We start from the raw sequence: 57,671 nt of genomic DNA on the forward strand, positions 1-57,671 counted from the left end.
AATAAAATGAATCCACTATTACAAGGAATGAACGAAAAACAAGCAGAAGCGGTCCAAACTACAGAAGGGCCTTTATTGATTATGGCAGGAGCTGGTTCGGGTAAGACTCGTGTCTTAACTCATCGAATTGCTTACTTAATTGATGAAAAAATGGTTAATCCTTGGAATATTTTAGCGATTACCTTTACAAATAAAGCAGCAAAAGAAATGCGGGAGCGTGCTTTATCACTTACTCCAAGAGCACAAGATACATTAATTGCGACCTTTCACTCAATGTGTGTAAGAATTTTGAGACGTGATGCTGACCATATTGGTTATAATCGTAATTTTACAATTATAGATCCAGGGGACCAAAAATCGTTGATGAAACGAATTTTGAAAGAAGCTAATTTAGATCCTAAAAAATGGGAACCCAAAGGGCTTTTAAATGCGATTTCAAATGCTAAAAATGATTTATTAGATGAATCAGCTTATGAAGCTCAAACAAGCGCTAGACATCCATATGAAATGGTTGTTGCGCGTGTTTATAAGATTTACCAAAAAGAATTACGAAAAGCAGAATCAATGGATTTTGACGATTTAATCATGCAGACGTTGCGCCTTTTTGATGAAAACCCAGATGTCCTTTCTTACTATCAAGGAAAATTTCAATATATTCATGTTGATGAGTATCAAGATACCAACCATGCACAATATCAGTTGGTTAAACTTTTAGCCAGTCGTTTTCAAAATATCTGTGTCGTTGGGGATGCTGACCAATCAATCTATGGTTGGCGCGGAGCAGATATGCAAAATATCTTAGACTTTGAAAAAGATTATCCAAAAGCTAAAGTTGTTTTGCTTGAAGAAAATTACCGCTCAACAAAAACAATTCTTGATGCGGCAAACAATGTTATAAAAAATAATTTAAAACGTCGACCAAAAGAACTCTGGACGCAAAATGATGCTGGAGATAAGATTGTTTATTTCCGCGCTGGAAATGAACAAGAAGAAGCAAATAAGGTTTCTGAAATTATCACATCAGGCATTCGTTCCGGACGTTCTTACGCTGACTATGCTGTGCTTTATCGGACTAATGCTCAGTCTCGGACAATTGAAGATTCTTTTGTTAAATCGAATATTCCCTATACAATGGTTGCGGGAACTAAATTCTACTCACGTAAGGAAATTCGTGATGTTATTGCTTACTTAAATGTAGTAGCAAATCCAGCAGATAATATGAGTTTTGAACGAATTGTTAATGAACCTAAACGAGGAGTCGGTCCGGGGGCATTAGAAAAATTACGTCGTTTTGCTGACAGTCGTGGACTTTCTTTAGCAGATTCAAGTTTTGATATTATGTTATCCGATATTCGTGGAAAAGCGGCTGGTGAGATTTACAATTTGGCAATGGCCTTTGATTTGTTGAGAACCCATAGTGAAAGTTCAACAATCACAGAATTAGTTGAAGAAATGTTAGAGCGTACTGGCTATGTCAAAGCTTTGCAAATGATGCCAAGTATCGAAAATCAAGCACGAATTGAAAATATTGAAGAATTCTTGTCAGTAACTAAAGGGTTTGATGAAAAATCAGAAATTCCTCTAGATGAAGAAACGGGAGAGCCAATTGTTGAAACTGGCTTAGATAAGTTGAGCCGTTTCCTTAACGAAGTTAGTTTGCTTTCTGAAACCGATGCTTATGAGGAAGAATCTGACCAAGTAACAATGATGACCCTGCATGCGGCAAAAGGTTTGGAATTTCCAATTGTTTTCTTAATTGGAATGGAAGAAAACATTTTTCCTTTATCACGGGTAAATGAAGATATTGATGAGTTGGAAGAAGAACGTCGTTTGGCTTATGTTGGAATTACACGGGCAGAAGAAACGCTCTACTTAATGAATGCCAATCAACGTGTGCTTTATGGTAAAACGAATTATAATCGTCCCAGCCGTTTTATTTCGGAAATTGATGATGAATTACTAGAATATGCTGGTATTGCTCGTAAAGCAAATTCAAGCTTCAATGCTTCTTATAAATCTGGTGGTTTTGCCAGTGGGATATCGATGTCAGATGCGCTTCATCAAAGAAAAGCAGTCATTAATCCAACTGCAGCTCAAGCGACGATTAATAATTCTGAAACAGAAGATTGGCAAATTGGCGATACAGCGATTCACCGTAAATGGGGCGAAGGTATGGTATTAGGGATTTCTGGTTCTGGTAAAAATATGGAACTCAAGATTAATTTCCCAGAAGTCGGAATGAAACGTTTATTAGCAGCAATGGCTCCAATTGAGAAAAAATAGAAAAAGTAGTGAAAAAATAATGACTTATCATGAGTTAGAACAAGTCGAATTGACAAATATGTGTGCCATTATTGACGAAAAAAATCATAAAGTTCTTGTTCAAGAGCGTAAAAAATCATGGACTGGAATTGCTTTTCCCGGAGGACATCTGGAAAAAGGTGAGGCTCTTGTTCCGTCAACAATAAGAGAGATTAAAGAAGAAACTGGACTTGATATCATAAATTTAAAACTTTGTGGAGTTAAGGATTGGTTTGAACCTGAGAAGAACAGAAGATATATGGTTTTTCTTTATTCAACAACAGAATTCTCTGGTCAATTAATTAATGAAACAGATGAAGGAAAAGTTTTCTGGCAAGATATTAATCAATTAGCGAATTTGAATCTTGCAAGTAGCTTTCTTGAAATGGCAGACATGATGCTTCACTCAACTTACTCAGAATTTGTTTATGAGATTGATGGAGAGCATTGGGAAAAGAAATTTTATTGATTTTGCATAATAACTATTATGTAAAGTGGGTGGATTGAGGTAGGAAATGACTGAATTAAGAAGATGTAATTGGTGTTTGTCAACTGATAAAATGATTCATTATCATGATACTTATTGGGGAGTCCCTTTACATAATGATCAGGAACTTTTTGCAAAATTGGTCCTTGATTTAAATCAAGCAGGGCTTTCTTGGGCAACAATATTAAATAAACAAGAAAATTTTTATGAAGCTTTTGATAATTTTGAAATTGAAAAAATAGCAGTATATGACGAGAATAAAGAACAAGAACTTTTACAAAATGCGGGAATTATCAGAAATAAATTAAAGGTTAAAGCGGCGATTGTTAATGCTCAAAAAGTTTTAGAAATTCAAAAAGAATTTGGCTCCTTTAATAAGTACATCTGGTCATTTACTGACGGAAAAGTTTTACAGCATCAAGTTAATGATGAGTCAGAAATTCCAGCAACAAATGAACTTTCTGACAAAATGAGTAAAGATATGAAGAAACGCGGTTTTAAATTTACAGGTTCAACGGTTATCTATGCTTTCTTGCAAGCTGTAGGAGTGATTAATGACCACGCAGATTATTGTTATAGACAAGCAAAATTAATGGATTGAAGCGCTTTCTTGTGGTAAACTGGTTATAGTATTAAAGCTGTAATTACTATAAAATTTTATCAGAAAAGGAGCTTATTATGGCTAATATTCACCCTTATCTTACTTTTAATAATACGAAGGAAGCATTAGATTATTATAAAGATGTTCTTGGAGCGACAAATATTTCACGACTGCCTCTGGCTGAAGAACAAGCTGAACAATTTGGGGTTCCAATCGAGAAGGCTTCCGATTTAACAATGCACTCTCAATTTGACATTCTAGGTTCAACCATTATGGCTGCGGACAATTTTATGAAAGTTGATCCTCTTGTTTATGATTCCATTTCAATTTTAATTGATTTAGATTCGGAAGACGAACAAGCGGTCTCACAAGCAGATGCTTTTTGGAACAAGGCTGTTGAATCGGGGACAGTCACTGTTAATTTACCTTTTGAAAATCAATTCTGGGGTGGGAAAATGGGTGATTTTACTGACAAGTACGGAGTGCGTTGGATGCTACATGCTCAGCCTTATTCTAAGTTACAATCGAACTCATAAATCTTTATAAGTAAAAATGGAAAGTACTGACGATTCTGTCAGTACTTTTTGTGATTTATTCTGAAAATATTTTTAATGACAGCTAAAAATTTTATAGATATTTGGAAAGTTGCTAAAAATTTGTTATAATAACTATGTGAATTTTAACACAAAAGGAGTAATTTATGAAAATTTGGACTAAACTAGGCTTACTAACGCTTGTGGGCCTCTCTTTGACTTCTTGTGGGAGTAATACAAAGAATACAAAAGGACAATCAAGTTCGTCTCAGAAAGTTGAAACCTCGGCTGGTGCAAGTAAATCAAACATCTATGCTGATCCTTCTACTTTAAGTGATAAATACGATGTGATTATTGTTGGTTCTGGTGGGGCTGGAATGACTGCAGCAATTGAAGCAAAAGATGCTGGAATGAATCCAGTCATTTTAGAAAAAATGCCAATTGCTGGTGGAAATACTTCAAAAGCCTCAGCTGGTTTGAACGCATCAGAAACATCAGTCGAAAAAGCACAAGGTGTCGCTGATTCAAATGATAAATTTTATGAAGAAACGCTCAAAGGTGGTGGTGGTACGAATGACAAGGCACTCCTTCGTTATTTTGTTGACCACTCGGCTGGTGCTGTTGATTGGTTAAATACAAATGGAATTGTTTTAGATAATTTAACTACGACAGGGGGAATGTCAGTTTCAAGAACTCACCGACCACATGATGGTTCAGCAGTTGGTGGTTATTTGGTAAAAGGTCTTGAAGAAAATATTACCAAACGAAATATTCCCTTATTTGTAAATAGTGATGTTACCAAAATTACTGAAAAAGATGGTAAAGTATCTGGAGTTAAAGTTAAGATTGAGGGTGAAACTAAAGATATTTCTTCTAAAGCAGTCGTTGTTACAACAGGTGGATTCGGTGCAAATAAGAAAATGATTGCAAAATATCGTCCTGACCTTAAAGATTATGTGACAACAAATGCGGCTGGTTCAACTGGTGACGGAATTACTATGATTTCAGAACTTGGTGGGGAATTAGTTGATATGGATAAAATTCAAATTCATCCAACTGTATTCCAAAAAACAGGTTATCTTGTTTCAGAATCAATTCGTGGTGAAGGGGCGATTCTTGTAAATCAAAAAGGGAAACGTTTCTTTAATGAAATGGATACTCGTGATAAAGTTTCTGCTGCTGAACTTAAACAACCAGGAAAATATTCTTATGTTATTTTTGGAGAAGGAACTAAAGATAAAGTAAAAGCAGTTGAACAGTATATGTCTAAAGATATGGTCGTTGAAGCTGACGGTATCAAGGGACTTGCTGACAAGCTCGACATTAATGAAAAAGTACTGACTTCAACAATTGATGGTTGGAACAAAGCTGTATCAACTAAAAAAGATGAAGACTTTGGTCGTACAACAGGAATGACTACTGAAATATCAGGTAAGTATTATGCCATTAAAGTGGCTCCAGGAATTCACCATACAATGGCTGGGGTAAAAATTAATACAAATACTCAAGTCTTGAAAAAAGATGGTAGTCCAATTCAAGGATTATATGCTGCCGGAGAAGTTACAGGTGGTCTCCATGGTGGTAACCGCATTGGTGGTAACGCTGTTGCTGATATTGTTATCTTTGGACGACAAGCTGGAACTCAATCTGCGGCCTATGCTAAAACAAGCAATTAATATTTACTTATAAGTAGTTATTAAGAATAAAAGTTACTGACGGAGTATTTGTCAGTAACTTTTTGTATTATTAAGATTGATTAAAGGTAAATTCTTTGAAATAGATAAGAAAATTAAGTATAATTTAATTATGAAAAAGTATTTTTCAAGCTTTATTAAGGAGGCTTTTTATGGCAAAACATTCAAAAGCGAGTTCAAAAAACAGCAAAAAAGTAATTGCAATTGCTAGTTTGGCAGTCATTTTAGTAGTTGCTCTCGGAATCATTGCTTATCAAGTTTTTTATCCTCATAAAACTCCTGATAAGTCAGCCTCTTTTGCACAAACAAGCTCGACAAAAGTAAGTAAGAGCACAAGTAGTAAATCACAAAGCTCTAGTACAACGAGTGATTCAACTCAAGAATCAACTTCCGCTTCAAGTAGTTCAAAGACTTCGGCATCTTCAAGTAATGACTCTCCAAAAAGCTGGTCAACTCTAACTGGAAAGCAGCAAGATGCAGTTTATGCCCAATGGGTTAATAATGCTCAAGGCAAATTTGATATTTATACTGGAGAATCTTACTTAACTTATCTTGTTAATGTAGGTTCAAATGGCGTATCCACGTATTCTGACCCTGTCAATGTTATACAAAATACAGCACGTATTCAACAAAATGCTGATGGAACCTATTATTTACAAGTTCCTGATCCAACGCAGACAGGTTTAAGAATGGCACAGGATCCATGGCCAATGGTTCAATGGCAAACTAAAGAAACACTGACAGGTGCGCAACTTGTAGCTAAATATGGTTCGGATGCTTCGCTAAATAGTGGTAGTTCACAAATCAAATCAATAAACGCCACAAAAGTTCCAACGGGAAATTAAGTATAATAAAAGATTGACTTTGATCAATCTTTTTTAGTCAGAGAAATTATTGACATTCTGTCAGTAATTTTTTTATGGAAAGAACCAATCATAAAGACTGTAAGTGATTTTTTAGTCAAAAAATGCTATAATTTTCAGGATGAATGAAAATTTAAATGGCATTTTAAATGTCTATAAAGAAGCGGGCTGGACATCTTTTGATGTTGTTGCCAAACTTCGTGGTATTTTAAAAACAAAAAAAATTGGACATGGTGGAACTTTAGACCCTTCTGTGACAGGCGTTTTACCAGTGGCCGTTGGAAAATCGACGCGGTTATTAGAATACATGGAAGCGGCAGGTAAAATTTACGAAGGTGAAGTTACTATTGGTTTTTCAACGGAAACCGAAGATGCTGACGGGGAAATTGTTAGTAAAACGCCAGTAGAACGGGAGCTGACAGAGTCTGAAATTGACTCAGTAATGAAAAATTTTATTGGAAAAATAAAGCAAATTCCTCCAATGTATTCAGCCGTAAAAATTAACGGAAAAAAATTGTATGAATATGCCAGAGCTGGTCAGACAGTTGACCGTCCGGCAAGAGAGATTACAATCAAATCATTTGTCAGAACAAGTTCCGTGATGACTGATGAAGCGGCAGGTTTGGTAAGCTTTTCTTTCAAAGTTGAGTGCAGCAAAGGAACCTATGTCCGAACATTAGCAGTAGATTTAGCAGAGCAACTTGGTTACGCAGGACATATGTCAAAATTGCAAAGAACAGCAAGTAATGGACTGATGATTAAAGATGCCGTCAAACTCTCAGATATTGAAGTAGCAATGGAGGCAGGAGAGCTTTCTAGCTTAATGTACCCAGCAGAATATGCTGTCAGTGATTTGCCAAGAGTAAATTTGACTGCTGATCAGTTTGAAATGGCACGAGTTGGAAAAAAATTTGCTGAGGATGATTGGGTTACAGATGAAACTACTGACAGCCCTGTCATTAAGTCTAATAAAAGTGAATTTTTACTGACAGACTTGTCAGAACTGACAAGAGATAAATTTGCAGCCTTTTATGATGATAAATTAATTGCTGTTTACATGAAACATCCAGAAAAAGCAGGAATTTGGAAACCAAATAAAGTATTGGTTTAATTCTTAGCAATATGAGCCAAAGTGAGAAAAATGGAAATATTAGAATTTAATGATGAACTAAAATTTGATGAAGAACTTATCCTTGTCCTCGGTTATTTTGATGGATTACACCGAGGACATCAAAGTCTTTTTACAGAAGCTAAAAAAATTGCGGCGGTATTGAATTTAAAAATAGCTGTTTTTACCTTTCCGGAAAAACCAACATTAACCTTCAACAAATTTGAGCCTGAAATGCTTTTGAAATTAACTTCAGATGAAAAACGAGCAGAGCTCTTTGCTGAAAATGGGGTAGATTACCTTGTATTTAAAGATTTCACTTCTAATTTTGCTCATCAAACTTCAACTGAATTCGCAGAAAGTGTCGTCAAAAGATTTAATCCCAAAGTGGTGATTACAGGATTTGATTATACGACAGGTTCTGATATGAAAAATCTCAAGTCAACGGAAGACTACCGTGTGGTCATCATGCCGGAAAAAGCGGATGAACATGGAAAAATTTCATCGACACGTATTAGAAAAGCAGTTGAAGAAGGTGATATTGCACAAGCAAATGAACTTTTAGGTTATTCTTATGAAACAAGAGGCCTTGTTGTTCATGGTTTTGCCCGCGGAAGACAACTGGGCTATCCAACAGCAAATCTAGTAATTAAAGATTACGTTCATTTGCCAGCTGTTGGAGTTTATACCTGTGATGTCATTTTTGCTGGAGAACGTCATCGTGGCTTTGCTTCAATTGGATATAATGATACTTTTAACGGGACTGAAAAAACAGTTGAAGTTCATATTTTTGATTTTAATGGAGAAATTTATGGTGAGAAATTGACTGTTTTATGGCTAGATAAAATTCGTGATATGATTAAATTTGATGGGATAGATCAATTAATTAAACAAATGAAAGAAGACGAGCAAATTGCTCGTGATTTCAAAGCGTAAATAAACTGTAAGTAAATTGGGAAAAGAGATTTGGAAAGGGAGTAGAAAAACAACGTGAGTCAAAATGACATCCGCTGTTTTTTTATTATGAAAAGAGATGAAAATTAATAACAAAAAAGTTGTAATTGTTGGAGCTGGAGCCGTCGGGAGTACTTATGCTCATAACTTAGTTGTTGATGATTTAGCAGATGAAATTGCAATAATAAATACCAACAAAAGTAAAGCTTCAGCCAACAGTTTAGACTTGCTTCATGCGCTTCCTTATCTAAACGCAGCTCCTAAAAACATTTATGCTGCTGATTATTCAGATGTTTCTGATGCAGATATTGTTGTTTTGTCTGCCAATGCTCCATCAGCAACTTTCGGAAAAAATCCAGATCGCCTACAGTTATTAGAAAATAATGTCGAAATGATTCGTGATATAACTCGTAAAACAATGGATGCAGGTTTTGATGGTATTTTCTTGGTCGCATCAAATCCAGTTGATGTCCTTGCCCAAGTTGTTGCAGAAGTATCTGGCTTGCCTAAACATCGTGTGATAGGAACAGGAACGCTTTTAGAAACTAGTCGGATGCGCCAGATCGTTGCTGAAAAACTCCAAATTAATCCTAAAAGTATTCATGGATATGTTTTAGCTGAGCATGGGAAATCAAGTTTTGCCGCTTGGTCAAACGTGACAGTCGGTGCGATTCCATTAACAACGTGGCTCAAAAAATATCCTAATCCAGAGTTTCCAACCTTCGATGAAATTGATCAAGAAATTCGTGAAGTAGGTTTGGATATCTTTATGCAAAAGGGAAATACCTCTTACGGAATTGCTGCTTCATTAGCTCGTTTGACAAGAGCAATTTTTAGAAATGAAAGCGTGATTCTGCCAGTTTCTGCCTATTTGACAGGAGAGTATGGCCAGTCCGATTTATATACAGGAAGTCCTGCAATTATTGATAGAACAGGTGTTCGAGCGGTCCTAGAGTTAGAATTAACTCAAGAAGAGCAAGAAAAATTTAAAGCTTCAACGGTTCTTCTTAAAGAGAATTTTGATTCAATTAAAGAAAAATGTACTTTGTAAATATAATAAAAAGAATAAAGAAATTTATTCTTTTTATTATACAAAACAATGAAATAATATTTCAAAATAAAAAAAGATTAAATTGATACTTGAAATAATAATTCTTTTAGGTTATAATGAATACGTTATCAAGAAATAATATTTCGGAAGGATAAAAAATGTACGGTTATTCAATTTTTATGAATAGGGACTTGAATGAAAAGGACTATTTATATATTGACAAGATGACTAATCATGGTTTTAAAGGGATTTTCACATCGATGCATATTCCCGAGGATGAAGCAAGTCTATATAAAAAAAGGCTAAGAGACTTAGGAACAGCTGCTAAAAAGAATCATTTGAAACTTATGGTTGATATTTCAGGTCAAGCTTTAGAAAAAGCTGGATTTTCTATTGATAGAGTAGAAGAACTTCAAGAACTTGGAGTAACTGGTCTCAGAATGGATTATCATATCAGCAATGAGACAATTGCGCAAGTCAGTCAAAAAATGACAGTCAGTCTAAATGCCAGTACGATTAGGCAAGAAGATATTGACGAGTTAAAAGAATACAAGGCAAACTTTAATCAGCTTGAAGCCTGGCACAACTATTACCCAAGACCAGAAACAGGCCTTTCTCGGGAGAGCTTTCTTAGAAAAAATGAATTTTTGAAAAGAAATTCATTTAAAGTTATGGCCTTTATTCCGGGAGATGATTCTCTACGCCATCCTTTATATGAAGGATTACCAACCCTTGAAGCGCACCGCTATCAACATCCACTCTCTTCTTTACTTGATATGGAATCTATAAATATAGATCATATTTATGTTGGGGATGGAGGATTAAAAGCAAGAACAGCTTGGCAGATTAACCAATATCTTCAAAAGAGGGAACTTGTATTGCAAGCAACCCAAGCAACAAGTGATTTTGCTAAAGTTCTCGGTGAGCATGAAAATAGACAAGATGATGCTAGAGATGTGATCCGCAGCGCTCAGGCCCGCTTCAATGAAATTTCTGAAATAAATCCAGAAAATACAATTGAGAGAAAAAAAGGCTCAATTACTATTGATAATTGTGAATATGGTCGTTATATGGGCGAAATTCAAATTACTAAAAGGAATTTGCCAGCAGATAAAAAAGTAAATGTTGTGGGAAATATTATTAAAGAAGATTTAGAACTTATTTCTTTTATTGGCCCAGGACAAAAATTTAAAATAGAAAAAGAGAAAAATAATGATTGATTTATCAACACTAACAACAGAACGACGAAATGACGAAACTTTTAACCTTGACCAAATGACTGTCGCAGAAGCGCTTATTAAAATGAATAATGAAGATAAAAAAGTTGCTTTTGCAGTTGAAGAAGCACTTCCAAATATTGAACCAGTTATTTCATCAGCGATTGAAGCTTTTAACAAAGGTGGCCGTTTGATTTATATGGGTGCTGGAACAAGTGGTCGTTTAGGTGTACTTGATGCCGCTGAATGTGTCCCAACCTTTGGCGTACCAGCTACCCAAGTGATTGGTTTAATTGCCGGTGGTGACAAAGCAATGACGGTTGCTGTCGAAGGGGCTGAGGATAGTCTTGAACTTGGAAGACAAGATTTGATTGATTTGAAGTTGAATGAGAACGACCTTGTTTTAGGAATCGCTGCCAGTGGTCGGACTCCATATGTAATTGGAGCTTTAGATTACGCTAAAGAAATTGGTGCTAAAACGGCAAGCCTTTCTTGTAATCTTAATGCTGAAATTTCAAAACATGCCGAATTTCCAATTGAAGTTGATTGTGGACCAGAATTTTTAACAGGCTCAACAAGATTAAAATCGGGAACAGCTCAAAAATTAATTTTGAATATGATTTCAACAATTTCAATGATTGGGATTGGTAAAGTTTATAATAACTTGATGGTGGATGTTAAACCAACAAATGAAAAATTAGTTGAGCGTAGTAAACGCATCATTATGCAAGCGACAGATTGTACTTATGAAGAAGCCGAAGAAAAATTCATTGAAGCCGATCAAGATGTTAAACTTGCAATTGTCATGTTATTAACTGATTGTGCAGCAGAAGAAGGAAAAACCAAGCTTGTTAGAGCAAATGGTTTTGTGAAAAATACTCTGAATTAAGAATTTACCTTATAAGGTAGGAGAAGGAGCAAAAATGGCAGAAGAAAAAATAGCTCGTATTGCACGAGAGATTTATGAAAATGTTGGTGGAACACAAAATGTAAAAAAATTGATTCATTGCATGACTCGTGTTCGGATGACCATTATTGATGATTCAAAAGTTAACTTAGCTGGTTTAAAGGCAATTGATGGAGTGATGGGTGTCGTTGAAGATGAAACACTACAAGTTGTCATCGGACCTGGAACTGTAAATAAAGTTGCTCAAGCAATGGTTGAGACAGTTGGGGTAAGGTTAGGAGAAACTTTCCCAAGTGTTGAAGGTCAATCAATTGATGATTTAATGGCAAAAACAAAATCGGAAGCTAAAGAAAAGTATAATAAGCCTTCAAAATTTAAAGCGGTTCTTAATACGATTTCTAAAATATTCGTTCCATTGATTCCTGCTTTTGTTGGTGCCGGTTTGATTGGTGGGCTGGCCTCTGTTTTAGGAAACTTAGTCACTGCTGGTACCTTAGATGCCGCAACATGGACCCAGTTTATTACCGTCTTAAAAATTATTCAATCTGGAATATTTTCTTACTTAGCCATCTATGTCGGAATTAATTCAGCTCAAGAATTTGGAGCGACACCTTCGCTTGGTGGTGTTATCGGTGCGGTTTCCTTGCTCACAGGAATGAACCCAGAAGCACCATTGAAAAATATCTTTAATGGAAGTGCACTTTCGGCAGGACAAGGTGGAATTATTGGCGTAATTTTCGCTGTTTGGTTACTATCGATTTTAGAAAAACAACTACGTAAATTTATTCCTGACTCAATTGATATTATTGTGACACCAACCATTGGTTTATTGGTCATTGGTTTTGCGGAGATTTTTGCCATTATGCCGGTAGCGGGAGTTATTTCTTCAAGTTTAGTCGGGGCAATTAACTTTATTCTTCAAGTTGGTGGTGGTTTCTCTGGCTTTGTTTTGGGTGTACTTTTCTTACCAATGGTTATGTTTGGTTTACACCAAATCTTAACCCCTATTCATTTAGAAATGATTGCTAAAACGGGCTCAACACAATTATTGCCAATCCTTGCAATGGCTGGAGCTGGTCAAGTTGGTGCTGCGATTGCGCTTTGGCTTCGTTTGAGAAAAGATAAAGAATTTGTCGAACTTGTTAAAGGTGCTCTTCCAGTAGGAATTTTAGGAATTGGAGAACCTTTAATTTATGGGATTACCCTACCACTTGGTCGTCCATTCATCACTGCCTGTATCGGTGGGGGGATTGGTGGTGCAATCATCGGTTCATTAGGTCAAGCTGGAGCCATTGCTATTGGCCCTTCAGGCCTTGCCCTCCTTCCACTTATTGCTAATGGCAAATGGTGGGTTTATCTTCTTGGACTATTGGGTGCTTATATTGGTGGATTTATTGCTACTTATCTCTTTGGTATTCCTAAAGATGCAAAAGAAAAAGCAGATAATTATGGAAAATCAGTCCAAATGGAAACTATTCAACCTACTTTACGTGTTGTGACAACTCCAGAATTTTCTAGTTCAACAATTGCATCACCACTTGAGGGGAATGTGAAAGAACTTTCTACAATTGAGGATGAAGTTTTCTCAAGCGGAATGTTGGGTAAAGGAGTAGCCATTGAACCAGATAATGGAGATGTCGTTTCGCCCGTCAATGGACTTGTTACTACAGTTTTTCCAACTAAGCACGCGATTGGTTTGACTAGTGATGACGGTGTTGAAATTCTAATTCATATTGGAATGGATACTGTTGGCTTAAATGGTGAAGCTTTTGAAAGTTTCGTTAAGCAAAATGATCGTGTCAAAAAAGGAGATTTACTGGTAAGAGCAGATCTTTCAAAAATAAAAGCAGCAGGTTTATCTATAATTACACCTGTGGTTATCACAAATTCTGATACTTATCGAGAAATTATTATCAGTCATGGTGGGAAAATAAGTAAAGGTCAAGAGATTATAACAGTAAAAGCATAAAAGTTAGAGGTTGGTTTATACCAACCTCTTTGTTATAATTAAAGAAGAACGGAGAGGTTAAATGGATACTTTACTTATCATTAGGCAAAATTATTCTAGCTTTACGACAGTTGAGAAAAAAATAGCTGACTATATTTTTGAAGTCGGAGAGAAAATGCTAGAAAAAAGTGCGCAAGAAGTGGCTGGAGAAATTGGTAGCTCCTCTGCGGCTTTAGTAAGATTTTCCAGAAAGTTAGGTTATGATGGATTCTCCCAGTTTAAACAAAAATTGAGTGCCTCGTATGCTGCTCATGTAGATGATGAAGAATACTACAAGGAAGTAAATGATTCTGAATCACCTACTTCAATTAAGAATAAACTCAAAGTCCGGGTAAATCACATGGTAGAGACGACAAATTCTGCTCTGTTGGATGATGAAATTATGGATGCTGTGTCTTCAATTGATGCTGCTGAGAATATCTTTGTTTTTGGAATTGGAGCATCTTCAATGGTTGCTCAGGATATTTTTCAAAAGTTTAGTCGAATTGGCAAGCAAGTTATCTTTATTCAAGATGCCCATTTATTTGTTTCCTCTCTTTCTGTTTCTAATAAAAAAACAATCTTCATTGGAATTTCAATGAAGGGGGAAACAAAAGAAGTTCTGGAACTCGCAAGCGTGGTAAAAAATATGAAAATCCCGATTATTGCAATTACTTCTCGGGAAAATTCAAGCTTAGGACAAATGGCTGATTGTATTCTTCATTCTGTTTCGGGTGAAGATTATCAAATGCGGACTGCTGCAACAATGAGTTTGATGGCTCAGCTTTATGTTGTTGACATTCTTTTTTATATGTATGTATCAGAGCATTTTACAGAAAGTTATGACAAGTTGGAAAAAACACGTGATGCTATAAAATTATTGGAAAAAAAGTGATAGGATTGAAATTTATTAATGATGAGTTGATTTCTGCAATTTTTTTCACAATGTGATAAAATAGACCATGTAAAAGATGGACTGAAGTCCAAAATTTAAGAGGCTTAAACGCCCTATAAGGAGAATTAGAATGTCACGTAAACCAATTATCGCTGGTAACTGGAAAATGAACAAAACTTTGTCAGAAGCGCAAGCTTTTGTTGAAGCTGTAAAAAATAACTTGCCTTCATCTGATAATGTTGAATCAGTTATCGGTGCACCTGCACTTTTCCTCGCTCCTATGGCTTACCTTCGTCAAGGTTCAGAATTGAAACTTGCTGCTGAAAATAGCTACTTTGAAAATGCTGGAGCGTTCACTGGTGAAAATAGTCCAGCTGCTATCGTTGATTTAGGTGTTGAATACATCATCATCGGTCACAGCGAACGTCGTGAATATTTCCACGAAACTGACGAAGACATCAACAAAAAAGCAAAAGCAATCTTCGCTGCTGGAGCAACTCCAATCCTTTGTTGTGGTGAAACTTTGGAAACTTTTGAAGCTGGAAAAACAGCTGAATGGGTTTCAGGTCAAATCGAAGCTGGTCTTGCTGGCTTGAGTGCTGAACAAGTTTCAAACTTGGTTATTGCTTATGAACCAATCTGGGCAATCGGAACTGGTAAAACTGCAACAAACGAAATCGCTGACGAAACTTGTGGTGTTGTTCGTTCAACAGTTGAAAAACTTTACGGAAAAGAAGTTTCAGAAGCTGTACGTATCCAATACGGTGGTTCAGTTAAACCTGAAACAATCGAAGGATTGATGGCTAAAGAAAACATCGACGGTGCCCTCGTTGGTGGAGCTTCACTTGAAGCTGATAGCTTCCTTGCATTGCTTGAAATGTACAAATAATTTTATAATTATGGGTTGAATGAAAGTACTGATTCTGTCAGTACTTTTTTCGTACATTTTTTAGTTTTTGTTATAGGATTGAAGTTTATAGTTCTGCTAGTATCTTTATCAGTAAAACTTTTGATAAAATAAAGAGATGACAAATTAATTAAGGGGAGAAAAATGTGTACCAGTTTTCAACTAAAGTCAAGTGACGGTGGATTGGTTTTTGCTAGAACAATGGATTGGCATACTTTTAATGCCGCTGCCCTTGTTCTACCAAGGAATTATGAATGGACAAGCGTCTATAACAATCAAAAAATGATTAATCCATATGCCATCCTTGGCGTCGGAAATAGCGAAATGAGATTACATGCTGATATTTCAGATGGTGTAAATGAATATGGCTTGGCGGCACAAAAACTAACTTTTTCAAATCAGTCAGATTACGCTAAAGAAGCAGAGAAGGGAAAAGTTCAACTTGCTGCTTTTGAATTTTTGCTTTGGTTGCTGGGGAATTGCCGTTCAATTGAGGAAGTTCGTCAGAATATTGATAATGTACAGTTGATGACTGATGAAAATGCAATCTACAAATTTGGACGTAATGATTTACATTTTTCTGCGACAGATCCAAGCGGCCAAATGATTAATATTGAACCACATGGTGGACGATTGGTCATTTCAGATAATCCAATTGGTGTGGTTACAAATGCTCCTAAATTTGAGAATGAAGTTGAGAAATTAAGGACTTATATGGATATCAATTTACTGACAGAAAGTGAAAATACTTCTGTCAGTAAAAATGAGGATAGTAATTCATCATTAGAAAATCTGTCAGTAAAAAATGATAATCCTAACCAAATTTCGACAGGAAGTTTCAATGGGAAACCAGTTTTTCCTGGAGGATTCACACCAACAGCTCGATTTATTCGAGCAGCTATTTACAAAGAAAGAGCGGTGTATCCTAAAGATGAACAGCAAAATATTATTGAGGCATGGCATATTTTAAATGGTGTTACAGTTCCAAAGTCTGAAGGCCGCTCAGGGACTTATACTGTTTATCGCAGTGCTGTGGAAGTGAACAGTCGCAGACTTTACTTACAAACGTATGATGATTTAAGTATACAAGTCTATCGTTTCCCAGATGAATTATAATCTTAAGATTTTGTTATAATGAAAACAAAATTATTTTAGGAGAATTTAATGCATCTCATTGTTATTTTAGGCGCACTTATTTCAATATCTTTTACAACTACTTATCTTATCGCTAGTCTGCGTGGTCGAGTTAAACCGAATAGAATTACTTGGTTAATTTGGGGAATTGCTCCATTGATTAGTACAGCAGCATCCTTATCAACTGGTGTTTCTTGGGCAAGTTTACCCGTATTTATGGCTGGCTTTGGTCCAATTTTAGTTTTTATTGTTTCATCATTTAACAAAGCAGCTTATTGGAGAATTGAAAGATTTGATTATATTTGTGGCCTTGTTTCTATTTTGGCCTTAGTAGCTTGGTATTTGACTAAAAATCCTAATGTTGCAATATCTCTTGCGATATTATCAGATGCTCTAGCCGCATTACCTACCATGTTAAAAGGTTGGAAGTATCCCGAAACAGAAAATGGTTTCTTGTTTTTAGGTAGTCTTTTTTCTGCATCAACAAGTTTTACAGAGATTCATCATTGGAATTTCGCAGAAGTTGCTTTTCCAATTTATCTCATCTTGCTTAGTTTGACAATGTTATTCCTTATTGAAGGAAGAAGAAAATACTTAAATTATAAAAAAGTACTTTGACAAGTACTTTTTTTATAATTTAAGCCTTAAGATAAAGTACAATTCTAATATAAAATTGCAAAATAAAGTAATTTATAATAAAATATAAAGATATAAACGTATTTTATATTTAATTTTTGTATTTTAAAATAATAAATATGGTTTCAATTGGAAGACCTAAACTTTAATATGATTTAAATGGTTTAAGCTCAATAAGTGAAATGTTGAAAAAGTTATGCGAAAGGTAACGAATGTGAGAAAATATCAGAAGGAAAATGTTTACGAAGCTTTCAATAAACGACTAGATTATATTTGTAATTATTTCGACCACTTAATTGTCTCCTTTTCTGGCGGGAAAGATTCTGGATTGATGCTAGAACTTGTTCATCGTTATTATGAAGAAAATAAACTTGCTGACAAAGAAATAGCAGTTTCTGTTTATTATCTTGACTATGAGGGGAATTATCAAGAAACCAAAGACTATATAGAACGCTCAATGGGGAAATATCCTGATTTTGATTATTATCATATTTGTATGCCTGTCTCTGCTTCTTGTGGAATATCGATGTCACAATCGACTTGGCTTCCTTGGGACCCTGAACATCCCGAACTCTGGTTGAATTCAGTTCCAGAAGGAGCAATTCATCTTGAAAATCACAATTTCCCATTTTTTGAAATAGGAATGTCTGATTATGATTTTCAAAGCAAATTCTGTCAGTGGCTTCATCAAGAAAAGAAAGCAGAAAGAACAGCAGTTCTTGTCGGAATCAGAGCTCAAGAAAGTTTAAATCGCTTTAATGCTGTGACACGTGATGAAACTTTTTCAAGATTTGGAACTACAAATTATAGTCATCGAATTTTTCATAATGTTTTCAATTTTTATCCGATGTATGATTGGTTGTTTGAGGATGTCTGGGTAGCAAATGCTAAATTTTCTTTTGATTATAATCATTTATATGATTTATATTTTCAAGCAGGAGTACCCTTTAAAAGTATGAGGGTTGCCAATCCTTTTCATCAATGTGGCGTCTCATCTTTGAAATTGTATCAAGCATTGGAGCCAGAGACTTGGGGAAAATTGATTGGTCGTGTCAATGGAGCAAATTTTGCGGCTATTTATGGTGGGACAATTGCTCTTGGTTATCGTGGAGTCAGTCTTCCTAAGGGGCATACTTGGGAGACCTATGTTGACTTTTTACTCAAGACATTACCAGAGGATATTCGAGAAGTTTATCTGAAAAAGTTCCAGAGTTCTCTGACTTACTGGACAAAAAATGGGGGAGCTTTGCCTCAGAAAGTTGTCAGTGAACTTGAAGAAACAAATTTGCAATTTGAAAATTTAGGTACTCCAAAAAATAATCGAAATTACAAACAGGAATATGAATTAGTTCGTTTCAAAAAATACCCTGATGATGTACCAATTAAAAATTTCAGATTAGTTCCCTCTTATAAAAGAATGTGTATCACCATTTTAAAAAATGATACTTCCTGTCAATATATGGGATTTGGTCAAACGAAAGATGAATTGCAAAAGAAGAAGGAGGCAATGAAAAAATGGGAGAGCTTTTTGTAAGTCCAGCTTATCAAGTGAGACGGGTTCCAATTGAAAAGATTAGAGCAAATTCATATAATCCTAATAAAACTGCGCCGACTGAATTTAAACTTTTAGAACGGTCGATATTAGAAGATGGTTATACCATGCCAATTGTCTGCTACTATGACAAAGAAAATGATACTTATGAGATCGTGGATGGTTTTCACCGCTATCTTGTAATGAAAAATTCTGAAACGATTGCGCAAAGAGAAGGGAACTGTTTACCCGTTTCTGTGATTGATCGCCCATTAGAAGATAGAATAGCCAGCACTATTCGCCATAATCGTGCCAGAGGGACTCATTCAGTAGAATTAATGACAGAAATTGTTCAACAATTGGTTGAAGCTGGTTTAAGTGATCGGTGGATTATGACAAATATTGGAATGGATAAAGAAGAATTATTAAGGCTCAAACAATTAAGTGGGCTTGCCTCTTTGTTTAAAGGAGGGGAGTTTTCACGGTCTTGGGAATGGGATAAAGAAGAATAGAGTGTAGTTAAAGCTATCCTCTTTTTTATCTATATTTTCCGTTTTGTAAAGTCAATTGCTATCCATAGGTGTGTTATAATAGGTCAAGTATTTGTGATTTTTATTGGTAAGATTAATTTTAGGGTTAATCCTCTCACTATCTTTCATTGAATAGGAAAAATTTTTGAAGGGATTTATAAATGTTGCAAAAACCTAATTCGGCTTATTTTCACATTCCTTTTTGTTCTCATATTTGTTATTATTGCGATTTTGCTAAAGTACTGATGACAGGACAGCCGATTGATGCTTATATTGAATCGCTCATAGAAGAATTTCAAAGTTTCGAGATAGAAAAATTAAGAACAATCTATATTGGTGGTGGAACGCCCAGCGTTTTATCAGCCCAACAACTTGAACGTTTACTGACAGCGATTGCTGAACAGTTAGATTTAGAAGTTTTGGAAGAATTTACTGTTGAAGCAAATCCAGGGGATTTATCAGATGAGGTTATTAAAGTTTTGGCTGATTCAGCAGTCAATCGAATTTCATTAGGTGTCCAAACTTTTAATGATGCTTTGCTCAAAAAAATCGGGCGGACACATACAGAAGTTCAGGTCTATGACTCAGTTGAAAGACTGAAAAAAGCTGGATTTGAAAATATTACGATTGATTTAATCTATGCTTTACCTGGGCAAACGATGGAGATGGTTAAGTCAGATGTTGAAAAATTTTTAGAATTAAAACTACCACATGTGGCTTTATATAGTCTTATTTTAGAGGATCATACAGTTTTTATGAATCGACAACGTCGTGGTCTTTTACGCCTGCCAAGTGAAGATAAAAATGCGGACATGTATGAATATATCATGGATATTTTAGCTAAAAATGGTTATAATCACTATGAAGTTTCAAATTTTGGCTTACCAGGATTTGAGAGCAAACATAATATAACTTATTGGGATAATGAGCAATATTATGGAATTGGCGCTGGAGCGTCAGGATATTTAGCAGGGATTCGTTATAAAAATCTTGGTCCAGTTCATCATTACCTTAAAGCTGCTCCAACTGAAAAAAGGATAAATGAAGAAGTTTTAAGTAAAAAATCTCAAATAGAAGAAGAAATGTTCTTAGGTCTTCGGAAAAAATCGGGAGTTTTGGTTGAGAAGTTTGAAAATAAATTCAAGTGTTCATTTGAAAAATTATACGGTGAACAAATCACAGAACTTATTAATCAAAAATTATTATATAATGATAGACAAAGAATCCATATGACAGACAAAGGTTTTGAGTTGGGGAATAATGTCTTTGAGAAATTTTTGCTCGATGATATTAATTTTTAATGCTATCGTGATGAATTTTTGTGAAAGTTATGTTACAATATAATTAATGAAACCTAAAATGAGACGTAAACTTAAAAAAATGGGAGCTTTTATCTTTACAGCATCCATGATTGCAATGATCGCCTTACTTGGTTTAGTACGAATTCGACCGGTAGAACCTCCTAAAAAAGCAGCAACTGAAAAAATTGTTGTAAATCATATTTTGGATGAGAAGGTTTTGGATTTGAATAAACCAGTTGTTGACCTTTCGGGTTGGCAACGTCCAGAAGATATTGATTACAACACCTTAAGTCAGCATGTGATTGGTGCGGTTATTCGTGTCAATGGTTCTTATGGTCATGCTGATAATTCAGCAAGCAAGGATGGAGAAGATACTGCCTATAAACAGCACATTAAAGCTTTCCAAGAGCGGGGAATCCCGACTGCGGTTTATGCTTTTGTGACTGGAGAAAACACTTCTGAAATGAGGAAGCAAGCAAGAGACTTTTATCGTCGAGCAAGCCCTTATAAGCCGACCTATTATTGGCTTGATGTCGAGGTAACCAATATGAAAAATATGAACCAAGGGATTGAGGCTTTTCGCTCTGAGTTGGAGAAACAAGGAGCTAAAAACATTGGTATTTATGCCCAAGACTGGTTCTTGCGAGATAATCAAATAAAAGTTGATAAATTTAAAGCGATTTGGATTGCTGCCTATGGACGAAATACAGGTTATTGGGATGCTTCACCAGAAACGACTTTAAGTTATAAAATGCAACAATTTACTGACCAAGGAACTTTACCAGGTTACTCGGGAAATGTTGATTTGAATATGGTTAATAACCAAACCAACTATAATGAATTGTTTAAAAATCAAAAATAAAATTTTTCTTCCAAGTTAATTTATGATTCTCTTGGAAGTTTTTTTATTAAGCCTGAAATAAATAAATTTGCTATAATAAATCAAAAAGCAATTAAGGAGTTCATGATGTCAGAGAAATTTACAAGACCAAGTAAAGATGAATATTTTAAAGAAATTGTCCAAGTGGTTGCAAAACGATCAACTTGTAACCATGCTCAAGTAGGAGCTTTATTGGTCAGTCCTAATGGTCAACTTCTCTCTACGGGATATAATGGTGCGGTTTCGGGGATGCCACATTGTACAGATATTGGTTGTACTGAAGATAAATATGGACACTGTGTAGCAACGGTTCATGCAGAACAAAATGCGATTGCTCAAGCTGCTAAACATGGCGTTTCACCTGAAGGTGCGATTTTATATACAACGTTATTTCCTTGCCTTGCCTGCCTGAAATTAGTTGTTGCTGCTGGTGTGAAAGAAATTAAATACATTGATGAGTATCATGCTAAAGATCCTTATGAAGAATTATTGATTGATACTTTAGAAATCGCCTGTGAAAAAATTTAATTAGCTCTGAGAACTTTAAAAACTCTGGCTAATAGATGAGCAATTTATGAAAATTGCTCTTTTTTTTGCTAAAATAGAAGGCGAGGTTATCATAAAATGGGTATAAAATATCAACAAAATTATCAAGTTCCTTTCTATGAAAGTGATGCTTTTAAAAAAATGCGAATTTCAAGCCTTTTAGCTGTGGCTTTACAGATTTCTGGAGAGCAATCAACGGCACTTGGACGCTCAGATGTCTGGGTATTTGAGAGATATGGTCTCTTTTGGGCAGTTATTGAATATGAATTGACGATTCATCGTTTACCAGAATTTAATGAAAAAATAACAATTGAAACTGAAGCAACTAGTTATAATAAATTCTTTTGTTATCGGAATTTCTCATTTTTAGATGAAAATGGAGAAGTTTTAGTTGAAGTTCGTTCAACTTGGGTTTTGATGGATAAGGCAACGAGAAAAATTGACCGTGTATTGGATGAAATTGTTGATCCTTATGAATCTGAAAAAGTATCAAAAATTTCACGTCCTCATAAATTCCGTAAAATTGACGAATTTAGTGATGCTCAAAAAATTGTTTATCCTGTCCGTTTTTCAGCATTAGATATGAATGGACATGTTAATAATGCGAAATATTATGATTGGGCAGCTGATATGGTGGATTTTGAATTCCGTAAAAGTCATCAACCCAAACATGTATTTATAAAATATAATCATGAAGTCCTTTATGGTGAAGAAATTAATGCTTTAATGTCTTGGGAAGACGAAGTGAGTCATCACAATTTTAATGACGGAAGTACTCAAATTGAAATTCACTGGGGAAAAATTTAATGACAGCTCTGTCAGTAAGTTTTAGTGATAAAAAGTAGAAGAGAATAAAATGACAAATAAAAAATATGGTGGTTACTTAATTGACCTTGATGGGACAATTTACTTGGGAAATAAGCGTATTCCTGCAGGCGAGAATTTCATTCATCGGCTACAAGAGGCTAAAATACCTTATCTTTTGGTCACAAATAACACAACAAAAACACCGCGCGTGGTACAACGCCGTTTGAGTCAACAATTTAATATTGACACTCCATTGGAAACGATTTATACTGCAAGTCTTGCTACTGTTGATTATATGAATGATTTAGGCTTAGAAAAAACAGTTTATATCATTGGAGAAGATGGTCTTAAAGAAGCGATTTATGAGGCAGGTTACAAAAAAGATCGTGAGAATCCAGCTTACGTTGTGGTCGCTTTAGATACTGATTTAACTTATGAAATGCTTGTCCTTGCTACTCTGGCAATTCATAAAGGAGCTAAATTTATCGGAACAAATCCAGATTTGAATTTGCCAAACGAACGTGGTTTGACTCCTGGAGCTGGAGCGCTGATAAAAATGCTTGAAGCGGCAACACGAGTTGAAGCAACCATTATTGGTAAGCCAGAAGCTATTATAGCCAATAAAGCGGTCGAAAAATTAGGGCTTCCTAAATCTGATTTATTAATGGTTGGCGATAATTATCTGACAGATATTCATACGGGCATTAATAACGGAATTGATAGCTTGCTTGTCACAACTGGATTTACAAGAGCTGAAGAAGTACCAAATCTTCCAGTTCCTCCGACTTATGTTGTAGCTAGTTTAGATGAGTGGGAAGTTTGAAAATATTACTGACAGGTCTGTCAGTAATTGATTGCTTTTAAAAATTTACTGACGGAAAAATTAATTTCTGTCAGTAAATTTTAGAATACTTTGGGAGCGCCTATGAGAGATAAAGTCATTTTTGGATTTAGTATTTTATGGATTATTGCCTTGTCAGTAACTTTAACTATTTTTTTGGCGATTCCCTTATTTTTTGGTGAAATTTTTTGGTATCAATTAACCGATTTAGTTCAAATAACTGCCGGTAAAATATGGCATAATTTTTTAATTCTAATGAATTATTTAATTAATCCTTTGGAAACGAAACTATCTATGCCTGATTTCCCCTCGTCAGCAAGTGGTCTTCACCATTTCGCAGAAGTGAAAAATTTGTTTATGCTTGTTTTCTTTCTGACAATCATTTTGATTCCTTTCATTATTCGATTTATAAAAGAAAATCTTTCGCTTGTTTTCCATAATGCGCTTAGAGTTGTTATGCTATTTCCTTTAGCAATTGGAGTTATTGCTTGGCTAATTGGCTTTGACCAATTTTTTGTAGCTTTTCATGAAGTGCTTTTTCGGGATAATAGTTGGCTCTTTGACCCAGCGACAGACCCGATTATTAGCGTTTTGCCTGAGCAATTTTTCATGCATAGCTTTTTAATCTTTTTACTCATCTATGAATTAATCTTTTTTGTCATTTATAGACGTGGAACTTTATTTTTAAAGAAAAAATACTGACAGAATGGTCGGTGTTTTTTTATTGTTTGCTATTTCCGAATGATGTTATGTGTTTTTTGAAGAAATAGAAGTAAATAACTAAAAAAACCGTTTAATTGAGATAAAATGAATAAGGAAGGTTGAGCAGACAGAGATTTTATAATCGTTCAACTAGTGAAACCCGAAGGGTTTGGTCGGTCTTTTCTGTAAATCAAATCATAAATGAGTTCACAGGCTAGAAATTCATAAAAGCCTACTCATTCTCAAGGAGAAATTGCAATGAATAATCTAAACTCAGTATTTGACTACGAAGACATCCAACTTATCCCGAATAAATGTGTCATTAACAGCCGATCAGAAGCAGACACAAGCGTAAAACTGGGAAATTTTACATTCAAGCTCCCTGTTGTTCCAGCGAATATGCAAACCATTATTGATGATAAAATTGCTGAAATGCTTGCAAAAGAAGGCTATTTCTATATCATGCACCGTTTTCAAGCAGAAAATAGAGCGGCATTTATTAAAAAAATGCACCAACAAGGCCTGATTGCTTCAATTTCTGTTGGTGTTAAAGCAGATGAACATGCTTTTATTCGTGAAATTTCAGCAGACGCACTCATTCCCGAATTTATTACAATTGATATTGCTCATGGACATGCAGATTCTGTTATTAAAACAATTCAATTGATTAAACGTTTGATGCCACAAACTTTTGTGATTGCTGGAAATGTTGGAACGCCAGAAGCTGTCCGTGAATTGGAAAACGCTGGAGCAGATGCGACTAAAGTCGGCATTGGTCCAGGGAAAGTATGTATCACAAAAGTTAAAACTGGATTTGGTACAGGCGGTTGGCAACTTGCAGCGGTAAAATGGTGTGCTAAAGCAGCAAGTAAACCAGTTATTGCTGACGGCGGAATTCGTACTCATGGCGATATCGCAAAATCAATCCGTATGGGAGCAACAATGGTAATGGTTGGTTCACTTTTTGCTGCACACGAAGAATCACCAGGACAAACTGTTGAACGTGACGGACAACTTTTCAAAGAATATTTTGGTTCAGCTTCAGAATATCAAAAAGGTGAACACAAAAATGTCGAAGGAAAGAAAATTCTCCTTCCTCACAAAGGCTCACTTAAAGATACATTGAAAGAAATGGAAGAAGATCTTCAAAGTTCAATTTCTTATGCTGGCGGTCGTGATTTGTCTGCGCTGACAAAAGTTGATTATGTTGTTGTTAAAAACTCAATTTGGAATGGTGATGCGATTTAGTAAGCATTTTCTTTCCCATTGTTCGGGAATACCAAAACTTATGCTTGAAAAACTTTAGCATTTAGTCTATAATAGAACAATCTTATTTATACCTAGAATATGGCTGGGCGTTTCTACCTCGTACCGTAAATGCGAGACAATAAGGAAATTCGATTTTTCAGTAAATTTAATTTCTTTTTTGCGTATTTGAAACGTCTTGTTATTTTTTATAACGAGACGTTTTTCTCACCTGTGGGCACAGATGAGAAAAAATTTTTTTAAGGAGAGAATAATGAAGTTATTAGAAGACCGCATTCATACAGACGGTCAAGTATTAGGACAAGACATTCTTAAAGTTGACCGCTTTTTGACACACCAAGTGGATTATCAATTGATGAAGGAAATCGGGAAACGTTTTGCACAAGTTTATGCAAATGCAGGAGTTACAAAAGTCGTAACCATTGAAGCAAGTGGGATTGCCCCTGCTTTATATGCTGCTGAATCACTCAACGTTCCAATGATTTTTGCTAAAAAAGCAAAAAATGTAACTATGAATGATGATTTATTGATTACAGAAGTTTATTCTTTCACTAAAAAATTAACTTCAACTGTCCAAATTTCAAGCAAACTCATTGAAGAAGGCGATAAAGTCTTGATTATTGATGACTTTTTAGCTAATGGTCAAGCAGCACTTGGTTTGGTTCATTTAATGGAACAAGCTAAAGCAGAAGTTGTCGGTTTAGGAATGGTGATTGAAAAATCTTTCCAAGATGGCCGTCAAAAACTTCTTGACCAAGGAATGAAACTTACCAGTCTTGCCCGGATTGAAAAATTTGAAGATGGTAAAGTCATCTTCGCCCCAGCCGATGATAAAGATTTCGACTAAGCTTAAGCAATAAGAAAATAAAAAAAGAAAAATTTAAGGAAAATCAAAATGTCTCAAAAAAATGAACAAAGCCAGGAGCAAAGTAACTCAAAATCTGCTGTTTTAGGATTACAACATCTGCTGGCCATGTATTCAGGTTCAATTCTTGTTCCAATCATGATTGCTGGAGCTTTAAATTACTCAGCAACTCAGTTAACCTATTTAATTTCGGCAGATATTTTCATGTGTGGTTTAGCCACTTTCTTGCAACTCCAACTACGTAAGCACTTTGGGATTGGCTTACCAGTTGTCCTTGGTGTTGCTTTTCAATCTGTTGCTCCATTAATTATTATTGGTCAAAGACATGGCTCTGGAGCAATGTTTGGTTCATTAATGGTTGCAGGGGTTTTCGTTATTTTGGTTTCAGGAATTTTCTCTAAAATCCGAAAACTATTCCCACCAATCGTTACTGGTTCAGTAATTACAACAATTGGTTTAAGCCTTATTCCTGTTGCTATTGGCAATATGGGGAATAATGTTGACAAACCAACAATCCAAAGTTTAATTTTAGCTGTTTCAACTATAGTGATTATTCTTTTAATTAATATCTTTACTACTGGATTTATTCGTTCTATTGCTATTTTAATTGGGCTTATTGCTGGAACAATTTTGGCTGCTAGCATGGGCTTAGTTGATTTTTCAGTTGTTTCTCAAGCACCGTGGGCACACTTACCACAGCCCTTTTATTTCTCAGCACCTAAATTTTATTTGGCTGATTCATTAATGATGATTATTATTGCTATCGTGTCATTGGTTGAATCAACAGGAGTTTATTTAGCTCTTGCTGATATTACTGGTGAAAATCTTGATGAAAAACGTTTGCGTAATGGTTATCGTGCGGAAGGATTTGCTGTATTTCTTGGTGGTGTTTTCAACACTTTTCCTTACACAGGTTTTTCACAAAACGTTGGTTTAGTGCAATTATCAGGAATTAAAACACGTAAACCAATTTATTTCACAGCTGGATTTTTAATTGTATTAGGACTTATTCCAAAATTTGCCGCTGTTGCACAACTTATTCCAACTCCAGTATTGGGTGGAGCGATGTTGATTATGTTTGGTATGGTTGCCACACAAGGAATTAGAATGTTGGCAAAAGTTGAATTTGAAGGAAATCAAAATCTTCTGATTGCTGCGGTTGCTATTGCGATGGGTGTTGGTTTTAACTCAACAAACTTATTTACAGCACTTCCAAGCTTTATTCAACCTTTTGTTTCTAATGGGATTGTGATGAGTACTGTTTCAGCAATTATCCTGAATTTAGTATTTAATCATGGAAAAAAAGATGAATTAGTTACTGACGAAACAAAATAAAATAAAACCACCGTTGAGGTGGTTTTTTTATTGAATTTTTTCTAAATCTCGCTGAAATTTCTTTTCAGAGTAAATTTCAAAAGAACCATCAGGTGCTACTAGGAGGTACTCTCCAAGTCGTCCAAAGGCTGGGATGCGTACTTGATTGACTACAAGATAAATATTATCCGGATAAGCATTACTCAGCTTATTTGGCGAAATATAAAGCCCTAGCCAGTCCAAATGTTTTATTTTTTTAGAAAGGGTATCATGCTCAGCTGGATTTTTTGTAGACATTCCGTCAGCAAGTAATTTTTCTTTGGTCTCCTTATTCATTGCAAATTGACCGGACCACGAGAGCTGTCCTTTCTTAAAAGCCTCTAAGACCTACGATTCGTTTGCGGGATTAGTCAGGCTGATTTGCCAATATTCAACAATTTCATTGCCTAGTTTAGCCTTCATAAAATGCTCCTTATCTTTGTATCTCCTTCTTATTTGCCTTCATTATAGCACTCACTAAATAAAAGAACAATAAAAAAACGCCTGTCAGTAATAGGGCGTTTGTCTATTTATAAATACAATTATTTTAACTTATCTTTTTCATAAGTATGAACGAGTTCTAGTCCACGGAAATCTTGTTGTTTTAAAGCTTCATAGACAATCATACAAGCACAATTTGATAAATTTAATGACCGAACATGTTCGTCATTCATTGGAATACGAATGCATTCATCACGATGTTCATGCATAAATTCTTCAGGTAAACCTGTATCTTCACGGCCAAACAAGAAGTAGTGATCTTTTTCATCATCGGAGTAATCAACGTCAGAATAAACATGCTCAGCAAATTTACTGACCAAATAGAGTTGTCCTCTGTCATTAATTGAATTCATAAAATCATCTAAATTTTTATGATAGACAATATTTACCTTATCCCAATAGTCTAAACCAGCACGTTTAAGATGCTTATCAGAAATTTCAAAACCAAAGGGTTCAATTAAATGTAAAACGGTATTAGTAGCCGCACAAGTGCGGGCGATATTTCCTGTATTGAAATGAATACGAGGTTCAAAAAGAGCAATATGATTCATGAAATACACTTTCTTAATAACAAAAATTTTACTGACAGCCTTATCAAAAAATCTATGAGTAAAATGTAATTATTTAAGAACATTTTACCATAAGCAGAAGAGCTGTCAGTAAATTAATTAAAGTAAAAAACAAAAAAACTAGACCCCTCGGAGTCAATCTCAGCAAGAAGTCTAGTTGGGGGACTAATTTGCTTTAATCATAACAGGAAAGATTGAAACAAATTAATATAATTGATATCATACCACTTCTTTTGTATTTTGTAAAGAGAAAACTAAATTTTTTTGATAAAAAAAAGAAATTATTTTTAAAAATGAGTGACCAATATCAAACTTGTCAAAGCGAAAACAGCAAAAATTTGCTATAATAGTAAAAGTAAAAATCAATGAGAGGGGTTGCTATGATAATTGGAATATGGGCAGAAGATGAAGCAGGTCTTATCGGTGAAGCTGATAAAATGCCTTGGTCTTTACCTGCTGAACAACAACATTTTAAAGAAACAACCATGAATCAAGTGATTTTGATGGGACGAAAAACGTTTGAAGGAATGAATAAACGTGTATTGCCAGGGAGAATAAGTATTATTTTAACTCGCGATGAAACTTATCAATCAGATAATGAAAAAGTGCTCATCATGCACAGCCCTAAGGAAGTTCTAGATTGGTACCATAAGCAAAATAAAGACTTATTTATCACAGGAGGAGCTGAAATTTTAGCCCTTTTTGAATCTGAACTTGAATTGCTCTATCGAACAGTTGTTCATGAAAAATTTAAAGGAGATACTTATTTTCCAAGTACATTTGATTTTGGGAAATTTAAACTAGTCTCTGAAAAATTTCACGATAAAGATGAGCGAAATTCTTATACTTTTACAATTAAAAAATATGAAAAAGTGAAACAACCATGACAAAATCAATTTTTGGGCTTTTCACAGCTCTCCTTTGTTGGATTAGCATTGTCATCGCTATTCAATGCTTTAGAAAAAAACGTTGGGGTCTGGGAGTATTGTTTTTACTCAATGCTTTTACGAACCTCGTAAATACAATTCACGCTTTTTCTGGAACTTTATTTTAAAAAATAGAAAAAGTGCCTTTTAAGTAAGCCAATAATACTTACTTTTTATGTTAGTGAAATCAGGAAAAAAATAACTATGTCAAATACACAAAATCCAAATATACATTGTTCTTTCTGTGGAAAGAGTCAAGATGATGTAAAAAAAATGATTGCCGGTTCAGACGTTTATATTTGTAATGAATGTATTGAACTTTCAACTCGAATCTTAGAAGAAGAATTAAGAGAAGAACAAGATTCAGAAATGCTTGAAGTTAAAACACCTAAAGAAATGTTTGACCATTTAAATGAGTACGTGATAGGTCAAGAAAAAGCAAAACGTGCACTTGCAGTTGCCGTTTATAATCATTACAAACGAATTAATTTTACAGCAAGTAAAATTGCTGAAGATATTGAACTACAAAAATCAAACATTCTATTAATCGGACCTACCGGTTCTGGTAAGACTTTTCTCGCTCAAACTTTAGCGAAATCACTCAACGTTCCATTTGCGATTGCAGATGCGACAAGTTTGACTGAAGCTGGTTATGTTGGAGAAGACGTTGAAAATATTCTCTTAAAACTTTTACAAGCGAGTGATTTCAATATTGAACGTGCTGAACGTGGAATTATCTATATCGATGAAATTGATAAAATTGCTAAAAAATCTGAAAATGTATCAATTACTCGTGACGTTTCCGGGGAAGGTGTTCAACAAGCCCTTTTGAAAATTATTGAAGGGACAGTAGCTAGTGTTCCACCACAAGGTGGACGTAAACACCCTAATCAAGAAATGATTCAAATTGATACCAAAAATATCTTATTTATCGTTGGTGGAGCTTTTGACGGGATTGAAGAAATTGTCAAACAACGTTTAGGTGAAAAAATTATTGGTTTTGGTGCCAATAATAAAAAATTAAATGACGATGATTCTTATATGCAAGAAATTATTGCCGAGGACATTCAAAAATTCGGATTAATCCCTGAATTTATTGGTCGTCTGCCAATTGTTGCTGCTCTGGAACGTCTGAACGAAGAGGATTTGATTCAAATTTTGACAGAACCTAAAAATGCTTTGATTAAACAATATAAACAACTCCTTTTATTTGATAATGTTGAACTTGAATTTGAAGATGAAGCCCTCATGGCAATTGCTAGAAAAGCAATTGAGCGCAAAACAGGAGCGCGTGGACTTCGTTCAATTATTGAGGAAGTAATGATGGATATCATGTTTGAAGTTCCAAGTCATGAAGAAATTACCAAAGTTATTATTAATGAAGCAGTTGTTGATGGAAAAGCTGAGCCACAAATGATTCGAGAGGCCAAGAAAAAATGACCATAAATACAAATAATCTGACAATAACAATTTCAGCAGCATCAAAAAAACAATATCCAGAAAATGATTGGCCAGAAATTGCCTTAGCCGGGCGTTCAAATGTCGGTAAATCAAGTTTTATTAATACTTTACTTAATCGTAAAAACTTTGCCAGAACTTCTGGTCAACCTGGTAAAACACAGTTGCTCAATTTTTATAATATTGATGATCAACTTCATTTCGTTGACGTACCTGGTTACGGCTACGCTCGTGTTTCTAAAAAGGAACGCGAAAAATGGGGTAAAATGATTGAGGAATATTTGACAACAAGAGAAAATTTAAAAGCAGTTGTCAGCTTAGTTGATATTCGTCATGAACCCTCAGAAGATGATTTGATGATGTATGAGTTTTTGAAATACTACCATATTCCAGTGATTTTAGTTGCGACCAAAGCCGATAAAGTTCCACGTGGTAAGTGGAATAAACATGAATCTATTATCAAAAAAGCAATGAAATTTGATAGTACAGATGATTTTATTATCTTTTCTTCTACTGATAAGACAGGATTTGAAGAAGCTTGGGAAGCGATTTTAAGATATCTCTGAAAATAGTGCTATGAAGAGATTCATAGCCTTTTCTACACTTAAAAAGAGGAAATATGTACAAAATAAAACTTAATAATATAAAATTTAGGGCACATATTGGTGTTCTGCCAGAAGAAAAAGTTCTCGGACAAAATCTCGAAATTGATTTAATCGTGGAAACAAATTTTGATTTTTCAGGAAAAGACGAATTAGATGAAACTTTGTCTTATGTTGATTTCTATGAGGCAACAAAAGCAGTTGTAGAATCTTCAAAAGCTGATTTAATTGAACATGTTGCCTTTGAAATTATTCAAGCAGTAAAGGCTACTTCAGAGCGTATATCAACGGTTGAAGTCCATCTTAGAAAATTAGCCGTACCGATTGAAGGAATTTTTGATTCAGCTGAAATTGAGATGAGAGGCTAAAGCTGGTTTTTAAGATAAATATTTTAAAGAGATAGAAGAGAAACAAAATCATAAAAGATTATGTCTAAATGGAGGACTTATGCAAACAACTTACTTAAGCATGGGAAGTAATATTGGTGACCGTCAGTATTATTTACATGAAGCCATTCGTTTATTGGGAAAACACCCTAAAATTATGATTGAAAAAGTATCAAATTTTTATGAAAGTACTCCAGTCGGCGGCGTCAAACAAGATGATTTTACTAATTTGGCATTAAAGGTGGCAACGCTACTTGAACCTTTGGAATTATTATCTTTTATTCATGAAGTTGAGCTATCTTTGAACCGTGAGCGAAAAATTCATTGGGGGCCAAGAACAATTGATATTGATATTATTTTCTATAACGACTTAGAAATGCAAGAAGAAAACTTGGTTATTCCACATAAAGAAGCTTTTAATCGTCTTTTTGTCTTGAAACCTATTTTTGAACTTATTGATAAAGACTTTAAATATTATGCGTCAATAGAAAAAGCAATAGCCGAACTTTCAGTAAGTGAACAAGAGCTCCATGTGATAAAAGAAGAAAAAACACCGAGAAATCGTATTGAAGATGCCGTTAAAGAGATTCTCTTTGCAGTAGGGGAAAATCCAAATCGAGAAGGATTACTTGAAACTCCAGCGAGAGTAGCTAAAATGTATGAAGAAATTCTTTCATCACAACGCTTAAGCAAGTTTAATGAGTATAAACTTTTTGAAATTGATTCTTCTAAAACGGATTCAATTGTGTTGATTAAAGATATTCCTTTTTATTCAATGTGTGAGCATCATATGTTACCATTTTTCGGGAAAGCACATGTTGCCTATATCCCAGCTGATGGAAAAATTATTGGCTTGTCAAAAATTCCCCGTTTAGTTGATTATGTTTCGCGCAAACTCTCGGTTCAAGAAAATATCACTCATGATATTGGAGATATTTTGACTGATATTTTGAGTCCTAAAGGAGTGGCAGTTCTTGTTGAAGGACGTCATATGTGCGTTGAAATGCGTGGAGTAAAAAAAGTAAATTCTATTACTAAAACTTCTTATTTTTTAGGTGAATTTAAAGAAAATAATGAAAAAAGAATGGAATTTTTAGAAAGTCTTTTATGAAAATCTTAGAACTTAATCAAGAATCTTTTTCTCTTAAAAATATTATCCTAAAATTTGATGAGTTAAATCACAATGAAATGATTTCTCTTCAAAAAAAACTTTATCGAAATGGTAGTTTGACAAGACTGGCTCCAGACTCCTTGTTAGTAGTTTTAACAATTGATGACTTAGCAAAATTGATTAATCTTTTTGAAAATGATGAAGATAAAAAAATGCTTGAAGTGATTTATAAGCGTCATCAAATCATTTGGTCAGGTAAAAATTTCAATTTTGATTTAACTAGAAAGTCAATTGTCTATTCAATCGTCAATGTTACACCAGACTCTTTTTATGATGGAAATCCAGATAATTTAAACCTCTCTCATATTTTAAAAAGAGTAGAAGCTGATTTAGAAAATGGAGCTTCTGTTCTTGAGCTGGGAGGGAAATCATCGAAACCAGGATATGACGATATTAGCCCAGAAGAGGAATGGAACAGACTGAAAGAACCTATTCTTGAGTTGAAAAAAAACTTTCCTAAAGCGATTTTTGCTGTCGATACGGATGAAGCTTATGTCATGGAACGAGTTTTAGACGCTGGGGTTGATATTATTAACGATATTGATGGTTTTGATACAAATGATAAATTAAAAGTGCTAGAAAAGTATCAACCGGCTTTAGTTGCTATGAATAATGGGCGAGCTGGTTTTAGTTATGCTGATAATGTTTATGAAGAACTTCCATTATTTTTTGAAAATAAAAAAGAAGAGTTACTTCAACTTGGTTTAAAAGCTGAACAAATCGTTATTGATCCTGGAGTTGGTTTTTTTAATGGAGATTCAGGTTCAGATAGTCTTGAGCGGGTTAAATCAACTGAAATTTTAAGCAGAATAGGTTTACCTCTTATGATTGCAATCTCTCGTAAGTCATTTATGGGAAAACTCTTCAATGCCCAAGGAGATGAGCGGCTTTTTTCAAGCCTTGTCCTAGAAGCGCAAATGGTTGCTGACGGGGGACGGATTTTGCGTGTTCATGATGTTAAGGAGACTAAACGTTTACTCGATGCAATTGAAATTTATAAGGAATTTTAAAAATGAATGAAGACCTAATTGCTGAAATTCAAGCTTTATCTGCTATTGGAAGTGAAGAAAAATTTTCCGAGATTATTCGATTATTGAAAAATTCGACTTTAGAGCTTCGGGGGAAAAAGAATCCAGATTTACAATTGTCAGCAAGTGCATTAGTTTTTAAAAAACATAAACTATTTTTTATTGAACACCCTTATCAAAAGGAGCTTTTGCTTCCAGCAGGTCATGTTGAACTAGGAGAAAAGCCATTGGAAACTGCGATTCGTGAGTTCCATGAAGAAACAGGTTTTTCAGCGTCAGAATCAGGCAAGTTGGTAGATGTTAACTTGATTAATATTCCTTACAACAAAATTAAGAATGAGAAAGAACATCAACACATTGATTTTCGTTTTCTATTGGAATTAAAAGAAAAAGAAGCAGACCTTGCTGAATTGCCTTTTTTCCTTCTTGATAGGACTGAAGCTCCTGATGAATTTAAAAAATATTATCAATACAAAAGATAAAGTAGAAAAGGTCACAAAATGTCTATAGAAGAAGCATTGGAATGGATACATTCACGTTTAAAATTTAATATTCGCCCAGGCCTAAGTCGTGTTTCGGCCCTTTTAGAATTGCTTGGTCATCCAGAAGAGTCTTTGTCAATGATTCACGTTGCTGGAACAAATGGAAAAGGCTCCACAGTCGCTTTCACACGCTCAATCTTTATGCAGGCAGGTCTGAAGGTTGCTTCTTTCACAAGTCCTTTCATCACCACTTTTGGTGAGCGGATGTCGATTAATGCACTCCCGATTGCTGATGATAAATTAATTTATTATGTAGAAATGATCCAGCCTCTTGTTGCTGAACTTGATAAAGATGCTGAACTGACTGGAATTACCGAATTTGAAATTATCACGGCAATGGCTTTTAAATATTTCGCTGATGAGCAGGTTGATTTAGCGGTTATTGAAGTTGGTTTAGGCGGACTTCTTGATTCAACAAATGTGATTAAACCTGTTGTTTCTGGAATTACAACAATTGGTTTAGATCATATTGATATTCTTGGTTCGACCATTGAAGAAATCGCAGCTCAAAAGGCTGGAATTATTAAACCAGGAATTCCAGTAGTTGTTGGAAATATTGAGTTAAAAGCACTTCGGGTTATATGGGAAGTGGCTAGAAAAAATACAGCGCGTGTTTATCAATTTCCATATGATTATCGTACGGAAGTAGAAGAACACGAACATTTCAATTTCTTTTCTGGTCAAGAAGCAATATTGGATATTGAAAAATCTTTAGTTGGCTTACATCAAATAGAAAATGCTGGTATGGCTATTGAACTTTCTCTGGTTTATGCAAGTAAGGTTGGGATTGAATTGACTGAGGATGTGATTCGCTCTGGAATTCGTGAGGCTTTTTGGCCAGCTCGTATGGAAAAATTGGGTGAAAAACCACTCATTTTACTGGATGGTGCTCATAATGTTCATGCGATGAATCGTTTGCTTGAAAACCTTAGCTCTGAGTTTCCAGATAAAAAGATTACAATCATTTTTTCAGCCATTACTACAAAAGATATTAGTCAAATGATAAAAATGCTTCAAACTGTGAAAAATTCGCATCTGATTTTGACAACTTTTGATTATCCGAAAGCTTTGAATTTGGGAGATTTTCAAAGATTGGAAGAAGAAGGGGTTGAATTGGCTCCAAGTTGGGAATTAGCTTTAGTTCGTGCGCAAAAAAATTTAGCTGAAGATGATTTGTTATTAGTTACAGGCTCTCTCTATTTCTCATCTCAAGTTCGTGAGTTTTTGAAAAAAGAGAAGTAATAACTAAAATGATTTTTTAGTTTTTAAAATTAATAAATAGTTGTAAATTTAAAAAATTCGGCTATAATAAAATAGATTTATAAATTCATTTCTTTCTTTTGAAGAAATGACGAGGAGGAAAAGACAATTTTGATCGTATTAGCAGGTACAATTGGTGCAGGGAAGTCGAGTCTAGCAAAGGCTTTAGGAGAACATTTGAAAACGGATGTTTTTTATGAAGCGGTGGACAATAATCCTGTACTTGATCTTTATTATCAAGATCCTCAAAAGTATGCTTTCTTGCTACAAATCTATTTTTTGAATAAACGTTTTGAATCAATTAAAATGGCTTATCGTCAGGATAATAACGTGCTTGACCGTTCGATTTTTGAGGATGAACTTTTCCTAACTTTGAACTATAAAAATGGAAATGTAACAAAAACTGAATTGGAAATTTATCAAGATTTATTAGCAAATATGTTAGAAGAACTTGATGGAATGCCCAAAAAACGTCCGGATTTATTGGTTTATATTGATGTGTCATTTGAAACAATGCTCTCAAGAATTGCACAACGTGGACGTTCATTTGAACAAATTGAAAATCAAGAAGGACTAAAAGATTATTATGCTCAAGTGCATGATGAATATCCTGATTGGTATAAAAATTACAACATTTCGCCAAAATTGAGAATCGATGGTGATTCTATTGATTTTGTCAATAATCCTGAACATCTTGATGAAGTTTTGGGACAAATCGATAATGAGTTGAAAAAACTAGATTTGCTTTAAAAAATAGTGAAATTATTATTACTGACAAGGCTGTCAGTAATTTTTATTCTTTTAAATTTACTGAGCTTTCTGTCAGTAAATTTTTTTCGATAAAAATGGTATAATATTAAGAAATTGAGCGAAAGTTATTTTTTGAATTATCTTAAAATTTAATTTTTGTTTGAAAAGGAGAAGTGATGACAGTAAATATAGCAATATTGGGGTTTGGGACAGTTGGAACTGGGCTTCCAACTTTAATTTCTGAGAATAAAGAAAAACTATCAAAAATTTTAGATGAAGAAATCGTCATTTCAAAAGTTTTGATGAGAGATGAAAAAGCAATTGAAAAAGCTAGAGCACAGGGTTATCAATATGATTTTGTTCTAACTTTAGAAGAAATTTTGGCTGATTCTGAGATTTCAATTGTTGTTGAGTTGATGGGACGGATTGAACCAGCTAAGACCTACATTACGAAAGTGATTAAAGCGGGTAAAAATGTTGTCACAGCCAATAAGGATTTACTGGCTGTTCATGGAACTGAATTGCGTGCTTTGGCAGAGAAACATCATGTTGCTCTTTATTATGAAGCGGCTGTTGCTGGTGGGATTCCAATCTTAAGAACTTTAGCCAATTCATTTTCATCAGACAAAATCACACATCTTTTAGGAATTCTTAATGGAACAAGTAATTTTATGATGACGAAAATGTCAGAGGAGGCATGGACTTACGACCAATCTTTGGCCAAAGCTCAAGAACTTGGTTATGCTGAATCTGACCCAACAAATGATGTTGACGGAATTGATGCCAGTTATAAATTAGCGATTTTAAGTGAATTTGCTTTCGGAATGACTCTAAGTCCTGATCAAATTTCTAAATCTGGCCTCAGAACGATTCAAAAAACTGACGTTGAGATTGCTCAACAATTTGGCTATGTTTTAAAATTGACAGGTGAAATTAATGAGGTTGAATCAGGAATTTTCGCTGAGGTTAGCCCAACTTTTCTTCCCAAAAGTCATCCATTGGCCAGTGTCAATGGTGTTATGAATGCTGTTTTTATTGAATCAGATGGAATTGGGGATTCAATGTTCTATGGGGCGGGAGCAGGTCAAAAGCCAACCGCTACGAGTGTTTTAGCTGATATTGTTCGAATTGTTAAACGGGAAAAAGATGGAACAATTGGGAAGTCATTTAATGAATACGCACGTCCAACGAGCTTAGCTAATCCTCACGATATTGTAAATAAATATTATTTTTCCGTTGAAACACCAGATTCAACTGGGCAATTATTGCGCTTGGTGGAGTTATTTACAAGTGAAGATGTCTCTTTTGAACAAGTTTTACAACAAAAAGGTGATGGACATCGCGCAGTTGTTGTGATTATCAGTCATCAGATTAACCGCGTTCAACTTTTGGCCATTCAAGATAAATTAAAAGAAGAAGTAGATTTTAAATTACTTAATTATTTTAAAGTTTTGGGGGACTAGGAAAATGAAAATTATTGTACCAGCGACATCAGCAAATTTAGGTGCAGGTTTTGACTCAATTGGTATTGCGGTCAACTTGTATTTGACAGTGGAAGTACTTGAAGAAAGTAATGATTGGAAAATTGACCATGATTTAGGAAATAATATTCCTACTGACCAAAAAAATTTATTACTGACCACGCTGTCAGCAGTTTTGAAAGCTAAAAATTCCAGTCTGTCAGCAAAATATCATTTGAAAATGACTTCGGGAGTTCCTTTAGCAAGAGGTTTGGGCTCATCAAGTTCAGTCATTATTGCTGGGATTGAATTGGCTAATCAACTAGCAAAGCTAAATTTGACAACGGAAGAAAAACTTGAACTTGCTTGTGTAATTGAAGGGCACCCCGATAATGTTGCACCAGCACTTTTGGGAAATTTAGTTATAGCAAGTACTGTTGCTGACAAAACGAATTATGTTAGCTCAGACTTTCCTTCATGTAAACTTCTAGCTTTTGTTCCAGACTATGAGTTAAAAACTGTTGAAAGTCGAAAAGTTTTACCTAAGGAATTGGCTTACAAAGAGGCCGTTGCTGCCAGCTCTATTGCAAATGTACTGACAGCCAGTCTTTTGACAAAAAATTTAAAAGTTGCTGGGCAAATGATAGAGTCTGACCGTTTTCATGAAAATTATCGCGCTTCTTTAGTTCCTGAACTGAAAATTTTGCGAGAAATTGGTCATGAATTTGGTGCTTATGGAACTTATTTATCTGGGGCGGGGCCAACAGTAATGCTACTTTTACCCGATGATAAGCTGAATTTACTGACAGAAAAAATTAATGAGCAAAATTTATCTGGTCAACTTTATTCCTTGGAAGTTGACAGTAATGGATTACAAGTAGAAGAATCTGTATTATAAATACAGATTTTTTTCTTGATTATTTTACATATAAAATGATATAATCATTAAAGCAAAAAAGAATGTAAAGTAGTTCACTAACTTTCATTTTATTTGTCAGAACAAGGTTTTTGATTGATCATTTTTTTAAAATTAAAAGTAATGAATAATTAAATTTCTTTTATTGACAGGAAATGTGATTTAAATGAAAAACCATTATTGCCCTACTGTCCGCTTTTTTAAAGCAAGAGTTTAAAAAGAAAAGGAAACTCAAATGGCTCAAACAAAAAAGGCAAAAGTCAGAAATCTGATTATTGCTGCGATGCTAACTGCACTTGGAATTTTAATTCCAATGATTATGCCGGCTAAAATTATTATTGGTCCTGCATCATTCACGCTTGCCTCACATGTTCCCGTAATGGCTGCCATGTTTTTTAGTCCATTAATGACCGCTTTTGTTGCTCTAGGAACTACCCTAGGATTTATGATTAGTATTCCGGTACCAACTATTTGGTTGCGTGCCCTTATGCATCTCCCTGTAATGACAGTGGGTGCTTATGTCCTAAAGAAACATCCAGAACTTGTTCATCAAAAAGTTAAAATCCAAATTTTTAATTTTATTCTCGGTATTTTTCATGCTGGTTTGGAAACTTTAGTAGTTTATGTTTTTTATTCTTTAGGATTTGCAAATATTGATCAAGCTGCTCTACTTAATCTTCTATTATTGATTGGTTTTGGTGGTCTTGTTCACAGTATGATTGATTTCAATTTAGCGCTTGGTTTGTGCAATGTTTTGAGCAAAGCCTTCCCAATTGATATCTTCGATAAAGCTAAAGGTTTCTTGAATAAAAAGAAAGTTAAAGCCGAAATTTAAGACAAAATTGTCATCTTTAATAGAAAATGATAAAATAAGGATATGATAAAAGAAACTGACCTTGAAAATATCCCAGATTTGCTGGTTAAATTTAATGAACCATTATCAAAATATACTTATACAAAAGTAGGTGGACCAGCAGATATCTTAGCTTTTCCAGCTACAATTGAAGCACTGACAGAATTATTAGTCAAAGCAAAATCAACTGACACAGCAGTTACTGTGCTTGGAAATGCTTCAAATTTGATTGTGCGTGATGGTGGAATTCGTGGCCTTGTGATTTTACTTGAAAAATTAGAGTCAGTAAAAGTGGCTGGCTATACGATTGAAGCTCAAGCTGGTGCAAAATTAAAAGAAGTAACACAAGTGGCACAAGCAAATTCACTGACAGGTTTTGAATTTGCCTGCGGAATTCCAGGTTCAATTGGCGGTGCTGTTTTCATGAATGCTGGAGCTTATGGTGGCGAAATTTCTCAAGTTTTGGTAAGTTGCAAAGTTATGGATACTGACGGAAACATTTCGGTTCTGACTGCAAGTGAAATGCAATTTGGCTACCGTCATTCTGTCATTCGTGACAAAAATTTGGTTGTTTTGTCAGCAAAATTTGAACTCCAAGCAGGTGATCCGACTCAAATTCAAAATGAAATGAATCGACTCAATTTCCTGCGCGAAAGTAAGCAACCCTTGGAATATCCAAGTTGCGGTTCAGTTTTCAAACGCCCAGTCGGCCATTTTGCTGGACAATTAATCCAAGAAGCTAATCTACAAGGCGTACGCATTGGCGGTGTTGAAGTTAGCAAAAAACATGCAGGTTTCATGGTTAATGTTGCAAATGGAAATGCGACAGATTATGAAAAACTTATCGCACATGTTATTGATAAAGTGAAAGAAAACTCAGGGGTCACTCTTGAACCTGAAGTTAGAATAATCGGTGAAAAATAAGACAGGATTTTCCTGTCTTTTTCAAATTTCAACTTGATAAATCATCTAATTTAAGCTATAATTAATGATGTTCTGTGCATATACAGAAGATTTGACCGCTCAATTTTACTGACGAATAAGCCGTCAGCAAATTAGACCTTTCTATCTGCCAATTTAATGGTTGAATTCTGGATTTAATTTACTGATAGAAATTTCAGCAAAGCTGAAACTTCCCTTATCCACGGATTCAATGACTTCCTTTGGTCGCATTGAACTGACGAAACTAAAAATTTCTCAAAAGTACTTTTCGTCAGTAAAAATAACATCTCGTCAGTAAAATATTGACGATTTCTCAGTAAAAATTGAGCCAAGGCCAGACGGACAGCCGGGTCAAAAGCCGAAATTGGCGACTTTCGTTGCCTTATTGATTAACTCTTTTTAGGAGTTATGGGGAATATAAAAGCCCCACCCAAGAAAAACACGCTTTGGCGCATCAATAAGAGTATTAAAAGTTCTTCTGCTGTATAGACTCTGCACTAGATTTTTCTGTTTTTCCTTTTGGAATCAGAAAACTTAAATTGATGATGAAACCAAGCGTTGGCTTGGTTTTTTATATTACTAACAAGCAATTTTACGGCTTATCACATCTTTATATTCAAAGGAATTAAAAAAATGTCAAAAACAATTATCGAATTTAAAAATGTCAGTAAAACTTATGCTGACACTGATACAACCGTTCTTAAAGATATTTCATTTGAACTAGAAGAGGGAAAATTTTATACTCTTTTAGGCGCATCAGGTTCAGGAAAATCAACAATTTTAAATATTATTGCTGGGCTTCTTGATGCAACCGATGGTGATGTTATTCTTGATAATAAAAGAATTAATGACTTACCCGCAAATAAACGAAATGTTCATACTATTTTTCAATCCTATGCTCTTTTTCCAAATATGAACGTTTTTGATAACGTCGCTTTCGCTCTTAAAATTAAAGGGGTAGGTAAAAAGGAAATTGCCAAGCGTGTCTCTGAGAGTTTAAAACTCGTGCGCTTAGATGGCTTTGAAAAGCGTTCAATTACTAAATTATCAGGAGGGCAAAAACAAAGGGTAGCTATTGCCCGTGCCATAATTGATCGCCCTAAAGTTCTCTTACTTGATGAATCTCTTTCAGCACTTGATATGAAACTCAGAAAAGATATGCAATATGAATTAAGAGAGCTACAACAAAGTCTTGGAATTACATTTATCTTTGTTACGCATGACCAAGAAGAAGCGCTAGCGATGTCTGATTGGGTCTTCATCATGAATGAAGGCGAAATTGTGCAATCAGGGACTCCAACTGATATTTATGATGAACCAATTAATCATTTTGTTGCTGATTTTATTGGTGAATCAAACATTCTAAACGGAAGAATGATTGAAGACTACCTCGTTGAATTTAATGGTCAGAAATTTGAAGCTGTCGATGGTGGGATGCGTGAAAATGAACCAATTGAGGTTGTTATTCGCCCTGAAGATATCTGGTTTACACTTCCTGACGAAGGCAAATTCAATGTAAAAGTAGATACTCAACTCTTTCGTGGCGTCCATTATGAAATTGTAGCCTACGATGAATTTAATAACGAATGGCTCATTCATTCAACACATAAAGCCATTGTTGGAGAAACAGTTGGACTCGATTTTGACCCAGAAGCCATTCACATCATGCGTCTTAATGAAACCGAAGAAGAATTTGACGCACGTATTGAAGAATATGTTGAAGAAGAAGAAACGGTCGGTTTAGCTAATGCTGTCGAAGAAGAAAATGCCGAAGAAGAAGCTGCCATTCAAGAAGCCGTTAAAGAAGCGCTTGAAAACACGATGGAATTGACAGAACTTGCTGAAACAGTGAATGAAATTTTACAAAAGCAAGAGAATGAACCTGAGTCAGAAAATAAAGAAAGTGGGGCTAATAATTGACCAAAAGAATTTATTCTGTTCCCTATTTTCTCTGGATTATTTTCTTTGTTATCGTCCCTTTGGCCATGCTTTTATGGCAATCATTTTTTGATTTAAATGGTCACTTTACCCTTAACAATTATATCCTCTATTTTTCTAGCGGAACTTACCTCTTAATGACATGGAACTCTATTCTCTACGCACTGATTATTACTGTAGCAACCCTTGTCATCTCCTACCCCGTAGCTTATGTTTTGACCAAACTAAAAATGAAACAATTTTGGCTCATGCTTATTATTTTACCTACATGGGTTAACTTGTTACTCAAAGCCTATGCCTTTATTGGAATTTTTGGTAAATATGGTTCAGTTAATAACTTTTTACAGTTTTTGGGAATTGGACGGACACAGATTCTATTTACTGACCTAAGTTTTATTTTGGTCGCATCATATATTTCCATTCCCTTTATGGTTTTACCAATTTTTAATGCTTTAAATGATTTAGATGATAATTTGGTAAATGCGAGTGCCGATTTAGGCGCCTCACGTTTCCAAACTTTTACTCAAGTGATTTGGCCACTTTCATTAAACGGTGTTAGAGCTGGAGTGCAGGCTGTCTTTATTCCTAGTTTGTCACTCTTCATGTTGACGCGTTTAATCGGTGGGAATAAAGTCATCACACTCGGTACGGCCGTTGAAGAACACTTCCTAACGACACAAAACTGGGGAATGGGTTCAACCATTGCTGTTGTTTTAGTTGTAGCCATGTTGATTGTCATGAGAATGACGAAAGAAAGGAGAGATTGATTTGCGAAAGAAAAATTCACTTGGTAAAGTTTACCTCACCTTTGTCCTCATCCTTTTATATGCACCTATTTTTTACCTTATTTTTTACTCATTCAACTCCGGAAGTGATATGAGCAAATTTACAGGTTTCACATTAGATAATTTCAAAACGTTATTTGCTGACAGTCGTCTAATTCTGATTGTTGTTCAAACTTTCTTTCTCGCCTTTTTAAGCTCACTGATTGCTACAGTTATTGGAACAATTGGTGCTTTGAACCTTGTTAAATTCAAGAGAAGACGTCGTGAAACTTTACTGGGCTTAAATAATGTCTTAATGGTTTCCCCAGACGTTGTCATCGGTGCTTCCTTCCTGATTTTATTTACAATTGTTGGAATGAAACTTGGTTTTATGTCTGTTTTACTCAGTCATATTGCCTTCTCTATCCCTATTGTGGTTCTGATGGTAATGCCGCTTTATCAAGAAATGGATAGTTCACTCATTGATGCCGCAAATGATTTAGGGGCAAATTCAAGCCAAATAATGCGTGAAATTACCCTGCCCTATTTAACACCAGGAATTATTGCTGGTTTCTTTATGGCATTTACTTATTCTTTAGATGATTTTGCTGTCACTTTCTTTGTCACAGGAAATGATTTCACAACCCTATCAGTTGAAATCTATTCCAGAGCTCGCGCCGGAATTTCTTTAGAAATTAATGCCCTTTCTACTCTTGTATTTCTCTTTTCAATTCTATTAGTTATAGGATATTATTATATTATGAGAGATTCAGAAACTGTTGGAAAATCTTCAAATCTGACTTAAAACTATTTTACTGATACTTTGTAGCTCAAAGTATAGAAAGGAGAAACTTGAAAAAATTATCATACTTCTTTGTAGGAATTTTGATTATTACTGCCTCGTTAGGACTGATTACTAATAGAATGAAAGCTGCTGATGGAGTCAAAACTCAAAATAATAGCCTGACCATTTTTAACTGGGGAGAGTATATCGACCCAGACTTGATTAGTAAATTTCAAAAAGAAACAGGATATAAAGTAAACTATATGACCTTTGATTCCAATGAAGCCATGTATTCAAAAGTCAAACAAGGAGGAACAGCTTATGACCTGATTGTTCCTTCCGATTACATGATTGAAAAAATGGCCAAAGAAAATTTGCTCATTAAGCTAGACCATAGTAAAATTAAAGGTTTAAAAGATGATGACCCTAAACTCCTGAATCCGGCTTTTGACCAAGGAAATCACTATTCTGTTCCATACTTCTGGGGAACATTAGGGGTTGTTTATAATTCAAAAACAGTAACAAGGCCACCAAAAACGTGGAATGATATCTGGTCACCAACTTACAAAAACTCAATTTTACTGACAGACAGTGTGCGTGACGTTATGGCAATGGTCCTTAGTAAACATGGATATTCATTAAATACAACCAACCAAAAAGAGCTAGATATAGCCTATCAAGATCTTCTAAAACTTACGCCAAATGTAAAAGCAATTCTGGGTGATGAAATCATGAATTACATGATTAATAATGAAACACCTTTGGCCGTTGTTTATAGCGGACAAGCAGCAGAAATGACCTCTGAAAATAAAAATTTGAAATACGTTATCCCTGAGCGGACAAATATTTGGTATGACAATTTAGCCATTCCAAAAACAGCTAAAAACGTCAAAGCAGCTTACGCATTTATCAATTTCATGCAAGAACCCAAAAATGCAGCCCAAAATGCGCAGTGGATTGGTTATGCAACTCCAAATTTGAAAGCCAAAGCCCTCTTACCTAAAGAAATTCGAGATAATAAATCCTTTTATCCAGATGAAGCAACCATCAAAGATGATGAAGCCTACAAAAACCTCAATCCATACTGGACTGGAATTTATAATGATTTATATTTAGAATTTAAGATGAATAAATAAAAAGAGCATTTAACCCTAGCGGTTACGCTCTTTTTTCTTTGTTGTGGCAAATTTTATATCATTATTTATTTTACTAAAGATATTTTTAACTTTTATATTCTTAAATTTTTTAGCTCTTTAGAATATGGAAATACATATCGAGTATTATGGATATATTTGAATGTCCTATTTTTTTAGAAATAGTCATAATGTTAACTCTTTTATAAAGAAGTACAGAGGTATGTGTATGTCTTAATTCATGTGAAGTTTGATGGTCAAGTCCAATTCGTTACAGAATTTCTTTAGTGCTTATTTGCTTCTAAAATTACAATTATTCCTCTGTGTTGATGCCAGCAAACTAAATTATTAGGGTTAGGATTTGTGAGTTCCAAATCTTGGAACAACTTTTCTTGGCGATGTTTATATCTCCAAAGAATAATTTTTTTAAAATTTTCATCTAATCAAAAAAATGCTTCTGAACTGATTTCTATCAGAAATACAAATATGCTAATTGAATTGGAGTGAAAAAAGACAGGAGAGTAGAACGTGGACAATATCTACTTAATTTACAACAAATACATGGGAAAAATAGAAGAGCGCGTGTTTACTCTTAAAGAAGCTTTTGATATAGCACAGGGGGAATTTAAAGTTTGGGAGGTTTGTTGATAGGAATAACATTGGAGAACTTTTGCAAATAAAGCAGGTCATGATGGTTAATATTTCTGATAAGATTCTTATTATCCGTACCAATTTTGAAGAATAGAAGAGTTAAAAAATCTAAAATTGGGAACTGGTGGAACTCGCTTGCCGAATTCTATGAACAAGCACAGGTATCGCCTAAAGCAATGGCAGATATATTAAATTTGAATAAAAATAACCCTGACTTCGGCCAGTTTTTTACAATTTTGTAAGTGTTACACTTACAAAATGTTATACTTTAAGTATCAAAACATTTTGAGGAATAAAATAATGAAAAAAATATTTTTGGGTTTAGCTACTGTATTATTAGTAATCCTTATCGGCTCTGGTTATACTTGGTATAAAGTAAATTATGGCGGTACAGCCTACTATGTTCAGATTAATAAAAATGGTAAAGAAGAGGAAAAAATTACGTCCGACTCAAGTGCAAAATATAAACAATATGCTTATGATATAGATTCTTATCAAAAAGATGGAAAAGTAAAAAGAGTTGATTTCAATACGGACCATAATCTTCGAAAAGAAGCATATTTGAAATTAAAGGTTAATCCTACTAAGGGAGTAATTTCTTGGGAAGAGGTTAAAAAAAGTGAAGTACCAAAAGCAGCATTGGAAAAATTAAAAGAATAGATTTTAAACTAATATCCTGACTTTAGTCAGGGGTTTTTTTGATATAATAATATCAAAGAAAGTGAGGAGTTATGATTCAATCAATAGTGCACATTGCGTTAGTTGTTAATGATTACGATGAGGCAATAGATTTTTATACTAAAAAGCTTCATTTTGAATTAGTAGAAGATACATATCAACCTGAGCAAAATAAAAGATGGGTGGTAGTATCTCCTCCTAGTTCCAATGGTACAACTATTCTTTTGGCAAAGGCTACAAAGAAAGTCCAAGAATCATTCATAGGAAATCAAGCAGGAGGGCGAGTATTTCTTTTTTTGGGAACTGACAATTTCGATAGAGATTACTCAGAGATGGTAAATAAAGGTGTTGAATTTGTTAGACCTCCAAAAGTCCAAGAATATGGAAAAGTTGCAGTCTTCAAAGATTTATATGGTAACTTATGGGATTTAATTGAATTTGTTCCAGGTCACCCGATGTTTACCCGTGTTAAATAATTTATCCCGCTTCAGCGGGTGTTTTTCTTTAAAAAAACCTAATAGCAGCAGACTAGTAGGATAGTTTTAATAATGAAGGAGGTGGGGATTGAACCCACTAAATAATTATATTCTCCCAACCATTTCGGGTTTCCTTCTTAATTGATAGCTTAAGAATACCAACAAAAGATAACGTTGTCAAAAGAAATGCTTTATAGAATTGTTATTTATAATACCAGAGTATATCATTTTGTAAACGTCAACATACAAGTTATAATAGCAATAGATTGTTTCGAAAGTACTCTAACCGTCATTAGAGTACTTTCTTATTTTGGTTTTAATATGTTATACTGTTATCATTATATTATAATCGGAGAGGGACAAAAATGAATTTAGGTTATTTATTTTTAGCGATTGCTATTGTTTCAGAGGTTACTGGTTCAAGTTTAATTAAGTATACAGAAGGTTTTACAAAACCTCTTCCATCAATATTTTGCATGGCTTTATTTGGGCTTGCAATATTTATGCTTTCAAAAACAGTTAATTATATTCCTTTGTATATTGCCTATGCTCTTTGGGGGGCTCTTGGAATCATATTGGTTACGCTGATTTCAATATTTGTGATGAAAGAATCAGTCAATATAGCAACAATTTTAGGGGTGTTTTTTATTGTAATAGGAGTAGTATTAGTAAATATATACGGTTCATCACATTAAACTTATATAATTGTCCTAAAAAGAATTTAGTTCTTAAGAGCTAGGCTGAGATTATCATTCATTTAAGAAACAAGTTATATAATAAGTTCATTCCAAAAAATAACTTTTTCATAAATACTCCTAAGCGCCTATGAATTTAGGTGCTTTTTTATTCAAAGAATCCCTTGTAATAATAGTAAAAATTGGTATACTTACTCTGGTGAGTTTGATTGAGCTCTTTTCTTTCTAACATGAGTCACCCTCCCACATTTGGGTTAGCTTTTTTAAATAATGTGTAACTATAAACAAAAATCAATTTGATAATAAGATTAAGGAGCATCTAACGAATAAGAATAAAGAGAAAAGGGCGATCATAGGAATACTGTTTTTCGAGTTTATAGTAAGTATTTTAGTGATATATCTAGTGATAGCTTTACTAATGTGAGAAATAACTTGGTGTTCGGATAAGATAACACATCTTTAAAATAATTTATGAATCCAAAGGTTAAATTGTTTTTAACTGATATTAGTGTTATAGTTAAAAAACGGGATGGAGCAGTTAGGTAGCTCGTCGGGCTCATAACCCGAAGGTCATAGGTTCAAATCCTATTCCCGCAATATTTTAAGGGCTTTAGGGAGCCCTTATTTTTCTTATAAAAACCCACCCTTAAGTAAAAATTTTTTCGTGAAATAGGCAACACCTAGAATGGAAGTGAAAAATGAAAACAGGAGAAAAATTACATTATCAAATGGGGAACATGCAACGGTCGTTTCTGGATATATTAATCTCTATAATAATGCACTAATTGTTGAATTAGAAAACCATGATGTCAGGGTTGTTGATAGAGAAACCCTGACACTTGCTAAAGCAAATCCGCATGAAAATCTGGGGAGTCACAAGAAGATCAATAAGTATTAAATAGACCAATTTGCCTTTAGTAATAACAGGTGTTATTACTATGAGGTAGGTTTTGTCTCGAGTTTAAATGTTTTAGGAATGCACTTTTTCGCAAAATGAGATTTACAATTTTGTCGAAAGGAAATAAATATTATGGCAAATGGAACAGTAAAATGGTTTAACGCAGATAAAGGATTTGGCTTTATCACTTCAGAAGAAGGCAAAGATTTGTTTCGCTCACTTCTCAGCAATCCAATCTGATGGATTCAAAACACTTGATGAAGGTCAAAAAGTTGAATTTGATGTTGAAGAAGGTCAACGTGGACCACAAGCAGTTAATATCACAAAAGCATAATTGTATCTGAAAATCGTGCAAAAACTGGAGTCATTACTTCAGTTTTTTATATTCGGTTGAAATTATGAGAGAGTATGATATATTAGAACTCTTAAACATGGTGTCAGCAATCTGCTGGCATTTTATTTATTCCAAAAATTTGCCAAATAATTTATAATTCTATATTTTGTTATGATTTTCAATAATAACAAGACGGAGAATAGCAAGCTTTATTTGGAGAAAGATGTTTATCCAATAATGTAATAGTTAAAAAAATAAAAATAACTTTCAGAGTTAGGTTATTATAGTGGTATAGATAATACAAATGCATTAATAACTAATGAATCAATAATACTTACAAAAAAACTTTGAACTTTGCTTATATAAAATACATAAAGTATCCAATAAATTTTGATATAATTAGATAAATAATATTATTTTATGGAGATTATGGAGAAATATTTTATGTCACTTGCGACAATCTATAGTTTGATGGGAACACTAATAACGATTAACACATTGCTTGCCCTTGTGACAATTTTTCGGAAACCTAGGTCTATTGCTAGTATTTTTGCGTGGTCTATGTTCTTGTTCTTTTTACCAGGCGTTGGTTTCCTTGGCTATCTTTTTTTAGGAAGAGGGCTTGATCGAACAACAACAAATCGTTTTGAAGAAGAAAATAAATATAATCTATCTATTCTTGCCCAAAGGGTGCGTGAAAATAATGAAAAATTTGAGCCAAAAGAAATGGCACCCCATGAAAGATTACTGAAAAGGTATTTTAATAATATGGAACGTACACCACTTTGTCGTGGGAATAAAGTGAATTTTTATCTGAATGGAGAAGATAAATTTACAGCCTTGTTTGATGACATAAAGAATGCTAAAGATAATATTCATGTAGAATACTATGCATTCTTTAATGACAAAATTGGAACTGCTTTTCGCGATAATCTAATTGAAAAAGCTAAAGAAGGGGTGGAAGTTAGAGTAGTTTACGATCCATGGGGAGGAAAAACGAGAAAGGATTTCTTTAAACCTTTGGAAGAGGCAGGAGGTAAGGTCACAGCCTTTATCACATCGCGTAATACACTAACAAAAACCCGACTTAACTATCATTTACATCGTAAAATTGTAGTGATAGATGGTCAAATTGGTTGGACCGGCGGTTTTAATGTTGGTGATCAATATATTTATAACAGTAAAAAGTTTGGCTTCTGGCGCGATACACACGGTAGAATTGTTGGTACAGCAGCTTTTGGTCTTCAAGAAACATTTATTCGAGATTGGAATGTTTCAGTCAGAGATCCTAAAGATAAGCTTGAAAGAGAAGATTCATATTTTGTGGTACCGGAAGAAGAAGGGAATATTGATATTCAGATTGTCGCTAACGGACCAGAGAGTGATAATAAAACCTTAAGAACAGGTTTTATTAAAATGATTATGGATGCGGAAGACTATATTTGGCTTCAATCGCCTTACTTGATACCTGATGACTCTATGATAACAGCGCTTGTAGCAGCGGCAAATTCTGGTGTTGATGTAAGAATTATGATTCCCAATATGCCAGATCATCCGTTTATTTTTAGAGCAACACAATATTACGCAAATTATCTACATAAACACGGTGTGAAAATATACAATTATACAAATGGCTTCATACACTCTAAAACCCTTGTAATGGATGGAAAATTAGGAGTATTTGGTACAACTAATCAAGATATTCGCAGTTATGAATTAAATTTCGAGATAAGTGCTTTTTGTTATGATGAAACTGTAGCAAAAGAGATGAGCAGGACCTTTGAGGGAGACTTAAGAAATTCAAAGCTACTTACTGATGAAGAAATTGCCCAACAATCTATCTGGCTTAAAATCAAGCAAAACTTTTCGAGATTACTTAGTCCGATATTATAAATGGTCCTGTATATAGGGCTTAATAAGGATGAATTGACTCCTTTAAAATACATTAATATTGAAAAATAAAAATCACTTGAAAATTTTAGTGATTTTTATTTTGGAGAAATTCTTCCTATATTCAACTGAAAGTTAATTATTCAAGAGTAGAGTAATAGATGCTACAAATCATTCATACTCACTAAGACCTTGATTGTCTACTAAAAGTCAAAAGGTTTGCTGAACTTATGCGAGCATTTTTTATTAATATCAGACCAGAGGGTTAATCTCCAAAAGATAAATTTAGTAGAAAAACGTCTTTTAATGCATGTTTTTTTAGCCACTGCATGAGGCGACTTTTTTACTTGTCTGATATTGAACAAATAAAAATCTTTTATAATCAATAGATAATTTAAAAGCTAAAAAGTTATTAGAATTATTAGCCTTCTAATAACTTTTTTGATAAAATAATTTTTCAAATACTTTCAAAAATGTAAGAAAAAAAGGTAAAATTTTAGATATAATAATAATTAAAGAAATTAGTTTAGGAGGAAAAGCAGATATTGAATAAAGTAAACATGATCGAAGGACTGTCAAATGCAGAAGTCGAAGAACAAAAAAGACTTGGAAATTTGAATATCATGACGGTTAAAGTTGGGAATTCAAATAAAGATATTATCATTAAAAATTCAATGACCTTATTTAATTTACTCAATCTAGTACTTGCGGTTGTGTTATTTATCATTGGTTCTTATAAAAATATGCTGTTTATTTTCTCAATTATTTCTAATACCTCAATTGGCATCTATCAAGAAATTAAAGCCAAAAGAATTATTGAAAAACTTTCTTTTCTAAAACAAGATAAAGTAGAAGTGATAAGAGCAGGTGAACAAGTAAGTATTGAAAAAGAAGAGCTTGTTTTAAAGGATATTATTTGTCTGAAAAAAGGGGTTCAGGTTCCGGTGGATGCGATATGTTTGGAAGAAGGACTAGATGTTGATGAATCCATGATTACCGGAGAATCTGATTTTATCGAAAAACATGTTGGTGATTTCATCTATTCAGGTAGTCTTGTCATGCAAGGTGCTTCAAAAGCACAAGTTCAGGCAGTCGGTAATCGTACATTTATCAGTAAGCTCACAAAAGAAGCTTCAGTATTAAAAAAATCAAAATCAAAAATTCAACAACAAATTGATAAAATTTTAAAAATTATAGCAATAGGAATTATTCCTATTTCAATTCTTGTTTTGCTGAACCAGTTCGTCTTTTCATCATTAAACTTATCAGTGATTCCTCAAAGAAAGATGGCGATTGTTGGAACAGCAACAACGATTACAAGTTTAATTCCTGAAGGATTAGTCTTGCTTACATCAGTTGCTTTGGCCTTAGGTGTCATTAAACTTTCACAAATGGATGTTTTGACTCAAGAATTATCAGCAATTGAAACATTGGCTAGAGTTGACGTTTTATGTTTAGATAAAACGGGAACAATTACCGAAGGACAAATGAATGTTGAAAATGTTCTATACTATAATGATAAAGCTGAAACAAATGATATCATTTCATATATTATCTCCTTAGATAAAGAACAAAATTCCTCAATGGAGGCTTTGACAAAATATTTTACTAGTGGTCAACAAAATACCTTTGAATTAGTTTCATATCAACCTTTTAGCTCAGAAACTAAATATCAATCTGTAGAAATTAAAAATAAAGGAAATTATATTTTAGGAGCTTTTGATTTAGTAGCAAAAGATGTCACTCCTAAACAACAAGCTGATATTGAGGAAGCCTTGGAAAAAGGTTATAGAATTCTCGCTCTCTCTCATAATGTTTTGGGAGAAAAAAGCCAACTTCTTTGTCTTATTTTCTTAAAAGATAGACCTAAAAAAGAAGCTAAAAAAATATTAGAATACTTTGAAAAACAAGGGACTCAGATTAAAATTATTTCGGGTGACCATCCAAAAACGGTCTCACTTATTGCAAAAGAGGTCGGTTTAGAAGCGGATTATATTGGTCTATCAGAACTTCCTGAAAGTGAAAAAGAACTACAGGAAGTGGTAGAAGAAAAGACAATATTCGGTCGCATAACTCCAGAAAGAAAACGGGATATCATTGCTGCTCTACAGGCAAATGGTCATACCGTTGGAATGATTGGAGATGGAATTAATGATATTCTCGCCCTTAAAAAATCAGATTGTCCAATTGCCTTAGGAAGCGGTAATGAAGCTACAAAGTCAGTTGCTCAATTTATTCTATTGAAAAATGATTTCTCTGTTCTTCCAAATATTCTCAAAGAGGGAAGAAAGGTAATTAATAATATTACACGTGTCGCTAGTATGAATCTTCTAAGAGTGATATACATCTTTACCTTAACAGTTCTATTGTTAATTACACGTCATCTCTTCCCATTAGAATCAATAAATTTAATGATGATGGGTATCTTTACCGTCGGAATTCCTAGTGCTTTACTTGTGCTAGAAAAAGATGAAAAAAGAAATGAAGATGATATTCTCCAAAAAATTAGAGACAACGCTCTACCTACGGGAATCATTATTGGGATTGCTATATTTGTAATGTTCAGCTTGGCCTATAAATTCCCAATCTATACAACATTTACTGATGGACACTTTGTGACTCATTATAAGGAGTTTATCAGTGATGTAACTTTAGTTATTGGTAGTGTTCAACTCTTTTCACTCTATCTCTTATGCCGTCCGTTAAGCCGCTTTAGAGCTATTGTTATTGTCGGAATGACAGCACTCTTTTATGGAACTTACTTTATTTCACCAGTAACTAAATTTTTAGGAATTGCACCTTTCAAAAGTTTCAGATTTGTTATACCAACAATTATCTGTATCTTAATGATTCTTATGGTTAGAGCTTTATTCTCTAAAAATATAAAGAGAAAAACAAAGAAAATTGCGATACTTCTTGTAGGTTTAGCCTTAATCAGTGGATTCTCATTTACCAAATTAAGACAGTATAATGCAAAAGCAGCGATTGAAAGACCTCAATATAAGAAGATATTAGTCGATAATTGGGAAAGATCTCAGGTTAATAAAGAAAATGTAAACGAGAGATAAGCATAAAAAAAAGACACCATCCTTTTTGGCGGTGTTTTTTTTTTTTTATTCCGATGAATGGGCTACTATTTTTCGCCAATTGCTTTTATAAATCGTGTGGCAATCTCAAAAGGTCTGGTTATTGCTCCCCCGATAACCATGGCATCAACACCAATATCATAAACGCGTTTGGCTTGTTCTGGACTATGAATTCTTCCCTCTGCAATGACTGGAATCTTCTCCTCAACTAGTTTTTCAAGTAAGGCAAAATCAGGTTCATCTTGTTTTGGACTTTCATCTGTATAACCACTAAGCGTTGTACCAACAAAATCTACCCCAGCTTCATATGCATTTTTACATTCTTCAAAGGTTGAACAATCTGCCATCAAAAGTTGGTTTGGATATTTTTCTTTGATTGATTTGATAAATTCATTAATAGTTAGGCCATCATAACGTTCTCTAGAGGTACAATCCAAGGCGATGACTTCACAAGAAGTGGCTACTAACTCATCTATTTCTTTCATGGTAGCAGTAATAAAAGGTTTTTGTGGTGGATAATCTCTTTTAATAATACCAATTATTGGTAAATCAACTATTTTTTGAATTTCTTTAATATCTCTTACAGAATTTGCCCTAATTCCAACGGCTCCCGCTTGTGCAGCTGCTTTAGCCATCAAAGGCATGATACCACCTTTTTCAGAATATAAAGCTTCACCAGGTAAAGCCTGACAGGATACAATAATTCCATTTTTTACTTTGTCTAAAAATACTTCTTTATTCATTCTACGATTTGCCTCCAATAAAAATTAAAGTGGAGATATTCTCCAACAACGAATATAGCATGCGCTTACATTTTTGTCAAATGACATAAATTTTTAATTGCTTTTTTAAAAATATAGTAAGAAAATGATAAATATTTAAGTTTTTCGGAATCTTATGCTATGATATTTATTGAATAAAAATGAAAAAGGAGTATTTTCTCAATGGCAAAATCAAAAAAGGAAATTGAAAAAATTGTTTTAGAACAGACTAATTTTGTTCCATACAATGAAAAAGGACAAGAAATTTATATTACTTTGAAAGCCAAAAAAAATGGTAAAAAAAATTTAAAGCACAATGAAAAATTTGCTAAAAGTGCAGAATTTGATAAATTAGTAAAACTTTTTGGAGAAAATAAAGTGAAACTCATTCATGCAAGTGCTCAACGTAGAATAGAGATTTTGCGTTAATGTAAATTCATAATAAAGACTACACTTTCTTTATTAGATAAATTAGAACTACTTACCTTGTGAGTGGCTTTTTTATTGTCGAAAAATATTTGACTACACTTTTAACTATATTTTAGGTGAAAGAATTAGGGAATTATGGAGTATATTTTTTCAAAAATTTAAATACTCTTCATTTATAGGAACCAAATGATAATATGTGTTATAATATGGACATGACAAATTTCAAGAAAAACGATATATTTGAAGCAGAAGTACTTGACTTAACACATGAAGGACAAGGGGTTGTTAAAATCGACTCTTTCCCTTTCTTCGTGGATAATGCTTTACCTGGGGAACGTATCAAAATGCATGTGCTTAAGGTTGGGAAATCTTTTGGATTTGGGCGTGTGGATGAATTTATAAGTCAGAGTAAACATCGTGTTACTCAGCTTAACCTTGATTATTTGCGCACCGGAATCGCAGATTTTGGTCATCTATCTTATGATGAACAAGTGAAATTTAAACATAAGCAAGTAGTAGATATTTTGAGAAAAACAGCTGGTAAATCTGATTATCCAGTTTTACCAGTAGTTGAAGCAATCAAAACAATTAATTATCGAAATAAAGCACAAATTCCTGTCCAAATGATTGACGGGCTTTTAACTACAGGATTTTATCGAAAGAATTCTCATACTTTGATTCCTGTGGAAGATTTTTATATTCAACATCCTGAGATTGATGCTGTGGTTCTTTTTTTGCGCGATGAGTTTCGAAAGATTAATTTACAAGCTTATGATGAGAAAACAAGAAAAGGTTGGTTGCGAAATATTGTTGTCCGTCGAGCATTTCACACGGGTGAAATGATGATTACTTTAGTCGTTACAAGTAAAAAACTTCCAGAAAAGGTTGAACTTGTGATTGATCATTTGGTTGAACGTTTTACAAATATAAAATCTGTTCAATTAAATATTAATTCTGGAACAGGTTCATTTATTTTAGGAAAAGAATTTATTTTATTATACGGCAAAGATTTCATCACAGATTTGATGCTGGATAAAACTTATCAAATTTCGGCCCCTGCCTTTTATCAAGTTAACACACCTCAAGCTGAAAAGCTTTATGAAACTGCCTATGACTTTGCGGGTCTAAAACCAGGTGATGTTGTTATTGATGCATACTCTGGAATTGGAACAATTGGAATTAGTATGGCTGATAGAGTTGCAAAAGTCTATGGTATGGAAATTGTTCCAGCAGCCGTTGAAAATGCTAAACGTAATGCTCAATTAAATGAACTTGAAAATACACATTATGAGGTTGGAACTGCTGAAAAAATCATGCCTAAATGGCTTTCAGAAGGAATAAAACCCGATGTCATTTTTGTTGATCCACCAAGAAAAGGGTTGGATGAAGGCTTTATTAAAGCAGCAGCAATGATGAATCCTCGACGTATTGTTTATATTTCTTGTAATCCAGCAACTTTTGCTCGTGATGTTGTTCGCTTTGAAGCTGAGGGTTATTTGTTGGATAAAGTTCAACCAGTTGACTTATTCCCACAAACGCATCATATTGAATTAGTTGCTAGTTTTAATAAAAAATAAAAGAGGATAATAAATCCTATTCATAGAAAGAAAATCATGATTCGCATAACACAAATCAAAATTTCAATTGATGAACCTGTCAGTAAGGTTAAAAGTCTTGTTTTGAAAAAACTAAGACTACAAGAATCTGACTTACTGGATTATCGAATTTACAAAGAATCAATTGATGCAAGACATAGAGGCGAAATTGATTTTATCTATACTGTTGATATTAAACTTAAAGATGAAGCAAGAATTCTGTCTAAAAAAATAAAAAATGTTTCTTTGGCACCTGAATTGGATTATGTCAATCCAGTTATAGGAAGTAAAAAAATGC

General features: G+C 34.1%; 57 protein-coding genes, 1 tRNA gene, 2 pseudogenes and 1 riboswitch (1 of these 61 running past the window's edge). Of the genes and pseudogenes, 56 read left to right on the forward strand and 4 right to left on the reverse strand.

Annotated elements, in window-relative coordinates; genetic code table 11:
• The first annotated feature begins 6 nt into the window (after positions 1-6).
• The 27 genes from pcrA to IAE52_RS01225 all read left to right on the forward strand — a co-directional run bounded on the left by pcrA (position 7) and on the right by IAE52_RS01225 (position 27,879).
• Positions 7-2,283, forward strand: a complete 2,277-nt coding sequence (gene pcrA, locus IAE52_RS01095) for a DNA helicase PcrA (RefSeq protein WP_003132060.1) — start codon at positions 7-9, stop codon at positions 2,281-2,283.
• A 19-nt stretch (positions 2,284-2,302) separates the two neighbouring features.
• Positions 2,303-2,770: an 8-oxo-dGTP diphosphatase gene (locus tag IAE52_RS01100; protein ID WP_058206792.1), complete on the forward strand. Its 468-nt coding sequence runs from the start codon at positions 2,303-2,305 to the stop codon at positions 2,768-2,770.
• Positions 2,771-2,816: 46 nt separating this feature from the next.
• Positions 2,817-3,389 carry a DNA-3-methyladenine glycosylase I gene (locus IAE52_RS01105; protein WP_109990853.1) on the forward strand — a complete coding sequence of 191 codons (573 nt, stop codon included), beginning with the start codon at positions 2,817-2,819 and terminating at the stop codon, positions 3,387-3,389.
• Between the two features lie 77 nt (positions 3,390-3,466).
• Positions 3,467-3,925 (forward strand): VOC family protein, encoded by a 459-nt coding sequence (locus IAE52_RS01110; protein ID WP_017864437.1) that lies wholly within the window; start codon positions 3,467-3,469, stop codon positions 3,923-3,925.
• A gap of 164 nt (positions 3,926-4,089) precedes the next feature.
• Entirely contained in the window at positions 4,090-5,598 is a 1,509-nt protein-coding gene (locus IAE52_RS01115; protein WP_109990854.1) for a flavocytochrome c, read from the forward strand.
• A 170-nt stretch (positions 5,599-5,768) separates the two neighbouring features.
• Positions 5,769-6,461, forward strand: coding sequence for a hypothetical protein (locus tag IAE52_RS01120; RefSeq protein WP_033899461.1), 693 nt, complete (start codon positions 5,769-5,771; stop codon positions 6,459-6,461).
• A 139-nt stretch (positions 6,462-6,600) separates the two neighbouring features.
• A complete protein-coding gene (truB, locus tag IAE52_RS01125; protein WP_109990855.1) occupies positions 6,601-7,590 on the forward strand; it encodes a tRNA pseudouridine(55) synthase TruB in 990 nt (329 codons plus the stop codon).
• 30 nt (positions 7,591-7,620) lie between these two features.
• Complete coding sequence (locus IAE52_RS01130) at positions 7,621-8,523, forward strand: bifunctional riboflavin kinase/FAD synthetase (protein WP_012897735.1); 903 nt, start codon at positions 7,621-7,623, stop codon at positions 8,521-8,523.
• A 97-nt stretch (positions 8,524-8,620) separates the two neighbouring features.
• Positions 8,621-9,592: an L-lactate dehydrogenase gene (locus tag IAE52_RS01135; RefSeq protein ID WP_109990856.1), complete on the forward strand. Its 972-nt coding sequence runs from the start codon at positions 8,621-8,623 to the stop codon at positions 9,590-9,592.
• A 158-nt stretch (positions 9,593-9,750) separates the two neighbouring features.
• Positions 9,751-10,812: a DUF871 domain-containing protein gene (locus tag IAE52_RS01140; protein WP_109990857.1), complete on the forward strand. Its 1,062-nt coding sequence runs from the start codon at positions 9,751-9,753 to the stop codon at positions 10,810-10,812.
• The gene (murQ, locus tag IAE52_RS01145) at positions 10,805-11,698 is read left to right on the forward strand and encodes an N-acetylmuramic acid 6-phosphate etherase (RefSeq protein ID WP_058204489.1); all 894 of its coding nucleotides are present in this window, start codon (positions 10,805-10,807) and stop codon (positions 11,696-11,698) included. The genes IAE52_RS01140 and murQ overlap by 8 nt, the downstream gene beginning before the upstream one ends.
• Positions 11,699-11,732: 34 nt before the next feature.
• Positions 11,733-13,685 carry a glucose PTS transporter subunit IIA gene (locus tag IAE52_RS01150; RefSeq protein WP_200136628.1) on the forward strand — a complete coding sequence of 651 codons (1,953 nt, stop codon included), beginning with the start codon at positions 11,733-11,735 and terminating at the stop codon, positions 13,683-13,685.
• A gap of 61 nt (positions 13,686-13,746) precedes the next feature.
• Entirely contained in the window at positions 13,747-14,598 is an 852-nt protein-coding gene (locus tag IAE52_RS01155) for a MurR/RpiR family transcriptional regulator (RefSeq protein WP_109990858.1), read from the forward strand.
• A gap of 130 nt (positions 14,599-14,728) precedes the next feature.
• On the forward strand, positions 14,729-15,487 hold the full coding sequence (gene tpiA, locus IAE52_RS01160; RefSeq protein ID WP_003132078.1) for a triose-phosphate isomerase: 759 nt from the start codon (positions 14,729-14,731) through the stop codon (positions 15,485-15,487).
• A gap of 162 nt (positions 15,488-15,649) precedes the next feature.
• A complete protein-coding gene (locus IAE52_RS01165; RefSeq protein ID WP_109990859.1) occupies positions 15,650-16,621 on the forward strand; it encodes a choloylglycine hydrolase family protein in 972 nt (323 codons plus the stop codon).
• Positions 16,622-16,669: 48 nt separating this feature from the next.
• The gene (locus tag IAE52_RS01170; protein WP_033899482.1) at positions 16,670-17,257 is read left to right on the forward strand and encodes a hypothetical protein; all 588 of its coding nucleotides are present in this window, start codon (positions 16,670-16,672) and stop codon (positions 17,255-17,257) included.
• A 232-nt stretch (positions 17,258-17,489) separates the two neighbouring features.
• Positions 17,490-18,809 (forward strand): phosphoadenosine phosphosulfate reductase, encoded by a 1,320-nt coding sequence (locus tag IAE52_RS01175; protein WP_277730413.1) that lies wholly within the window; start codon positions 17,490-17,492, stop codon positions 18,807-18,809.
• Positions 18,791-19,318 carry a ParB/RepB/Spo0J family partition protein gene (locus IAE52_RS01180; protein ID WP_003132085.1) on the forward strand — a complete coding sequence of 176 codons (528 nt, stop codon included), beginning with the start codon at positions 18,791-18,793 and terminating at the stop codon, positions 19,316-19,318. Before IAE52_RS01175 ends, IAE52_RS01180 begins: the two co-directional genes overlap by 19 nt.
• Positions 19,319-19,497: 179 nt before the next feature.
• Positions 19,498-20,637: a radical SAM family heme chaperone HemW gene (gene hemW / locus IAE52_RS01185; RefSeq protein WP_109990860.1), complete on the forward strand. Its 1,140-nt coding sequence runs from the start codon at positions 19,498-19,500 to the stop codon at positions 20,635-20,637.
• Between the two features lie 58 nt (positions 20,638-20,695).
• The gene (locus IAE52_RS01190) at positions 20,696-21,499 is read left to right on the forward strand and encodes a glycoside hydrolase family 25 protein (RefSeq protein ID WP_014570581.1); all 804 of its coding nucleotides are present in this window, start codon (positions 20,696-20,698) and stop codon (positions 21,497-21,499) included.
• Between the two features lie 105 nt (positions 21,500-21,604).
• Positions 21,605-22,045 carry a cytidine/deoxycytidylate deaminase family protein gene (locus IAE52_RS01195; protein ID WP_021721810.1) on the forward strand — a complete coding sequence of 147 codons (441 nt, stop codon included), beginning with the start codon at positions 21,605-21,607 and terminating at the stop codon, positions 22,043-22,045.
• Between the two features lie 96 nt (positions 22,046-22,141).
• Positions 22,142-22,870, forward strand: coding sequence for an acyl-[acyl-carrier-protein] thioesterase (locus tag IAE52_RS01200; RefSeq protein ID WP_033899489.1), 729 nt, complete (start codon positions 22,142-22,144; stop codon positions 22,868-22,870).
• Positions 22,871-22,919: 49 nt separating this feature from the next.
• Positions 22,920-23,693 carry a TIGR01457 family HAD-type hydrolase gene (locus tag IAE52_RS01205; RefSeq protein WP_012897745.1) on the forward strand — a complete coding sequence of 258 codons (774 nt, stop codon included), beginning with the start codon at positions 22,920-22,922 and terminating at the stop codon, positions 23,691-23,693.
• 102 nt (positions 23,694-23,795) lie between these two features.
• Positions 23,796-24,413 carry a TIGR01906 family membrane protein gene (locus IAE52_RS01210; RefSeq protein ID WP_109990861.1) on the forward strand — a complete coding sequence of 206 codons (618 nt, stop codon included), beginning with the start codon at positions 23,796-23,798 and terminating at the stop codon, positions 24,411-24,413.
• 258 nt (positions 24,414-24,671) lie between these two features.
• Entirely contained in the window at positions 24,672-25,661 is a 990-nt protein-coding gene (gene guaC / locus IAE52_RS01215) for a GMP reductase (protein ID WP_109990862.1), read from the forward strand.
• 62 nt (positions 25,662-25,723) lie between these two features.
• Positions 25,724-25,821: riboswitch (purine riboswitch) on the forward strand.
• Between the two features lie 111 nt (positions 25,822-25,932).
• The gene (locus tag IAE52_RS01220) at positions 25,933-26,526 is read left to right on the forward strand and encodes a xanthine phosphoribosyltransferase (protein WP_003132093.1); all 594 of its coding nucleotides are present in this window, start codon (positions 25,933-25,935) and stop codon (positions 26,524-26,526) included.
• Between the two features lie 48 nt (positions 26,527-26,574).
• Complete coding sequence (locus tag IAE52_RS01225; RefSeq protein WP_003132095.1) at positions 26,575-27,879, forward strand: nucleobase:cation symporter-2 family protein; 1,305 nt, start codon at positions 26,575-26,577, stop codon at positions 27,877-27,879.
• Between the two features lie 27 nt (positions 27,880-27,906).
• On the opposite strand, the gene IAE52_RS01230 is transcribed toward IAE52_RS01225, so the two are convergent.
• A complete protein-coding gene (locus IAE52_RS01230) occupies positions 27,907-28,194 on the reverse strand; it encodes a hypothetical protein (RefSeq protein WP_233610933.1) in 288 nt (95 codons plus the stop codon).
• A gap of 245 nt (positions 28,195-28,439) precedes the next feature.
• Complete coding sequence (locus IAE52_RS01235; RefSeq protein WP_109990863.1) at positions 28,440-28,949, reverse strand: tRNA (cytidine(34)-2'-O)-methyltransferase; 510 nt, start codon at positions 28,947-28,949, stop codon at positions 28,440-28,442.
• Positions 28,950-29,347: 398 nt separating this feature from the next.
• On the opposite strand from IAE52_RS01235, the gene IAE52_RS01240 reads away from it, so the two are divergent.
• The 18 genes from IAE52_RS01240 to IAE52_RS01320 all read left to right on the forward strand — a co-directional run bounded on the left by IAE52_RS01240 (position 29,348) and on the right by IAE52_RS01320 (position 45,883).
• Positions 29,348-29,854 (forward strand): dihydrofolate reductase, encoded by a 507-nt coding sequence (locus tag IAE52_RS01240; RefSeq protein ID WP_029343872.1) that lies wholly within the window; start codon positions 29,348-29,350, stop codon positions 29,852-29,854.
• A complete protein-coding gene (locus IAE52_RS11485; protein WP_003132101.1) occupies positions 29,851-30,021 on the forward strand; it encodes a hypothetical protein in 171 nt (56 codons plus the stop codon). The genes IAE52_RS01240 and IAE52_RS11485 overlap by 4 nt, the downstream gene beginning before the upstream one ends.
• A gap of 76 nt (positions 30,022-30,097) precedes the next feature.
• Positions 30,098-31,333 carry an ATP-dependent Clp protease ATP-binding subunit ClpX gene (gene clpX, locus IAE52_RS01245; RefSeq protein ID WP_033899503.1) on the forward strand — a complete coding sequence of 412 codons (1,236 nt, stop codon included), beginning with the start codon at positions 30,098-30,100 and terminating at the stop codon, positions 31,331-31,333.
• Positions 31,330-31,917: a ribosome biogenesis GTP-binding protein YihA/YsxC gene (gene yihA / locus IAE52_RS01250; protein ID WP_010905788.1), complete on the forward strand. Its 588-nt coding sequence runs from the start codon at positions 31,330-31,332 to the stop codon at positions 31,915-31,917. Before clpX ends, yihA begins: the two co-directional genes overlap by 4 nt.
• A gap of 53 nt (positions 31,918-31,970) precedes the next feature.
• Positions 31,971-32,321 carry a dihydroneopterin aldolase gene (gene folB / locus IAE52_RS01255; RefSeq protein ID WP_003132106.1) on the forward strand — a complete coding sequence of 117 codons (351 nt, stop codon included), beginning with the start codon at positions 31,971-31,973 and terminating at the stop codon, positions 32,319-32,321.
• 79 nt (positions 32,322-32,400) lie between these two features.
• Positions 32,401-33,450, forward strand: a complete 1,050-nt coding sequence (folE, locus tag IAE52_RS01260) for a GTP cyclohydrolase I FolE (protein ID WP_109990864.1) — start codon at positions 32,401-32,403, stop codon at positions 33,448-33,450.
• Entirely contained in the window at positions 33,447-34,520 is a 1,074-nt protein-coding gene (folP, locus tag IAE52_RS01265; RefSeq protein ID WP_109990865.1) for a dihydropteroate synthase, read from the forward strand. The genes folE and folP overlap by 4 nt, the downstream gene beginning before the upstream one ends.
• A gap of 2 nt (positions 34,521-34,522) precedes the next feature.
• Positions 34,523-35,020, forward strand: a complete 498-nt coding sequence (locus IAE52_RS01270; RefSeq protein ID WP_021721819.1) for an NUDIX domain-containing protein — start codon at positions 34,523-34,525, stop codon at positions 35,018-35,020.
• 18 nt (positions 35,021-35,038) lie between these two features.
• Positions 35,039-36,322 carry a folylpolyglutamate synthase/dihydrofolate synthase family protein gene (locus tag IAE52_RS01275; protein WP_015426353.1) on the forward strand — a complete coding sequence of 428 codons (1,284 nt, stop codon included), beginning with the start codon at positions 35,039-35,041 and terminating at the stop codon, positions 36,320-36,322.
• 126 nt (positions 36,323-36,448) lie between these two features.
• The gene (locus tag IAE52_RS01280; protein WP_032398530.1) at positions 36,449-37,090 is read left to right on the forward strand and encodes a deoxynucleoside kinase; all 642 of its coding nucleotides are present in this window, start codon (positions 36,449-36,451) and stop codon (positions 37,088-37,090) included.
• Positions 37,091-37,266: 176 nt separating this feature from the next.
• Positions 37,267-38,553, forward strand: coding sequence for a homoserine dehydrogenase (locus tag IAE52_RS01285; RefSeq protein WP_003132116.1), 1,287 nt, complete (start codon positions 37,267-37,269; stop codon positions 38,551-38,553).
• A 4-nt stretch (positions 38,554-38,557) separates the two neighbouring features.
• Positions 38,558-39,448 carry a homoserine kinase gene (gene thrB, locus IAE52_RS01290; protein WP_109990866.1) on the forward strand — a complete coding sequence of 297 codons (891 nt, stop codon included), beginning with the start codon at positions 38,558-38,560 and terminating at the stop codon, positions 39,446-39,448.
• Positions 39,449-39,701: 253 nt separating this feature from the next.
• Positions 39,702-40,301: a niacin ECF transporter S component NiaX gene (gene niaX, locus IAE52_RS01295; protein WP_003132120.1), complete on the forward strand. Its 600-nt coding sequence runs from the start codon at positions 39,702-39,704 to the stop codon at positions 40,299-40,301.
• A gap of 42 nt (positions 40,302-40,343) precedes the next feature.
• Positions 40,344-41,243: a UDP-N-acetylmuramate dehydrogenase gene (gene murB, locus IAE52_RS01300; protein WP_010905790.1), complete on the forward strand. Its 900-nt coding sequence runs from the start codon at positions 40,344-40,346 to the stop codon at positions 41,241-41,243.
• A 651-nt stretch (positions 41,244-41,894) separates the two neighbouring features.
• A complete protein-coding gene (locus IAE52_RS01305; protein WP_200136629.1) occupies positions 41,895-43,181 on the forward strand; it encodes an ABC transporter ATP-binding protein in 1,287 nt (428 codons plus the stop codon).
• Complete coding sequence (locus tag IAE52_RS01310) at positions 43,178-43,966, forward strand: ABC transporter permease (protein WP_029343879.1); 789 nt, start codon at positions 43,178-43,180, stop codon at positions 43,964-43,966. The genes IAE52_RS01305 and IAE52_RS01310 overlap by 4 nt, the downstream gene beginning before the upstream one ends.
• Before the next feature lies 1 nt (position 43,967).
• Positions 43,968-44,768, forward strand: coding sequence for an ABC transporter permease (locus IAE52_RS01315; RefSeq protein ID WP_033899529.1), 801 nt, complete (start codon positions 43,968-43,970; stop codon positions 44,766-44,768).
• 47 nt (positions 44,769-44,815) lie between these two features.
• Complete coding sequence (locus tag IAE52_RS01320; protein WP_033899531.1) at positions 44,816-45,883, forward strand: ABC transporter substrate-binding protein; 1,068 nt, start codon at positions 44,816-44,818, stop codon at positions 45,881-45,883.
• Between the two features lie 109 nt (positions 45,884-45,992).
• On the opposite strand, the gene IAE52_RS11625 is transcribed toward IAE52_RS01320, so the two are convergent.
• Entirely contained in the window at positions 45,993-46,148 is a 156-nt protein-coding gene (locus tag IAE52_RS11625) for a tyrosine-type recombinase/integrase (protein ID WP_103055231.1), read from the reverse strand.
• A gap of 683 nt (positions 46,149-46,831) precedes the next feature.
• Between IAE52_RS11625 and IAE52_RS01330 the strand changes: the two genes are divergently transcribed.
• The 8 genes and pseudogenes from IAE52_RS01330 to IAE52_RS01365 all read left to right on the forward strand — a co-directional run bounded on the left by IAE52_RS01330 (position 46,832) and on the right by IAE52_RS01365 (position 54,570).
• Positions 46,832-47,191 (forward strand): YxeA family protein, encoded by a 360-nt coding sequence (locus IAE52_RS01330; protein WP_033899533.1) that lies wholly within the window; start codon positions 46,832-46,834, stop codon positions 47,189-47,191.
• A 71-nt stretch (positions 47,192-47,262) separates the two neighbouring features.
• Entirely contained in the window at positions 47,263-47,685 is a 423-nt protein-coding gene (locus IAE52_RS01335) for a VOC family protein (RefSeq protein WP_033899534.1), read from the forward strand.
• A 365-nt stretch (positions 47,686-48,050) separates the two neighbouring features.
• Positions 48,051-48,380, forward strand: a complete 330-nt coding sequence (locus IAE52_RS01340) for a multidrug efflux SMR transporter (protein WP_085624388.1) — start codon at positions 48,051-48,053, stop codon at positions 48,378-48,380.
• 523 nt (positions 48,381-48,903) lie between these two features.
• Positions 48,904-48,974: transfer RNA gene (locus tag IAE52_RS01345), tRNA-Met, on the forward strand.
• 104 nt (positions 48,975-49,078) lie between these two features.
• A pseudogene (locus IAE52_RS01350) lies at positions 49,079-49,278 on the forward strand (bacteriocin).
• A 132-nt stretch (positions 49,279-49,410) separates the two neighbouring features.
• Positions 49,411-49,612 (forward strand): annotated as a pseudogene (locus IAE52_RS01355) (cold-shock protein).
• A gap of 444 nt (positions 49,613-50,056) precedes the next feature.
• Positions 50,057-51,505 (forward strand): cardiolipin synthase, encoded by a 1,449-nt coding sequence (gene cls, locus IAE52_RS01360; protein ID WP_162551440.1) that lies wholly within the window; start codon positions 50,057-50,059, stop codon positions 51,503-51,505.
• Positions 51,506-52,062: 557 nt separating this feature from the next.
• Positions 52,063-54,570 (forward strand): HAD-IC family P-type ATPase, encoded by a 2,508-nt coding sequence (locus IAE52_RS01365; protein ID WP_109990870.1) that lies wholly within the window; start codon positions 52,063-52,065, stop codon positions 54,568-54,570.
• A gap of 65 nt (positions 54,571-54,635) precedes the next feature.
• Here IAE52_RS01365 and IAE52_RS01370 read toward each other — a convergent pair whose 3' ends face one another.
• Entirely contained in the window at positions 54,636-55,331 is a 696-nt protein-coding gene (locus IAE52_RS01370; RefSeq protein ID WP_109990871.1) for an N-acetylmannosamine-6-phosphate 2-epimerase, read from the reverse strand.
• 201 nt (positions 55,332-55,532) lie between these two features.
• Between IAE52_RS01370 and IAE52_RS01375 the strand changes: the two genes are divergently transcribed.
• The 3 genes from IAE52_RS01375 to IAE52_RS01385 form a co-directional block, all read left to right on the forward strand.
• A complete protein-coding gene (locus IAE52_RS01375) occupies positions 55,533-55,778 on the forward strand; it encodes a hypothetical protein (RefSeq protein ID WP_012897766.1) in 246 nt (81 codons plus the stop codon).
• Positions 55,779-55,984: 206 nt separating this feature from the next.
• Positions 55,985-57,355: a 23S rRNA (uracil(1939)-C(5))-methyltransferase RlmD gene (gene rlmD, locus IAE52_RS01380; RefSeq protein WP_162551495.1), complete on the forward strand. Its 1,371-nt coding sequence runs from the start codon at positions 55,985-55,987 to the stop codon at positions 57,353-57,355.
• A 36-nt stretch (positions 57,356-57,391) separates the two neighbouring features.
• Positions 57,392-57,671: the beginning of an NAD(P)/FAD-dependent oxidoreductase gene (locus IAE52_RS01385; protein WP_109990873.1), read on the forward strand. 1,328 nt of this gene lie beyond the right edge of the window; only the first 280 of its 1,608 coding nucleotides appear in the window; its start codon is at positions 57,392-57,394; its stop codon lies off the right edge, out of view.

The sequence above is a fragment of the Lactococcus sp. S47 genome (assembly GCF_016517475.1).
Classification (GTDB): Bacteria; Bacillota; Bacilli; order Lactobacillales; family Streptococcaceae; genus Lactococcus; species Lactococcus lactis.

Excerpts from the sequence above, each read along its gene's own strand:
- pcrA (WP_003132060.1), top strand. The coding sequence starts at position 7 with ATGAATCCACTATTACAAGGAATGAACGAAAAACAAGCAGAAGCGGTC.
- IAE52_RS01100 (WP_058206792.1), top strand. The coding sequence starts at position 2,303 with ATGACTTATCATGAGTTAGAACAAGTCGAATTGACAAATATGTGTGCC.
- IAE52_RS01105 (WP_109990853.1), top strand. The coding sequence starts at position 2,817 with ATGACTGAATTAAGAAGATGTAATTGGTGTTTGTCAACTGATAAAATG.
- IAE52_RS01110 (WP_017864437.1), top strand. The coding sequence starts at position 3,467 with ATGGCTAATATTCACCCTTATCTTACTTTTAATAATACGAAGGAAGCA.
- IAE52_RS01115 (WP_109990854.1), top strand. The coding sequence starts at position 4,090 with ATGAAAATTTGGACTAAACTAGGCTTACTAACGCTTGTGGGCCTCTCT.
- IAE52_RS01120 (WP_033899461.1), top strand. The coding sequence starts at position 5,769 with ATGGCAAAACATTCAAAAGCGAGTTCAAAAAACAGCAAAAAAGTAATT.
- truB (WP_109990855.1), top strand. The coding sequence starts at position 6,601 with ATGAATGAAAATTTAAATGGCATTTTAAATGTCTATAAAGAAGCGGGC.
- IAE52_RS01130 (WP_012897735.1), top strand. The coding sequence starts at position 7,621 with ATGGAAATATTAGAATTTAATGATGAACTAAAATTTGATGAAGAACTT.
- IAE52_RS01135 (WP_109990856.1), top strand. The coding sequence starts at position 8,621 with ATGAAAATTAATAACAAAAAAGTTGTAATTGTTGGAGCTGGAGCCGTC.
- IAE52_RS01140 (WP_109990857.1), top strand. The coding sequence starts at position 9,751 with ATGTACGGTTATTCAATTTTTATGAATAGGGACTTGAATGAAAAGGAC.
- murQ (WP_058204489.1), top strand. The coding sequence starts at position 10,805 with ATGATTGATTTATCAACACTAACAACAGAACGACGAAATGACGAAACT.
- IAE52_RS01150 (WP_200136628.1), top strand. The coding sequence starts at position 11,733 with ATGGCAGAAGAAAAAATAGCTCGTATTGCACGAGAGATTTATGAAAAT.
- IAE52_RS01155 (WP_109990858.1), top strand. The coding sequence starts at position 13,747 with ATGGATACTTTACTTATCATTAGGCAAAATTATTCTAGCTTTACGACA.
- tpiA (WP_003132078.1), top strand. The coding sequence starts at position 14,729 with ATGTCACGTAAACCAATTATCGCTGGTAACTGGAAAATGAACAAAACT.
- IAE52_RS01165 (WP_109990859.1), top strand. The coding sequence starts at position 15,650 with ATGTGTACCAGTTTTCAACTAAAGTCAAGTGACGGTGGATTGGTTTTT.
- IAE52_RS01170 (WP_033899482.1), top strand. The coding sequence starts at position 16,670 with ATGCATCTCATTGTTATTTTAGGCGCACTTATTTCAATATCTTTTACA.
- IAE52_RS01180 (WP_003132085.1), top strand. The coding sequence starts at position 18,791 with ATGGGAGAGCTTTTTGTAAGTCCAGCTTATCAAGTGAGACGGGTTCCA.
- hemW (WP_109990860.1), top strand. The coding sequence starts at position 19,498 with ATGTTGCAAAAACCTAATTCGGCTTATTTTCACATTCCTTTTTGTTCT.
- IAE52_RS01190 (WP_014570581.1), top strand. The coding sequence starts at position 20,696 with ATGAGACGTAAACTTAAAAAAATGGGAGCTTTTATCTTTACAGCATCC.
- IAE52_RS01195 (WP_021721810.1), top strand. The coding sequence starts at position 21,605 with ATGTCAGAGAAATTTACAAGACCAAGTAAAGATGAATATTTTAAAGAA.
- IAE52_RS01200 (WP_033899489.1), top strand. The coding sequence starts at position 22,142 with ATGGGTATAAAATATCAACAAAATTATCAAGTTCCTTTCTATGAAAGT.
- IAE52_RS01205 (WP_012897745.1), top strand. The coding sequence starts at position 22,920 with ATGACAAATAAAAAATATGGTGGTTACTTAATTGACCTTGATGGGACA.
- IAE52_RS01210 (WP_109990861.1), top strand. The coding sequence starts at position 23,796 with ATGAGAGATAAAGTCATTTTTGGATTTAGTATTTTATGGATTATTGCC.
- guaC (WP_109990862.1), top strand. The coding sequence starts at position 24,672 with ATGAATAATCTAAACTCAGTATTTGACTACGAAGACATCCAACTTATC.
- IAE52_RS01220 (WP_003132093.1), top strand. The coding sequence starts at position 25,933 with ATGAAGTTATTAGAAGACCGCATTCATACAGACGGTCAAGTATTAGGA.
- IAE52_RS01225 (WP_003132095.1), top strand. The coding sequence starts at position 26,575 with ATGTCTCAAAAAAATGAACAAAGCCAGGAGCAAAGTAACTCAAAATCT.
- IAE52_RS01230 (WP_233610933.1), bottom strand. The coding sequence starts at position 28,194 with ATGAATAAGGAGACCAAAGAAAAATTACTTGCTGACGGAATGTCTACA.
- IAE52_RS01235 (WP_109990863.1), bottom strand. The coding sequence starts at position 28,949 with ATGAATCATATTGCTCTTTTTGAACCTCGTATTCATTTCAATACAGGA.
- IAE52_RS01240 (WP_029343872.1), top strand. The coding sequence starts at position 29,348 with ATGATAATTGGAATATGGGCAGAAGATGAAGCAGGTCTTATCGGTGAA.
- IAE52_RS11485 (WP_003132101.1), top strand. The coding sequence starts at position 29,851 with ATGACAAAATCAATTTTTGGGCTTTTCACAGCTCTCCTTTGTTGGATT.
- clpX (WP_033899503.1), top strand. The coding sequence starts at position 30,098 with ATGTCAAATACACAAAATCCAAATATACATTGTTCTTTCTGTGGAAAG.
- yihA (WP_010905788.1), top strand. The coding sequence starts at position 31,330 with ATGACCATAAATACAAATAATCTGACAATAACAATTTCAGCAGCATCA.
- folB (WP_003132106.1), top strand. The coding sequence starts at position 31,971 with ATGTACAAAATAAAACTTAATAATATAAAATTTAGGGCACATATTGGT.
- folE (WP_109990864.1), top strand. The coding sequence starts at position 32,401 with ATGCAAACAACTTACTTAAGCATGGGAAGTAATATTGGTGACCGTCAG.
- folP (WP_109990865.1), top strand. The coding sequence starts at position 33,447 with ATGAAAATCTTAGAACTTAATCAAGAATCTTTTTCTCTTAAAAATATT.
- IAE52_RS01270 (WP_021721819.1), top strand. The coding sequence starts at position 34,523 with ATGAATGAAGACCTAATTGCTGAAATTCAAGCTTTATCTGCTATTGGA.
- IAE52_RS01275 (WP_015426353.1), top strand. The coding sequence starts at position 35,039 with ATGTCTATAGAAGAAGCATTGGAATGGATACATTCACGTTTAAAATTT.
- IAE52_RS01285 (WP_003132116.1), top strand. The coding sequence starts at position 37,267 with ATGACAGTAAATATAGCAATATTGGGGTTTGGGACAGTTGGAACTGGG.
- thrB (WP_109990866.1), top strand. The coding sequence starts at position 38,558 with ATGAAAATTATTGTACCAGCGACATCAGCAAATTTAGGTGCAGGTTTT.
- niaX (WP_003132120.1), top strand. The coding sequence starts at position 39,702 with ATGGCTCAAACAAAAAAGGCAAAAGTCAGAAATCTGATTATTGCTGCG.
- murB (WP_010905790.1), top strand. The coding sequence starts at position 40,344 with ATGATAAAAGAAACTGACCTTGAAAATATCCCAGATTTGCTGGTTAAA.
- IAE52_RS01305 (WP_200136629.1), top strand. The coding sequence starts at position 41,895 with ATGTCAAAAACAATTATCGAATTTAAAAATGTCAGTAAAACTTATGCT.
- IAE52_RS01330 (WP_033899533.1), top strand. The coding sequence starts at position 46,832 with ATGAAAAAAATATTTTTGGGTTTAGCTACTGTATTATTAGTAATCCTT.
- IAE52_RS01335 (WP_033899534.1), top strand. The coding sequence starts at position 47,263 with ATGATTCAATCAATAGTGCACATTGCGTTAGTTGTTAATGATTACGAT.
- IAE52_RS01340 (WP_085624388.1), top strand. The coding sequence starts at position 48,051 with ATGAATTTAGGTTATTTATTTTTAGCGATTGCTATTGTTTCAGAGGTT.
- cls (WP_162551440.1), top strand. The coding sequence starts at position 50,057 with ATGTCACTTGCGACAATCTATAGTTTGATGGGAACACTAATAACGATT.
- IAE52_RS01365 (WP_109990870.1), top strand. The coding sequence starts at position 52,063 with ATGATCGAAGGACTGTCAAATGCAGAAGTCGAAGAACAAAAAAGACTT.
- IAE52_RS01370 (WP_109990871.1), bottom strand. The coding sequence starts at position 55,331 with ATGAATAAAGAAGTATTTTTAGACAAAGTAAAAAATGGAATTATTGTA.
- IAE52_RS01375 (WP_012897766.1), top strand. The coding sequence starts at position 55,533 with ATGGCAAAATCAAAAAAGGAAATTGAAAAAATTGTTTTAGAACAGACT.
- rlmD (WP_162551495.1), top strand. The coding sequence starts at position 55,985 with ATGGACATGACAAATTTCAAGAAAAACGATATATTTGAAGCAGAAGTA.